The sequence below is a fragment of the Spirillospora sp. NPDC048819 genome, assembly GCF_040650055.1.
Taxonomy (GTDB): domain Bacteria; phylum Actinomycetota; class Actinomycetes; order Streptosporangiales; family Streptosporangiaceae; genus Spirillospora.
On the sequence record NZ_JBEZGN010000007.1, the window covers coordinates 57,672 to 114,193 of the forward strand.

50 protein-coding genes (2 of these 50 cut by a window edge) are annotated in these 56,522 nt (G+C 71.1%); 31 read left to right on the forward strand and 19 right to left on the reverse strand.

All coding sequences use genetic code 11. From position 1 onward, the window contains the following. Positions 1 to 1,745: the 3' portion of a DEDDh family exonuclease gene (locus tag AB0C35_RS12480; protein WP_358453861.1), read on the forward strand. The gene continues 31 nt to the left of window position 1, outside the view; only the last 1,745 of its 1,776 coding nucleotides appear in the window; its start codon lies beyond the left edge, outside the window; it ends in the stop codon at positions 1,743 to 1,745. Between the two features lie 295 nt (positions 1,746 to 2,040). Here the strand turns inward: AB0C35_RS12480 and AB0C35_RS12485 are convergent, their stop codons facing one another. The 4 genes from AB0C35_RS12485 to AB0C35_RS12500 form a co-directional block, all read right to left on the reverse strand. Then, positions 2,041 to 2,340, reverse strand: coding sequence for a hypothetical protein (locus AB0C35_RS12485; RefSeq protein WP_358453864.1), 300 nt, complete (start codon positions 2,338 to 2,340; stop codon positions 2,041 to 2,043). A 625-nt stretch (positions 2,341 to 2,965) separates the two neighbouring features. After that, the gene (locus AB0C35_RS12490; RefSeq protein ID WP_358453867.1) at positions 2,966 to 4,189 is read right to left on the reverse strand and encodes an MFS transporter; all 1,224 of its coding nucleotides are present in this window, start codon (positions 4,187 to 4,189) and stop codon (positions 2,966 to 2,968) included. 511 nt (positions 4,190 to 4,700) lie between these two features. Beyond that, positions 4,701 to 4,889, reverse strand: a complete 189-nt coding sequence (locus tag AB0C35_RS12495) for a DUF397 domain-containing protein (protein ID WP_358453870.1) — start codon at positions 4,887 to 4,889, stop codon at positions 4,701 to 4,703. Continuing rightward, on the reverse strand, positions 4,886 to 5,692 hold the full coding sequence (locus tag AB0C35_RS12500; protein ID WP_358453873.1) for a helix-turn-helix transcriptional regulator: 807 nt from the start codon (positions 5,690 to 5,692) through the stop codon (positions 4,886 to 4,888). Before AB0C35_RS12500 ends, AB0C35_RS12495 begins: the two co-directional genes overlap by 4 nt. A gap of 204 nt (positions 5,693 to 5,896) precedes the next feature. Between AB0C35_RS12500 and AB0C35_RS12505 the strand changes: the two genes are divergently transcribed. The 3 genes from AB0C35_RS12505 to AB0C35_RS12515 all read left to right on the forward strand — a co-directional run bounded on the left by AB0C35_RS12505 (position 5,897) and on the right by AB0C35_RS12515 (position 7,985). Beyond that, a complete protein-coding gene (locus AB0C35_RS12505) occupies positions 5,897 to 6,259 on the forward strand; it encodes an ATP-binding protein (protein WP_358453875.1) in 363 nt (120 codons plus the stop codon). Between the two features lie 932 nt (positions 6,260 to 7,191). Beyond that, positions 7,192 to 7,614, forward strand: coding sequence for an ATP-binding protein (locus AB0C35_RS12510; protein ID WP_358453877.1), 423 nt, complete (start codon positions 7,192 to 7,194; stop codon positions 7,612 to 7,614). Beyond that, positions 7,611 to 7,985 carry a hypothetical protein gene (locus AB0C35_RS12515; RefSeq protein ID WP_358453879.1) on the forward strand — a complete coding sequence of 125 codons (375 nt, stop codon included), beginning with the start codon at positions 7,611 to 7,613 and terminating at the stop codon, positions 7,983 to 7,985. The genes AB0C35_RS12510 and AB0C35_RS12515 overlap by 4 nt, the downstream gene beginning before the upstream one ends. 5 nt (positions 7,986 to 7,990) lie before the next feature. On the opposite strand, the gene AB0C35_RS12520 is transcribed toward AB0C35_RS12515, so the two are convergent. Beyond that, positions 7,991 to 8,917: a LysR family transcriptional regulator gene (locus AB0C35_RS12520; protein WP_358453882.1), complete on the reverse strand. Its 927-nt coding sequence runs from the start codon at positions 8,915 to 8,917 to the stop codon at positions 7,991 to 7,993. Between the two features lie 103 nt (positions 8,918 to 9,020). Here AB0C35_RS12520 and AB0C35_RS12525 point away from each other — a divergent pair, with 103 nt between their 5' ends. The 6 genes from AB0C35_RS12525 to AB0C35_RS12550 are packed head-to-tail and all read left to right on the forward strand — an operon-like array spanning position 9,021 to position 14,927. Next, positions 9,021 to 9,983, forward strand: coding sequence for a fumarylacetoacetate hydrolase family protein (locus AB0C35_RS12525; protein WP_358453885.1), 963 nt, complete (start codon positions 9,021 to 9,023; stop codon positions 9,981 to 9,983). Beyond that, on the forward strand, positions 9,980 to 10,927 hold the full coding sequence (locus AB0C35_RS12530; RefSeq protein ID WP_358453887.1) for a cyclase family protein: 948 nt from the start codon (positions 9,980 to 9,982) through the stop codon (positions 10,925 to 10,927). Before AB0C35_RS12525 ends, AB0C35_RS12530 begins: the two co-directional genes overlap by 4 nt. 28 nt (positions 10,928 to 10,955) lie before the next feature. Next, positions 10,956 to 12,065, forward strand: coding sequence for an FAD-dependent oxidoreductase (locus tag AB0C35_RS12535; RefSeq protein WP_358453890.1), 1,110 nt, complete (start codon positions 10,956 to 10,958; stop codon positions 12,063 to 12,065). Continuing rightward, positions 12,062 to 13,054 (forward strand): amidohydrolase family protein, encoded by a 993-nt coding sequence (locus AB0C35_RS12540; RefSeq protein WP_358453893.1) that lies wholly within the window; start codon positions 12,062 to 12,064, stop codon positions 13,052 to 13,054. Before AB0C35_RS12535 ends, AB0C35_RS12540 begins: the two co-directional genes overlap by 4 nt. Before the next feature lies 1 nt (position 13,055). Beyond that, on the forward strand, positions 13,056 to 13,988 hold the full coding sequence (locus AB0C35_RS12545) for a VOC family protein (RefSeq protein WP_358453896.1): 933 nt from the start codon (positions 13,056 to 13,058) through the stop codon (positions 13,986 to 13,988). Further along, positions 13,989 to 14,927, forward strand: a complete 939-nt coding sequence (locus AB0C35_RS12550) for a fumarylacetoacetate hydrolase family protein (protein WP_358453899.1) — start codon at positions 13,989 to 13,991, stop codon at positions 14,925 to 14,927. It begins immediately after the preceding gene. Between the two features lie 36 nt (positions 14,928 to 14,963). Here AB0C35_RS12550 and AB0C35_RS12555 read toward each other — a convergent pair whose 3' ends face one another. The 3 genes from AB0C35_RS12555 to AB0C35_RS12565 are packed head-to-tail and all read right to left on the reverse strand — an operon-like array spanning position 14,964 to position 18,081. Next, positions 14,964 to 16,586: an AMP-binding protein gene (locus AB0C35_RS12555; protein WP_358453902.1), complete on the reverse strand. Its 1,623-nt coding sequence runs from the start codon at positions 16,584 to 16,586 to the stop codon at positions 14,964 to 14,966. A gap of 2 nt (positions 16,587 to 16,588) precedes the next feature. Further along, the gene (locus AB0C35_RS12560) at positions 16,589 to 17,473 is read right to left on the reverse strand and encodes a crotonase/enoyl-CoA hydratase family protein (RefSeq protein ID WP_358453905.1); all 885 of its coding nucleotides are present in this window, start codon (positions 17,471 to 17,473) and stop codon (positions 16,589 to 16,591) included. Next, complete coding sequence (locus tag AB0C35_RS12565) at positions 17,470 to 18,081, reverse strand: TetR/AcrR family transcriptional regulator (RefSeq protein WP_358453908.1); 612 nt, start codon at positions 18,079 to 18,081, stop codon at positions 17,470 to 17,472. The genes AB0C35_RS12560 and AB0C35_RS12565 overlap by 4 nt, the downstream gene beginning before the upstream one ends. A 174-nt stretch (positions 18,082 to 18,255) precedes the next feature. Here AB0C35_RS12565 and AB0C35_RS12570 point away from each other — a divergent pair, with 174 nt between their 5' ends. Beyond that, positions 18,256 to 19,119 (forward strand): universal stress protein, encoded by an 864-nt coding sequence (locus tag AB0C35_RS12570; protein ID WP_358453911.1) that lies wholly within the window; start codon positions 18,256 to 18,258, stop codon positions 19,117 to 19,119. Here AB0C35_RS12570 and AB0C35_RS12575 read toward each other — a convergent pair. Further along, positions 19,116 to 20,234: a class I tRNA ligase family protein gene (locus AB0C35_RS12575; RefSeq protein ID WP_358453914.1), complete on the reverse strand. Its 1,119-nt coding sequence runs from the start codon at positions 20,232 to 20,234 to the stop codon at positions 19,116 to 19,118. The genes AB0C35_RS12570 and AB0C35_RS12575 overlap by 4 nt on opposite strands. A gap of 172 nt (positions 20,235 to 20,406) precedes the next feature. Between AB0C35_RS12575 and AB0C35_RS12580 the strand changes: the two genes are divergently transcribed. The 13 genes from AB0C35_RS12580 to nhaA all read left to right on the forward strand — a co-directional run bounded on the left by AB0C35_RS12580 (position 20,407) and on the right by nhaA (position 35,904). Beyond that, on the forward strand, positions 20,407 to 21,219 hold the full coding sequence (locus AB0C35_RS12580) for an ABC transporter ATP-binding protein (protein ID WP_358453917.1): 813 nt from the start codon (positions 20,407 to 20,409) through the stop codon (positions 21,217 to 21,219). A 378-nt stretch (positions 21,220 to 21,597) separates the two neighbouring features. Beyond that, the gene (locus AB0C35_RS12585; RefSeq protein WP_358453920.1) at positions 21,598 to 22,461 is read left to right on the forward strand and encodes an ABC transporter permease; all 864 of its coding nucleotides are present in this window, start codon (positions 21,598 to 21,600) and stop codon (positions 22,459 to 22,461) included. Next, positions 22,458 to 23,372 (forward strand): ABC transporter permease, encoded by a 915-nt coding sequence (locus tag AB0C35_RS12590; protein WP_358453923.1) that lies wholly within the window; start codon positions 22,458 to 22,460, stop codon positions 23,370 to 23,372. The genes AB0C35_RS12585 and AB0C35_RS12590 overlap by 4 nt, the downstream gene beginning before the upstream one ends. Before the next feature lie 128 nt (positions 23,373 to 23,500). Continuing rightward, a complete protein-coding gene (locus AB0C35_RS12595; RefSeq protein WP_358453926.1) occupies positions 23,501 to 24,481 on the forward strand; it encodes an ABC transporter substrate-binding protein in 981 nt (326 codons plus the stop codon). A gap of 13 nt (positions 24,482 to 24,494) precedes the next feature. After that, on the forward strand, positions 24,495 to 25,292 hold the full coding sequence (locus tag AB0C35_RS12600) for an IclR family transcriptional regulator (RefSeq protein ID WP_358453929.1): 798 nt from the start codon (positions 24,495 to 24,497) through the stop codon (positions 25,290 to 25,292). Between the two features lie 68 nt (positions 25,293 to 25,360). Further along, positions 25,361 to 26,719: an amidohydrolase family protein gene (locus AB0C35_RS12605; RefSeq protein WP_358453932.1), complete on the forward strand. Its 1,359-nt coding sequence runs from the start codon at positions 25,361 to 25,363 to the stop codon at positions 26,717 to 26,719. A 34-nt stretch (positions 26,720 to 26,753) separates the two neighbouring features. After that, positions 26,754 to 27,431 (forward strand): isochorismatase family cysteine hydrolase, encoded by a 678-nt coding sequence (locus AB0C35_RS12610; protein WP_358453934.1) that lies wholly within the window; start codon positions 26,754 to 26,756, stop codon positions 27,429 to 27,431. A gap of 22 nt (positions 27,432 to 27,453) precedes the next feature. Further along, complete coding sequence (locus AB0C35_RS12615) at positions 27,454 to 27,912, forward strand: 2Fe-2S iron-sulfur cluster-binding protein (RefSeq protein ID WP_358453935.1); 459 nt, start codon at positions 27,454 to 27,456, stop codon at positions 27,910 to 27,912. Further along, positions 27,909 to 31,295 (forward strand): molybdopterin cofactor-binding domain-containing protein, encoded by a 3,387-nt coding sequence (locus AB0C35_RS12620; RefSeq protein WP_358453937.1) that lies wholly within the window; start codon positions 27,909 to 27,911, stop codon positions 31,293 to 31,295. Before AB0C35_RS12615 ends, AB0C35_RS12620 begins: the two co-directional genes overlap by 4 nt. Continuing rightward, on the forward strand, positions 31,292 to 31,867 hold the full coding sequence (locus AB0C35_RS12625) for a thiamine pyrophosphate-binding protein (protein ID WP_358453938.1): 576 nt from the start codon (positions 31,292 to 31,294) through the stop codon (positions 31,865 to 31,867). The genes AB0C35_RS12620 and AB0C35_RS12625 overlap by 4 nt, the downstream gene beginning before the upstream one ends. Continuing rightward, on the forward strand, positions 31,864 to 32,457 hold the full coding sequence (locus AB0C35_RS12630) for a thiamine pyrophosphate-dependent enzyme (protein ID WP_358453941.1): 594 nt from the start codon (positions 31,864 to 31,866) through the stop codon (positions 32,455 to 32,457). Before AB0C35_RS12625 ends, AB0C35_RS12630 begins: the two co-directional genes overlap by 4 nt. Then, on the forward strand, positions 32,454 to 33,944 hold the full coding sequence (locus AB0C35_RS12635; RefSeq protein ID WP_358453943.1) for an amidohydrolase: 1,491 nt from the start codon (positions 32,454 to 32,456) through the stop codon (positions 33,942 to 33,944). Before AB0C35_RS12630 ends, AB0C35_RS12635 begins: the two co-directional genes overlap by 4 nt. Before the next feature lie 85 nt (positions 33,945 to 34,029). Continuing rightward, positions 34,030 to 35,904, forward strand: a complete 1,875-nt coding sequence (nhaA, locus tag AB0C35_RS12640; RefSeq protein ID WP_358453945.1) for a Na+/H+ antiporter NhaA — start codon at positions 34,030 to 34,032, stop codon at positions 35,902 to 35,904. A gap of 98 nt (positions 35,905 to 36,002) precedes the next feature. On the opposite strand, the gene AB0C35_RS12645 is transcribed toward nhaA, so the two are convergent. The 3 genes from AB0C35_RS12645 to AB0C35_RS12655 form a co-directional block, all read right to left on the reverse strand. Continuing rightward, a complete protein-coding gene (locus AB0C35_RS12645; RefSeq protein ID WP_358453948.1) occupies positions 36,003 to 39,065 on the reverse strand; it encodes a discoidin domain-containing protein in 3,063 nt (1,020 codons plus the stop codon). A 15-nt stretch (positions 39,066 to 39,080) separates the two neighbouring features. After that, complete coding sequence (locus AB0C35_RS12650) at positions 39,081 to 40,400, reverse strand: beta-1,3-glucanase family protein (RefSeq protein WP_358453950.1); 1,320 nt, start codon at positions 40,398 to 40,400, stop codon at positions 39,081 to 39,083. A gap of 94 nt (positions 40,401 to 40,494) precedes the next feature. Then, positions 40,495 to 42,675 carry a discoidin domain-containing protein gene (locus AB0C35_RS12655; RefSeq protein ID WP_358453952.1) on the reverse strand — a complete coding sequence of 727 codons (2,181 nt, stop codon included), beginning with the start codon at positions 42,673 to 42,675 and terminating at the stop codon, positions 40,495 to 40,497. Between the two features lie 336 nt (positions 42,676 to 43,011). Between AB0C35_RS12655 and AB0C35_RS12660 the strand changes: the two genes are divergently transcribed. Next, on the forward strand, positions 43,012 to 43,614 hold the full coding sequence (locus tag AB0C35_RS12660) for a lytic polysaccharide monooxygenase auxiliary activity family 9 protein (RefSeq protein ID WP_358453954.1): 603 nt from the start codon (positions 43,012 to 43,014) through the stop codon (positions 43,612 to 43,614). 254 nt (positions 43,615 to 43,868) lie between these two features. Further along, positions 43,869 to 46,094 (forward strand): catalase/peroxidase HPI, encoded by a 2,226-nt coding sequence (katG, locus tag AB0C35_RS12665; RefSeq protein WP_358453955.1) that lies wholly within the window; start codon positions 43,869 to 43,871, stop codon positions 46,092 to 46,094. Between the two features lie 43 nt (positions 46,095 to 46,137). Here katG and AB0C35_RS12670 read toward each other — a convergent pair whose 3' ends face one another. The 3 genes from AB0C35_RS12670 to AB0C35_RS12680 form a co-directional block, all read right to left on the reverse strand. Further along, positions 46,138 to 46,575, reverse strand: a complete 438-nt coding sequence (locus AB0C35_RS12670) for a Fur family transcriptional regulator (RefSeq protein ID WP_358453957.1) — start codon at positions 46,573 to 46,575, stop codon at positions 46,138 to 46,140. 131 nt (positions 46,576 to 46,706) lie between these two features. Then, complete coding sequence (locus AB0C35_RS12675) at positions 46,707 to 47,105, reverse strand: MerR family transcriptional regulator (RefSeq protein ID WP_358453959.1); 399 nt, start codon at positions 47,103 to 47,105, stop codon at positions 46,707 to 46,709. 91 nt (positions 47,106 to 47,196) lie between these two features. Next, positions 47,197 to 47,919, reverse strand: a complete 723-nt coding sequence (locus AB0C35_RS12680) for a spermidine synthase (protein ID WP_358454452.1) — start codon at positions 47,917 to 47,919, stop codon at positions 47,197 to 47,199. A 220-nt stretch (positions 47,920 to 48,139) separates the two neighbouring features. On the opposite strand from AB0C35_RS12680, the gene AB0C35_RS12685 reads away from it, so the two are divergent. Next, entirely contained in the window at positions 48,140 to 49,747 is a 1,608-nt protein-coding gene (locus AB0C35_RS12685; RefSeq protein ID WP_358454455.1) for a peptide chain release factor 3, read from the forward strand. 15 nt (positions 49,748 to 49,762) lie between these two features. Here the strand turns inward: AB0C35_RS12685 and AB0C35_RS12690 are convergent, their stop codons facing one another. Then, positions 49,763 to 49,990: a hypothetical protein gene (locus AB0C35_RS12690; RefSeq protein WP_358453962.1), complete on the reverse strand. Its 228-nt coding sequence runs from the start codon at positions 49,988 to 49,990 to the stop codon at positions 49,763 to 49,765. Positions 49,991 to 50,144: 154 nt separating this feature from the next. Continuing rightward, positions 50,145 to 50,756, reverse strand: coding sequence for a TetR/AcrR family transcriptional regulator (locus AB0C35_RS12695; RefSeq protein ID WP_358453965.1), 612 nt, complete (start codon positions 50,754 to 50,756; stop codon positions 50,145 to 50,147). Positions 50,757 to 50,876: 120 nt separating this feature from the next. On the opposite strand from AB0C35_RS12695, the gene AB0C35_RS12700 reads away from it, so the two are divergent. Then, entirely contained in the window at positions 50,877 to 52,268 is a 1,392-nt protein-coding gene (locus tag AB0C35_RS12700; RefSeq protein WP_358453968.1) for an MFS transporter, read from the forward strand. A 39-nt stretch (positions 52,269 to 52,307) separates the two neighbouring features. Here the strand turns inward: AB0C35_RS12700 and AB0C35_RS12705 are convergent, their stop codons facing one another. Further along, the gene (locus AB0C35_RS12705) at positions 52,308 to 53,135 is read right to left on the reverse strand and encodes a cytochrome c biogenesis CcdA family protein (protein ID WP_358453970.1); all 828 of its coding nucleotides are present in this window, start codon (positions 53,133 to 53,135) and stop codon (positions 52,308 to 52,310) included. Between the two features lie 7 nt (positions 53,136 to 53,142). Continuing rightward, complete coding sequence (locus AB0C35_RS12710) at positions 53,143 to 53,712, reverse strand: redoxin family protein (RefSeq protein ID WP_358453973.1); 570 nt, start codon at positions 53,710 to 53,712, stop codon at positions 53,143 to 53,145. Between the two features lie 192 nt (positions 53,713 to 53,904). On the opposite strand from AB0C35_RS12710, the gene AB0C35_RS12715 reads away from it, so the two are divergent. The 3 genes from AB0C35_RS12715 to AB0C35_RS12725 form a co-directional block, all read left to right on the forward strand. Next, a complete protein-coding gene (locus tag AB0C35_RS12715; protein WP_358453976.1) occupies positions 53,905 to 54,858 on the forward strand; it encodes an alpha/beta hydrolase in 954 nt (317 codons plus the stop codon). 96 nt (positions 54,859 to 54,954) lie between these two features. Continuing rightward, entirely contained in the window at positions 54,955 to 55,710 is a 756-nt protein-coding gene (locus AB0C35_RS12720; protein WP_358453979.1) for an SDR family oxidoreductase, read from the forward strand. Between the two features lie 102 nt (positions 55,711 to 55,812). After that, positions 55,813 to 56,522: the start of an AAA family ATPase gene (locus tag AB0C35_RS12725; RefSeq protein ID WP_358453982.1), read on the forward strand. It continues 2,026 nt past the right edge of the window; the window shows 710 of its 2,736 coding nt (coding positions 1–710); it begins with the start codon at positions 55,813 to 55,815; the stop codon falls past the right edge of the window.

Sequence of the window (56,522 nt, forward strand, 5' to 3'; positions counted from 1 at the left end):
CCGGGTTTCGCCCTACGGAACATCGGGTGCTGTCCATCGCGCTATTGGCGATCGGCGCGGATGGGCAGGTGACCGGCCGGTTCTCGTCTCTGGTGAATCCGGGCTGCGACCCGGGGCCCGTACACGTCCACGGGCTGACCGCGCAGAGGCTGGCGGGCTCTCCCAGGTTCGAGCAGATCGCCCCCGAGGTCGCCGCCCTTCTCCGCGGACGCGTGATGGTCGCTCATAACGCGCGTTTCGACTACGACTTCGTGGCTCAGGAGTTCGCCCGCGCCGGGCTGCGCTTACCGGTCGACCAACGGCTGTGCACCCTGGCCCTCAACCGGCGGCTGTCTCCTCCCACACCGAACATGCGCCTGGGAACGCTGGCCGCCCACTACGGCGTCGTCCAGCACAGGGCGCATGACGCGGCGGACGACACGCGCGTCCTCGCCGGTGTCCTGCACGGCTCGCTGACGGCCGCGGCCCGGCTCGGCCTCAGTCTTCCGCTGGTGCCCTGCCCGCCTCGCCGAGCTGGTACCCAGTCCCGGTATGCGACCCGTGCTCCCAAGGTCGCCTGCGCCCATCGAAACCCGGGGCGCCTCACCGCCGGGGGGCCGCTCGTCCAAGGCATGAAGGTCGCCATCACCGGGGATACCCGCGCGACCCGAGCCGAGCTCACGGCCAGGGCCGCCGCGGCAGGACTGAACATGATGTCCACGGTCAGCCGCCACACCAGCGCTCTCGTGACCAACACGCCGAGGCCCCCCAGCACCAAGACGCAGCGTGCCATCGCCGAAGGTGTCCCGATCATCGACGAGGCCACGTTTCTGCGCCTGTTGCAGGACGTCCGGCCTGGCATTTCGCACGAGCCGGCGACGGCCCCGCCACCGGGCGGCGTCCCGGCCCCGACGCCTCAGACTTCACCCCCGGCACGCCAGGCCGCGCGTCCGGCAGGCTCGGCCAAGCCCCTCTCCGGACGGCGCGTGCTCGTCTTGGGCGGCTCGCATCCCCAGGCCGCGGCCGGGCGGGCGCGCGTCACCGAACTCGGCGGCGCCGCCGCGGTGAACCTCTCCAGCAGCGTCACCGACGTCATCGTGCTCTCCGGCGGCGTTGACGACCGGCGCATCCCCCGGATCCGCTCACTCGGCCTACCGGTCCACGAGGAATCCTGGCTCGACACGCCGACGGCCGCGCAACCCGCCCAACGCGGGGCGACACCGACGCGTCCGGCGATCCTCACCCTGCCCCGGGGCGGTGCGACCGACCTCCCCGTCACGCCGCAGACGGCCACCTGGACGGTCACCGCGACCTGGGCGCACCGGGCAACCTGCGAGGTGGACGTCGTCGCCTTCGCCGTGGACGCCGACGAGCAGGTGTCCCGCGACGAGGACTTCGTGTTCTACGGGGCCACCGAAACACCCGGCGGGACCATCACCCTGTCCGCCGACGGCCCCGCCGAGCAGTCGATCACGATCGACGCGGCGAACCTGGGCCCGGCCGTGCACAAGGTCGTCATCGCGGCCGCCATCGACGGCACCGCAGCATTCGGCACGGTCGGCGCCGTTGAGATCACCGCCGCGCCCGGCAGCAGCGAGGCTCCGCTGGCGCAGGCCACTCTCGACGCCGCCACCACCGAACGCACCATGATCCTGGCCGAGATGTACCGGCGCGGCCCGTCCTGGCGCCTGCGCGCGATCGGCCAAGGCTACGACCACGGCCTCGACGAACTGGCCCGCGGCTACGGCGTCGACATCGACGACTAGCGCGGTGTCCACGAACGTTGGCCGGGTCGGCACTCGTTCACTTGCGGCGTGTTGCCCCTATGAGCGCGCCCGAAAGGGCAACACACCGCAAGTGAATTGGTGCTCTGGCGGGGCGGTATCCGAGTGATCGGGTGCCGCCCCGTTGACGTGCGGGGATGCGGGTTGACCTGCGGTTTCGGGTGCTGCGCGTCGGGTGCGGGGCATTGATCTTGTCTCACTGGTGCGCGCTGGTTGCCGCTGGTGCTCGCTGTTCACGGGCCATGTGCGGGCCATGGCCCGGAACGGTTGTCGCTGGCTACGGGCCGTCTAGGGCGCGGTCTATGGCCTTGTTGGCGCGGGTCTCGCTGAGCTGGCGTTCTAGGGGGTTGGTGCCCCAATCGGTGACGGCGATAAGGACTGTGCCGCATTGGTCGGCGTCGCAGCGTGGATGCCGGGCGGCGGTGTCGAACGTACGGACGGGGCGTTCTAGTAGTCGTCCGGCTTGGCGTCCGGCGGCGCGTAGGCGGTCGCGCTCGTCGGGTGAGTGGTAGGCGGTGCGGGTCTGCCCGGATCGCCTGAGCTGCTCGGCGATGACGGCGGCCAAGTCTTCGCTCATCGGGTCGTCCCTCCTGGCGCTCTGGTCCAGGATGGCGCGATGCGGGGGCGGGTGCCAAGTGCGCGATGGGAGCGGGCCGGCGGCCGCCTGTCGTGCGGGGCGGTAGGTGCACGTGGCGGTAGCGGCTGCCGGTCAGCGGCAGGGCTACGGGGGCATGCCGGGCGGGTTCTTTCCGTGCGCTGGCCCTGTGCTGTCGTGGGGAGTCGGGTGCGGGCTTGGGCGGGGCGGCGGGCTGCTAGCCTCGCGCGGCTCCGGGCTGCCGCACGGCTGCCCACATCAGGCCGGGGGCGGCCCGCCGGAGGGGTCCCCGCCCAAGCCCGCGCCCGGCGACCCTGCACCGACCTTGGCCCCGTGGGGGTCTGCGTGGGTGCGCACCCTGCTTAGTCCGCGCGACGGCGGCTTAGCGCGCTGACCGGGTCGCACACGCTCTTATGGGTAGAGCCCTACGCCGGAGGCGGGTCGTTGTAAGGGGTGGGGGTCGGGGTTGGTTGGGAACCGAAGTAGCCGGACCTTGTGCGCCTGCCGGGCGTTGAGCGGACGGGATGTACTGGGCGCGGGTCGACCGCTCGTGTCAGATGGTGAGAGTTCTTGGTGAAGACGACGCCGGACCGTTGGGAATCGAGGCTCATCGTGGCCGATGGTCCTTGCACAACAAGAGAGCGGCCACGGCGGACAGGGCCGTGAGGGCGGTGCACGCGTGCAGGGTGGCGGACAGTCCGAGGAAGGTGTGGGCGGGGCCAGCCAGCGCGGCGGCGGGAACAGCGGCGTTGGACCCCAGGGCATCGATGGCGTACAGGTGGGGCAGGTCACGGGCAGGGATGTGGTGCTGGACTGTGATGTTCCAGTTGATGATGAACATTTCGTAGCCGACCCCGGCGAGGAAGGCGGCGGCCAAGAGCACCGCAAGTGAGGTGCTGCTCGCGAGGAGGCTGAACAGGGGAGCTAAGAACAGGGTGACGGCCAGTCCGCTTTGGATGGGACGGGCGGGGTGGTGGCGCGCAGCCAAGAGCCCTCCGGCGAGGAACCCGGCTCCCTGCACAGCGATGATCTGTCCCCAAGGGGTGACACCGCCCAAGCGCTGATCGGCGAGGACGGGGCCGAGGGCCTCCACTCCCACCGCCAGGGCGGCGTTTATCAGAGAAGCGTGCAGGATGCACACCCATAGCCAGCGTTGTCCGGCGGCCAGACGGAAACCCTGGACGGCTGCCGGGATGAACCGTGGTGGTGCGGATTTCGAGTCTGGATCGGTGAGGCGCACGCGGGTGTAGGCGACGGCCGCTAGCAGGAAGGACAGTGCGTCGGCGGCTAGGACTCCTTGCGCACTCAAGAGAGCAACCAGTGCGCCGCTGGCGGCGGCCGCGCCGATGGCGGCGAGGTTGACGCCCAGTCGTAGTACCACGTTGGCCGGACGCAAGAGGTTCTTCGGGATGCTGCGGGGCAGTGCGCTGCTCGCGGCGGGGAAGAACACTGCTGCGGTCGCACCGCCGACCAGTTGCACGGCGATCACTGCCCATAACGGACCGTCTCGCCATAGCAGCAGGCATGTGGCGCTCTGGGCCGCAGCGGCGACCAGTGCGGTGCTGACCAGGAGCTTGCGAAGCGCAAACCGCTCGATGATCGCGCCCGCGATCAACAGGAAGGTCAGAACCGCCATTGCCCGACTGCCCAGAGCGGCACCCACGGCCCCAGGTCCATGACCGCGTTCCAGCAACGCGAAAGCGAGCGCGAGCGGGGCGGTGGCGCTACCTGCGGCGGAGATGAGCCGCGCGCAGGCCAGCCAGGCGAAAGTCCGGTGGCGCAGAGGTGCCACCAGAGAGTGGGAAGTAGGAGACACATCACAAGAAGGCACCCGGAAGAAAACTAGCCCCTGCTGTCAACCCCGGCTGAGGCAGTCGGCGCGGGTGGAAATCTTGCGGCTGCATCTGTCGAAGCGGGCGTCGGCTCCTTGCGGTCACAATGGCCTGCGGTGGGACGCACGCAGTGCCGAGCAGCCGGCGGCCGTGCTCGCGTGCCGGGGTGGAGCTGATCAGGGACGCAAGCACGGCTGCCGGTCGCGGAACCCTCGTCCATGGTCGCCCTTGGGAGCGGACCGTGCCGGGGGCTCGATGCGGCGGGCAGGGTGTCGGGAGGCTGTCAGGGCGTCGGCGGGCCGAGCCACGACGGCCGAAGGTCGTCGTGGTCTCGTGCCCGCCGATACGTCCCATGACGACGGTTCCGCTCGAACCTGTGCCGTCCGGTCGGCGTCACCCGAACCACCATGCGCGAAGGCGCGCGGCGGTGCGCCGCGCGCCTTGACCTAAGTGGGGAAAATCCTCACACGGCAAAGCCTCGCCCCAGCGGCCGGGGCATGCTCGGCGGTTTCAAAGGTTCAGTTCATCCCGCCTGATGCGTGAGACAAGTTCGGCGAAGTTCTGGGGGGATAGGGCTAGGTGTCCTGCCTCGGGCGCCTTCGAATCCCGTATGCCAACCGCGAAGGTGAGACGGGCCAACTCGACGCAGTTCGCTTGGCCGGTATCGGCGCTGCGGCTGGACTTTCTCCACTGGGTCACTGCTGAGCCTCGATCATCTCTTGGAATCTCGTGCGGGTGGCCTCGGGCGAGAGGGCACGCCCGCTAGTTCGATCAAACGCGACGGCGAGCCTACGCAGGTCGTCGGTCTCAGTCACCAGTCTTCCACGAGCAGGAGTCTCGACGAACCCGACCTCTCGCTCAGAAGTGGTGAAGAGGTGAAATGCCCCCTCAAGGCCGACCTGTAGGCCCACGTCGATCGGTACCAGGCGCAGGGTGACGTTGGGGAGATCCGCCACGTCTGTGAGCTTGGTGAGTTGGCCTTGGCGGAGGGTGGGCGGGATGACCGTGAGAGCAACCTCCGACAGCAGGATTGAGACGTAGGGGGGATTGGCTCGGGTGAGGACGGCTTGCCTCTCCATTCGCCGGTTGACCTGGTCCTGTACGTCTGGGACACCTGCGAGGGTGAACGCCTCGCGCGCGTACTCGGGGGTCTGGAGCAGCCCCGGCACGAAGGCCACGCCGTTCATGCGGATCACACTGGCCAGGGCCTCGTACTCGGCGAACGCGAGGAACTCAACCGGCGCCTGCATGGTGTCGGCGTAGTGATGGAGGGCAGCCAACAGCCCTCCGGTGTTCCACTCAGCGTCGAGAGTCCGGAGAGCCTCGATGGGTGGATGGTTCCGACCGGCCTCCCAATTCGAGACTGTCTTATGATCGGCAGCTACTAGCCGCCCTACGACGGCCTGAGACATACGGTGCTGCTGACGGAGTTTTCGCAGCGTGTAGGCCAGAAGTGACCAAAGACCAGCCATTGGGTCGATGGACTCAGCGGTACTAGACATGGACTCTCCGTGACTCTCGATTCTCTCGCGAGATAGGGCAAGGCTAACGCTTGGCGTGTGAGTCTGTGCCGCAGAACACAGACTTCGATGCACGGGCGGTTGAGCGATGACGACGGTCACGAGACTTGGCGAACTTGAGCTGAGCTTTCTCGCGGCGCGGGCGGCTTCGGGACGGGCGCGGTTCACACGTGGGGAGTGGGCGAGGTGATCGCGTTCAAGCCGGACGTCGAGAAGATCAAGGCGGCGCGGGATCACGTCGCGGAGATCGCCGCCGAGTGGCCTGTGGACGTGTATCTCGTGCGCGTGGTCGCTTCGGAGTTGGTCACCAATGCCATCCGGCACGCGGGTACGGATGAGGTGCGGGTGGACGCGTACACGGACGGTGACGTGTACGTGGTGGAGGTATGGGACGGCGACGGGACGCTTCCGGTGGTGTGCCCTCCTGGCGCTGACGAGTTGAGCGGCCGGGGGCTGATGATCGTCGGCGAACTTACGGCCCGGTGGGGCACCGTGCGCGATGAGGAGGAGGGCGGGAAGGTCGTCTTCGCGGAGTGGAGGGCTTCGTGAATTCGCCCGAATAGATCGCCGCTGACTCGCTCTATCAGAGTGCTGTGCTGCGGGTGTACGGCCCGTGGCTGTCCTGCGATGTCCTTCCCGGTCCGGAGCGTCGTAGGGCGCTCGCACGTGTCCGGCACGCCCGGCTGGTGCTCTCCATACGCGGCCTGGAACCTCCCCAGTGGCCGCCCGCAGAAGTGTCGTTCAACGAGACGGGATCCCCTTATGGCTAGCAGGAAACGGACGATCAACAGGCCGTTGATCACTGACGGTTGGGACTTCGGTCCTGGGCAGCTCATGACGCCCAGAGACGTGGCCGATACGTTCCGCGTCGAAGACGGCCCTGGGCCGGTGCTTGCCCCACCAAGCCCAGGGCCTAGCCCGACTGGAAGGAGTCGGACCCGTGGGTAATGGTACGGGTGGGCCGCTGGAGGAGCTGGCTGCGCAGCTCACGCAACGAGGGTGCCGGGCGACGGTGGACGGGGGCACGCTCTCGGCGTCGCTGGGGGCGCGTCGTGAACACGTGATCGTCTGCGACGGTCGGCGGTTCCGGTGGGGTGGTGAGCGCGGACATGTGCTCGGTGAGGTAGGCGCCGAGTCCGCTTCGGCGGATCGGGCGCTGATCGTGCTGAAGCAACTGTCCCGGTGGTCGTGATGAACGCCTACGGGGTGAGTGCGAACGTCGCGGCCGATGCGACGTTGGAGCGACTGAACATGCTCGTCCGGCTGATGACGGACTTGCGCAGGCTTGGGCGGGGGTCATGGCTGGCTCTCCCGATCACGGGAGAACCAGTTCTGTACGTCCGAGTCCGTTCTGGCGCCCGTCAAATGGCGGTCTTGGGTGTGCAGGACGGCGGCGGCTGGTCGTACGTGTGGGACGGGGGCCGCAAGGCCGCGGCGGACGGGACGCTCGTCGCGGCTCGGCAGATCGCCGGGGTGGCGCGATGATCGTCTGGGACGAGGTGCACACCGAGCGAGTGTGCTCGGGCGGGGCCCTGGACGTGCGGGAGATCCGGGCGCGGGTGCGGCGGACGCTGGCCGGTGCGCTGGCGGGCAGCCTGGACGGGTTCGACCTGGACGACGTGGACCTGATGGTCAGCGAGATCGCCACCAACGCGATCCGGCACAGTGCCAGCGGCAGGCCCGGCGGCGGGGTGTGGGTGACCGTGCTGGTGTCGCGGGAGCGGCTGCGGGTGGAGATCGAGGACGACGGCGGTTCTGCGGGGCGTCCGCTGATACCGGTACAGAGTGCGGGCTGGGACGAGTCCGGGCGCGGCCTGATGGTGGTGGAAGGGCTGGCGGAGCGCTGGGGGACGCTGCCGGGTGGCGACGGCCGGCACACGGTGTGGTTCGAGGTGGCGCGGTGAGCGGGAAGGGAGCGGTGGTCCAAGTTCTGCGTGGCGCGTGGGCGAGGCTGGCGCTGCGGGGTGCGGGGTCTGGTGAGCTGCTTCCGGAGCCTTACCCGGAGACGGTGTTCTTGTTCGCTGGGATGGCGCCGGGGGCGCGGAAGGCGTTGGAGGTGTTCCCGCAGGAGGCTCGGGCGTGGCGGACTTTGGCGGAGATGGAGGCGGCGCGGGCTCGGGTGTGGTCGGGGCAGGGGCGGGTGTGGGACGCGGGGGTGTGTGCCGGGCGGGCGCAGGCGTACCGGGCGGCGGCTGAACAGGTGGAAGACGTGCTCATCGAGTCGTTTGAGCTGTGGGAGGAGTACGAGCGGCAGGTCGGTGAGGGCGGGAGGTGACCGGGTCAGTGGGGGGCGTTGCCGGGTTCGTGTTCGATTTCTTGGCCGACTTCGGTGAGGGTTTCGCGTAGCCAGCGGTGGGCCGGGTCGGCCTGGTGGACGGTGTGGAACCAGAACGCCTCCAGGATCGGGACCGCCTCGAACGGGCAGGGATGCAGCCGGAACCCGCCGACGGCGGTGAGGCGGTGCGCCAGCCGTTCCTGGATGAGCGCGATCCTGGAGGTGCCGGGAATCAGGAACGGCAGGGACTGGAAGTTCTCCACGACGACCTCCACGTTCGGCTCGATGCCCAGCATGGTGAGCTGGCGTATCGCGAACGACGCGGCCGTCGGGCCGCGGAAGGCGGTGACCCAGGGCAGCGTTCCGAGGTGGTCCATGGTGATCCCGTCCGCCAGCGCCGGGTTCGCGGGGTCGGCGATGATGACCCATCGGTCGGAGTAGACGTCGGTGTACGGGTGGGTCGAGATGAAGCCGTGCGGCATGATCAGGCCGTCGGTGGAGCGCAGCGTCGCGTCGATGTCGTCGACCCTGGGGACGTTGATCTGCAGGAACCGGATCCGCACACCAGGGGCCGTGGCGGCGAGCCGTCGCATCAGGGGGTTGCCCAGGACGGTGAGGACGTAGTCGGAGGCGACGAGGGTGAACTCGCGGTCGCTTTCGGACGGATCGAACCGGGGCCGGGCGGAGAAGACGCGGTCGACGACGTTGACGGCGAGGGCCGTCGGATCCACCAGCGCGGTCGCCAGCGGGGTCAGCTCGTAGGTGTTGCCGACGCGGATCAGCAGCTCGTCGCCGTAGTGGCGGCGCAGCCTGCCCAGGTTGGAGCTCATCGCCGGCTGTGACAGGCCGACGCGCTGCCCGGCCCGTGTCACGTTGCGTTCCTCCAGCAGCGCGTGCAGGGCCATCAGGAGGTTCAGGTCCAGGCTCTCCACGGCGCCTCCATCCATCGCATGAATAGTTCCTAGACAAAGCATTGATTTCTCACATCGTTGCCCGTCAGGCACAGTGAGGGCAATCGCAACGGAGGCAACCGCCGTGGAAACCTATTCGACCTCGTCCGCGCGCTTCGCGCTCGGGACGTTCTCCGCCGACGGGATGCGCGTTCCCGGCATGGTCGTGGACGACCGCATGGCGGATCTGCGGAGTCACTGGCCGTCGATGGAGGCGCTGCTCGGGGACTGGGACGCGGCGCTCCCCGTCCTGGACGGCCTGGCAAGCTCCGCTGAGACGGTGTGGCTGCCGCTGTCCGACCTGGACGTGCTGGCGCCGTTCACGCCGGGGCAGGTGATCCAGTCCGGGGCGAACTACCGGACGCATGTCGTTGATCTCGCCGTTGCGCACCGCGACTTCACCGACCCGGCGGAGGAGGCGGCGGCCCGCGCCGAGGTCGGCGCGATGATGGACCGGCGGGCGGCGGAGGGGATCCCGTACCTGTTCGTGGGCCTGCCGAGCGCGGTCGCCGGGCCCTGCGACGACCTCGTCCTGCCCGGCTACAGCGACCGGCACGACTGGGAGCTGGAATTGGCCGCCGTCATCGGACGGCCGGCGTTCCGGGTGACGCGCGAGCAGGCCCTCGGCCACGTCGCCGGATACACGATCTGCAACGACGTCACGACCCGCGACCTGGTGTTCCGGCAGGACATGAAGGAGATCGGCACCGACTGGTTCCGGTCCAAGAACGCGCCGGGCTTCCTGCCGCTCGGTCCGTTCCTGGTCCCCGCCCATGCGGCCGGCGACCCGATGGACCTGCAGGTCACGCTGACGGTCAACGGCGAGGTCATGCAGGACGAGTCGACCAAGGACATGCTGTTCGACGTCGCCGCCCTCGTCTCCGCCGCGTCCCAGATCACCCGGCTCCGCCCCGGGGACCTGGTGCTGACCGGCAGTCCCGCGGGCAACGGCATGGCGTCCGGCCGGTTCCTGCGGGACGGCGACGTCATGGAGGGCACCATCACCGGCCTGGGCACCCAGCGCGTCGTCTGCCGGGCGGAGCGGTGAGCGCCGTCGAGGAGGCCATCGCCAAGGCCGCGCGCGAGTACTCCAACTGGGGACGCTGGGGTGAGGACGACGTCCGCGGCACCCTCAACTTCCTCGACGAGGCCAAGCGGGTGCAGGCGGCCGGGCTGGTCAGGCGGGGCGTGAGCTTCTCGCTGTCCCAGCGGTTCGACATGAACGGGCCTCAGCGCGGGTGGCGGCGGCGCACCAACCCCGTCCACACCATGCTCGACACCGGCGTCGATGCCGCCCTCGGCAAGCAGGGCTTCCCGCACGGGATCGGCGGCGCCGACGATGTGATCGCGATGCCGCTGCAGTGCTCCACCCAGTGGGACGGTCTCGGCCACATCTTCGACCGCGGCAACGCCTGGAACGGCCGTCCCGCCCAGGACGTCGTGACCAGCGACGGCGACCTGGTGACGGGCATCGAGACCATCGCCGACGTGGTCGCCGGGCGCGGTGTCCTCCTGGACGTCGGCCGCGTGATCGGCGACGGGGAACTGCCGGACGCGTTCGCCATCACCGAAGAGCACCTGGTCGCCACCGCCAAGGCACACGGCGTCGAGGTCGGACGCGGCGACATCGTGTGCGTCAGGACCGGGCAGCTCGCCCGCGTCCGCCGCGACGGCTGGGGCGAGTACGCCGGAGGGCCCGCCCCCGGCCTGTCGTTCTGGACGGCGGGCTGGCTGCACGGCACGGAGATCGCCGCGATCGCCACCGACACCTGGGGTTTCGAGGTGCGGCCCAACGAGTTCGAGGACGCCTTCCAGCCCCTGCACCAGGTCGTCATCCCCAACATGGGCCTGTTCGTCGGCGAGATGTGGGACCTGGACGCCCTCGCCGCCGACTGCGCCGCCGACGGCGTCTACGAGTTCCAGCTCGTCGCGGCGCCGCTGCCCGTCACCGGGGCGGTCGGCTCGCCCGTCAACCCCCTCGCGCTCAAGTGAGCGTCCGGCATTCGAACGGAGACCGCAGATGACGAACATCGGCAGCGTGCTGATCGTCGGTGGTGGGATCAGCGGCACGGCGCTGGCCATCCTGCTCGCCCGCGAGGGTGTCCGCGTCGACGTGGCGGAGGTGAAGCCCACCTGGTCCGCGCTGGGGTCGGGCATCACGTTGCAGGGCAACGCCCTGCGGGTGCTGCGCGAACTCGGCGTGTGGGAGCAGGTCCGGGCCGAGGGGTACGCCTTCGGGTCGGTCGGCATCACCAAGCCGGACGGTTCCCTGCTGTTCGAGCAGGAGGACATGCGGACCGGCGGCCCCGACCTGCCCGCGACCCTCGGCATGGACCGTCCCGACCTGCAGGCGATCCTCGTGGAGGCCGCCCGGCGGGCCGGCGCCCGCCTCAGCACCGGCCGCACCGTCACCGCCCTGGATCCGCTGACCTTCGACGACGGCACCACCGGCGACTACGACCTGGTCGTGGGCGCCGACGGCATCCACTCCGCCGTCCGCGCCATGATCGGCATCGACACGGGACCCGAGCCGGTCGGCATGGGCATCTGGCGCGTGCACGCCCGCCGGCCCACGTCGGTCGTGCGCACCGACCTCGCCTACGGCGGCCCCTGCTACATCGCCGGATACTGCCCGACCAGTGAGAACACGCTGTACGCGTATCTGGTGGAGAAGGCCCGCGACCGCACGTCCATCCCCGCGGCGCAGAAGGCGACGATCATGCGGGAGCTGGCCGAGCCGTACGGCGGCGCGTGGGACGAGATCAAGGGCGACATCACCGACCCCGACCGCGTCAACTACACCTGGTTCGAGTCGCTGCTGGTGCCGCGTCCCTGGCATCGGGGGAACGTCGTCCTCATCGGCGACGCCGTGCACGCGTGCCCGCCCACCCTGGCTCAGGGCGCGGCCATGTGCCTGGAGGACGCCTCCGTCCTGGCCGAGATGCTGCTAGAACACCGCGAGGTCGACGACACGCTGCTCACCGCGTTCGCCGACCGCCGGTACCCGCGCGTTCAGGCCGTCGTGGAAGGGTCGCTCCAGCTGGCCCGCTGGCAGATGGAACCCGCCGACGACGCCGACGTGCCCGGCCTCATGGCCCGCACCGCCGCGATGGTGAGCGAGCGGCCATGACCACCGTCGACGTCCACGCGCACGTCATCCTCCCGGCCGTCGAGCAAGCCGTCGTCGGACGTCCCGGGCTGGACGAGCACCGAGCGCTCGACCTCCGCCGCAACGGCGCCGAGGCGATGGCCGTGTCCGGGAAGATGGTCGGCGACCGCATCGCCAGGCTCACCGACGTCACCGCGCGGCTGGCCGACATGGACGCGACCGGCGTCGACGTCCAGATCGTCAGCCCTTCCCCGTCCCACTACCACTACTGGGCCGAACCGGAACTCGCCGAACGCGTCTACCGCCTGGCCAACGAGGGCACCGCCGAGCACTGCGCACGGGCGCCGGGTCGGCTGTACGGTCTGGGCCTCGTCCCGCTCCAGCACGCCGACATGGCCGTCCAGGCGCTCGACCATGCGCTTGACCTCGGCCTCAAGGGTGTGGAGATCTCCTCCCACGCCCCTGACCGCGACCTGTCGGACCCGGCCCTGGAACCGTTCTGGGCCCGCGCGGCCGAACGCGGAGCCGTCCTGTTCCTGCACCCGTTCGGCTGCACCCTGGACGAGCGGCTCGACCGCTGGTACCTGTCCAACATCGTCGGGCAGCCCACCGAGAACGCCGTCGCGCTCTCCCACCTGATCTTCTCCGGTGTCCTGGACCGGCACCCCGGGCTGAAGGTCGTCGCCGCCCACGGCGGCGGCTACCTGCCCACCCACATCGGCCGCGCCGACCACGGCCGGCGGGTCCGCCCCGACGCGCGGGGCTGCGCCGAGCCGCCCAGCGCCTACCTGCGGCGGCTCTGGTTCGACTCGCTCGTGCACGACCCCGGCGTCCTGCGCAACCTCGTGTCCGTCGCGGGCGCCGGCCAGGTCCTGCTCGGCTCGGACTACCCCTTCGACATGGGCTCCGGCGACCCGCTCGGCGACCTGCGCGCCGCCGGGCTGGCGCCGGACGACGCGGACGCCATCGGCGGCGCCAACGCCGTCGCGCTCTTCTCACTCAAGGACTGACATGCGACTCATCACCCATCTGCGGCACGTGGACCTCGCCGTCCCCGACTTCGCGCGCCAGCGCGACTTCTACTCCGGTGTCTGGGGCCTGACGGAAGTCGCCTCGGACACCGGGATCAGCTTCCTGGCCGCCGAAGGGTCGCCGGAGCAGTACATCGTCCGGCTCCGCCACGACACCGGCAAGCGGCTCGACCTGGTCGCGTTCGGCGCCGCGAGCCCCGAGGACGTGGACGCCCTCGCCGGGCGGCTCCGCGACGCGTCCGTCCAGCTGATCAGCGAGCCCGGCGAACTCGACACCCCCGGCGGCGGCTACGGATTCCGCTTCTTCGACCTGGACGGCCGGACGGTCGAGGTCTCCGCAGACGTCGCCGTCCGGGAGCACCGCAAGCTGGAGGCCAAGGAGGCCGTGCCCGTCCGGCTCTCCCACGTCGTGCTCAACGCGCCCGACATCGCCGCCACCCGCTCCTGGTACGAGACCCACCTGAACTTCGCGCTCTCGGACACGCTCGCGTCCCCGCACATGGGCGAGGTCATGCACTTCATGCGCTGCAACCCGCAGCACCACAGCCTCGCCATCGCCCGCGGCCCCCACACGTCCCTGCACCACATCTCCTTCGAGATGCGCGGCCTGGACGAGTACATGTACGGCACCGGACGGCTCATCCGCTCCGGCGCCCGCATGATCTGGGGGCCCGGCCGCCACCTCGCCGGCGACAACACCTTCTCCTACTTCCTGGACCCGCACGGCAACACCGTCGAGTACACCACCGAGCTGGAACTGCTGGACGAGGACACCTGGCACCCGTCCGTCCACGACTTCTCCCAGCCCGAGGTCAGCGACCAGTGGGGGACCGCCAACCCGATGAACGAGCTGATCGCCAAGGAATCGTTCAACGACCCCGACCGCGGCGTCTTCGTCGCCCCTCCCGTCTAGATGCGGTACGCCTCCTACATGCACCGGGGCCGACGGCGCTGCGGCGTCGTCCGGGGCGACGCCGTCCACCACCTCGACGTCCCCGACCTGCTCACGGTCATCGCGGCGGGGAGCCGCCCCGAGGCCGCGGGCCCGGCCGTCCCGCTGGACGAGGTGACGTTGCTCCCGCCGATCCAGCCGCCGACCGTCCGCGACTTCGTGTCGTTCGAGGAGCACGTCGAAGGGGTACGGCGCAGCGTCGGCGGCGAGGCGGGCGTCCCCGGCCAGTGGTACGCCGCCCCGACGTTCTACTTCACCAACCCCTACGCGATCATCGGCACCGGTGCGCCCGTCCCCATGCCGCCCGGATGCGAGCTTCTCGACTTCGAACTCGAAGTGGCCGTCATCATCGGGAGGGAGGGCCGCGACCTGACGCCCGAGCAGGCCCGCGACCATGTCTTCGGGTACGCGATCTTCAACGACTGGTCGGCGCGCGACCTGCAGTCAGCCGAGATGCAGGTCGGTCTCGGCCCGTGCAAGGGCAAGGACACCGCCACCACCCTCGGCCCCTGGATCGTCACCGCCGACGAACTGGAGCCGTACCGGGACGGCGACGGCTTCCTCGGCCTGGCCCTGTCCGTCTCCGTCAACGGCACCGAGATCGGCCGCGACCTGCTCTCCAACATGGGCTGGCCGTTCGAGGACCTCATCGCCTATGCCTCGCGCGGCACCTACGTCCGTCCCGGCGACGTCCTCGGCTCGGGCACGTGCGGCAACGGCGGCTGCCTGGCCGAACTGTGGGGCGTCAGGGGTGACCGGACCCCGCCCCCGCTCCAGGTCGGCGACGAGGTCACCATGACCGTCGAAGGGATCGGCACGATCACCAACACCGTCGCTGAGGGCGCCGCGCCCCGCCCGATCCCGGCCGCCCGGCCGCGACCTCGCAAGCGCCCGAGCTGACGACCGCACCAGGCCAGCCGCGTCCGGCCGGCCCGGTCAGGGGAGTTCGGCGAGGTCGCCGGCCGCGATGCGGTCCCGCAGGACGAACTTCTGGATCTTGCCCATGGCGTTGGCGGGGACGTCGTCGGCGAGATACCAGTGCCGCGGCGTCTTGTGGGGCGCGAGGACGGAGCGCACGTGGTCGTGCAGCTCGGCCGCGCTCGGCGGACGGCTCGCGTCGGCGGGCCTGACCACGGCGGCGACCTGCTCGCCCCAGTCCGGGTCGGGGACGCCGAGGACGACGGCCTGGGCGACTCCCGGATGGCCGGCGATCGCGGCCTCGATCTCACTCGGGTAGATGTTCTCCCCGCCCCGGATGACGAGGTCCTTGAGGCGGCCGGTGATGGTGAGGTAGCCGCGCTCGTCCATGACGCCCAGGTCGCCGGTGTGCAGCCAGCCGTCGGCGTCGATGGTCTGCGCGGTCGCGTCCGGCTGGTCGTGGTAGCCGAGCATGACCTGGTGGCCGCGGGCGCAGATCTCGCCCGCCTCGCCGACCGGCAGCGTCGAACCGTCCGCGCCGGTGACCTTCACCTCGACCTGCCACAGCGGCGTGCCGGCGGTGTGCAGCTTGTCGTCCGGGGCGTCGTCCGGGCTGGTCTGGGTGACGATGGGGCTCAGTTCGGTCTGCCCGTAGACGGTGGAGAAGCGCGCCCCGAACCTGCGCTCCGCCTCCTCGTTCAGCGCCGGGGGAACGGCGTCCCCGCCAGACATGATCACCGAGCAGGCATCGAGGTCGTAGCCGTCGAAGCCGGGGTGGGCGAGGAGGGCGGAGAACATCACCGGGACCCCGCCGAACACGTTGACCCGCCACTCCTGGAGGGCGTTCAGGACGAGTTCGGGGTGGAAGAACTGCGGCAGCACGAGCGTGCCCTTGCCGTGCGCGGTGCCCAGCACCGTCAGGCCGCAGCCCGCCGTGTGGAAGAGCGGGAGCGCGCTGCCCCAGACGCCGCCTTCGGGGAAGCCCGCGCGAGCGGCGACGAAGGCGGCATTGGTGACGAGCCCGCGGTGGTGCAGGACGGCGCCCTTGGGAAGCCCCGTCGTCCCGGACGTGTACTGAATCTGCGCGGGCCCGCCGGGATCGACGTCGGGCAGCGCGACGGGCTCCGCCTCCCGCACCCGGGCGAGCCACCCGTTGAACGAGATGACGTCGCGCATGAGGGGCAACCGTGGCCGGATCCGTTCCACCGTCGCGGCCATGTCCGTCCCCCGGAACGCGTCGGTGAGGACGACGGCGACCGCGCCCGACTGGGACAGGACGTGTTCGAGTTCGGTCTCCCGCAACGCCGGGTTGGCCGTCACCAGGACCAGCCCCGCCAGGGCGGCGCCGTACTGGAGCACCACCCACTCGGGGACGTTCGGCGCCCAGACGGCGATGTGCTCGCCCGGTTCGAAACGGGCGGCCAGCCAGTGCGCGGCGTGTTCGGCGTCGTCCAGAAGCTGGGCGTAGGTCCAGGTGCGGTCGGTGCGGTCCACCCCGGACAGGGACGCGCCGGGCGGGGCCGTCTCGACCAGCGCGACGCGTCCGGGCGCGACGGAGGCGGCCTCGCGCAGCAGGTCGCCAGGGGTGAGGTCCAGCACCGGCCGGGACGTGTCGGCCGGTCGGTACGACTGCGTGAGCATGGTCAGCCCTCCAGATCTTCGCGGGACGGGATGGGGCCGCCGCCTTCGGGGATCCAGCGGCCCGAGTCGCGCCACTTGACGGCCTCGTGGAACCCGTGCGCGGCGGCGAACTCCTGGAACCAGCGGCCCTCGGGCGAGTGGCGGGTGATGCCGTCGAACAGGGTCGCCAGGATCTGGGTGCCGTGCAGCCCCATGTTGTCGTAGGCCTGGTTGATCATGAGCTTCTGCATGGCGAGCTGGTTGACCGGCACACCCGCGACGCGGTCGGCCAGTTCCTCCACCCGCGCGTCCAGCTCCCCGAGCGGCGCCGACTCCAGCACCAGGCCCCATTCGGCGGCGGTGCGGCCGTCGATGGTGTCGCCGGTCAGCAGCATCCGCTTGGCGCGTTCGGCGCCGAGCCGGTACACCCACATCGCCGTGGTGGGGCAGCCCCAGACCCGCGCGGGCATGTAGCCGATCCGCGCGTCCTCGGCCATCACGACCATGTCGCACGACAGCGCGATGTCGCTGCCGCCCGCGACCGCGAAGCCGTGCACCTTGGCGATGGTCGGCTTGAGCGAGCGCCACAGCGAGAAGTAGTCGTCGGTGAACTCCTTCATGACGGCGTAGTCCTTGATCGGGTCCCAGACCGGGTCGCCGCCGCCCGACCCCTGGGTGCCCTCGCCGTCCTCGGCGGAGATCTTCAGGTCGTAGCCGGAGCAGAACGCCCGTCCCGCCCCCCGGAGCACGATCACGTGGACGCGGGGGTCGGTGTTGGCGCGCTTGACCGCCGCGGCCAGCTCGCCCGGCATCCGGAAGTCGATCGCGTTGAGCCGGTCGGGCCGGTTCAGCGTCAGATACGCCTTGCGGTCCTCGACCTCGTACAGCACCGTCGGTTCTTCGGTCATGGTCTCTCCTCCGCGGACGGGTCGGTCAGAAGCGGCCGGACGACCTCGATCCACCGCTCCAGCAGCGCGTCGCCGCCGGTGCCGTCGCGGTAGAGCGCGTCCGAGATCGCCATGCCGCGCAGCATCTGGACGGTCAGTTCGGCGACGAGCGGATAGGACGGTGCGGCCGTCACGTCCGGGCCGAGCACCTCGCCGATCACCCGGTACAGGTCGCGCCGGGCCGCACCCTCGGCGCGTCTGAGGACCTGCCGCAGCCGCGGATTGGTCCGCGCGACCGCCCACAGCTCCAGTTCGGCGCCGAACGCCGGCCGCCGCAGCGCCGCCCGCAAGACGCGGACCGACCGCAGCAGGCCGTCCTCCGACGGCGGGGCGGCGGCCAGTTCCTCCTGGACGGCGTCCTCGTTGCGCTGGACGAGCCGTCCGACGGCGGCGCCGAGAAGTTCCTCGTGCGTGGGGAAGTGGTGCAGCAGCGCACCGCGGCTGACTCCGGCCCGCCGCTGGACCTCCAGCGTCGTCGTCGCCGCGACGCCCTTCTCGACCAGCGACTCCACCGCCGCGTCCACGAGCAGCCGCCGCGTCGCGGCCCGCTGTTCCTCCCGCTTGGACACCGCGCCCCCTCATCGACAGTCAGAACTGACTGTGAATAGACTCTCACAGTCACCGCTGACGGTCAATGGGACGAAGGTCCTCTCACCTCCGGACCGACGCCTCTCGTCCGGGTAAGGCCCACGAGGAACGCTGAAGGTGGACCCGAGTCGGAGTCTCAGCAGCCGGGAGGACACATGAGCGCAGAGCCGATCAACGGCGTCGTCGTCGGTTACGACGGTTCCGAAGGCAGCGTGCGGGCCCTGGACTGGGCCGCCGATGCCGCCCGTGCGCGGGACCTGCCGCTGACCGTGCTGCACGCGTGGGACGTGTACCTCGGGGGCCCGCTGGCCGTGCCCGTCATCGATGTGCAGGCCATCGCGGAGGAGACCCTCAACGACGGCGTCGAGCATGTCCGGAAGGCCGCCCCCGAAGTGCGGGTGCGGACGGCGCTCGTCCGCGGGCAGGCGGCCGCCATGCTGATCGACGCGGCGGAGACGGCCGACCTGATCGTGCTGGGCCCGCGCGGCCTCGGCGGGTTCGCCGGGCTGCTGCTCGGCTCGGTCGGTGCGCAGGTCGCCGCGCACGCCGCATGCCCGGTCGTGATCGTCCGGGGCGGCGGACCGGACGAGGGGGCGCGGCGAGTCGTGGTCGGCGTGGACGGTTCACCGGCCTCCAGGGCGGCGCTGAAGACAGCCTTCGCGGCGGCCGATGCCCGCGGGCTCTCCGTCCGCGCGGTGGTCGCCTGGGAGTCGGTGCCCGTGAAGGAGCTGCCGCCGCTCGCGGACGAGGCCGGACTGCGCGACGCGGCCGAGAGGCGGCTGGCCGGGCTGATGATCCCCTTGCGGGAGCTCCACCCCGGGGTGGACGTCGAGACCGAGGTCGTCGCCGGGGCGCCCCGGGACGTCCTGATGGAGGCGGCGGGCGACGCGCGCCTGATCGTCGTCGGCTCGCGGGGACTGGGCGGCGTCCGCGGGCTGCTGCTCGGGTCGGTCAGCCACGCGCTGGTCCATCACGCGCCCTGCACGGTCGCGGTGGTCCACGCGCCCCGGGAGCGCTAGCCGAGGGCCAGGACCCGCATGACCAGGCGGGCGGTGCGGCCGCCCTCCTCCTCCGCGATGGCGAGCGCGGTCCGCACGTCGAGATCGTCGAGCAGGGCGCGGGTCGCGGCCACCTCCGCCGTGGTCGACGACGCGCGGCGGCCCGCGCTGAGATGGAGCGCGTCCAGCCGTGCCGTCGCGGAGTCGAGGGTGCCGGCGGTGTAGTCCCAGTCCTCCCGCCAGGGGGCGGTGATGAGCATGAGCCGGACGGCCGTGGCCGGGTGGTCCCGGATCAGCTCGGAGACCAGGACCAGGTTGCCGGTGGACTTGGCCATCTTCGCGCCGTCCACGCGGACCATGCCCACATGCAGCCAGGCGCGGGAGAACGGCCGGACGCCGGTCAGCGCCTCGGCGAGGGCGGCCTCGTAGGCGTGGTGGGGGAACCGCAGGTCGGCGCCGCCGGAGTGCAGGTCGAGCGCCGGGCCGAACGTCGTCATGGCCATCGCGGCGCATTCGGCGTGCCAGCCGGGCCGTCCCGCGCCCCAGGGGCTGGGCCAGGCGGGTTCCCCGGAATTCGAGGGCCGCCAGACGGCGACGTCGAACGGATGCTCCTTGCCGGGATCCTCGGGCTCGTCGCCGTACTCGGCCAGGAGGTCGCGCGCCTGCCGGTCGTCCAGCCCCGCCCGCTCCGGGACGTCGGCGCCGCGGAAGTAGACCCCTCCGTCGCGGACGTAGGCATGGCCGGACGCGAGGAGTCCCTGGGCGAGCGCGATGACCTCCCTGACGTGGTTGTGCGCGCGCGGCTGGTGGTCGACGGTGTGCACGCCGAGGGCCTCCAGGTCGCGTTCGAAGTAGAACTGCTGGACGGCGGCGAAGCTGTCGTACGGGCTGCCGGCACGGTCGGCGGCCTGGTTCAGCACGTCGTCGACGTCGGTGACGTTGCGGCAGACGAGCACGTCTGCCCCCGCATGGCGCAGGACGCGGGCGGCGACGTCGGCCCACACGAATGTCCGTGCGTGACCGAGGTGGGTCGCGTCGTACGGGGTGATCCCGCAGACGTACATCCGGGCGGGGCCGGCGACCGGCAACGGGCGGCCGCCGATCCGGAGGGTGCGGTCCGGTGCGTTGAGATCCACGGGAGAACTCATACCCAGGCCCGCCGGGAAAAGGCGCCGTCACGTGGCTCCCCGGCCGCGTTCCCGGGGTGGCGGGCCCTTTGACACGGCCTCTCACCAGCGCGTTCGCACTTGACGAGATGGCGTCTCGCAATGTATAACACTCGCAAATCTGGTGCGAGGAGCTGAGCGAATGACGATCACCTCGAACTCCGTCGATTCCAAGGCCACGATGCTCGCGGTGGACGGCCTCGCGAAGTCCTATCCGAACAAGAAGGGTGCCGTCCGGGCGATCGAACAGGTGTCCTTCACGCTCCGCGAAGGTGAGTTCGTCTCGATCGTCGGCCCGTCCGGATGCGGCAAGACCACCCTGCTGAGCTGCATCGCGGGCCTCCTCCCGCCCACCGGGGGCAGCATCGAGCTCGGCGGCCAGGCGGTCACCGGGCCGCCGCCGGGACTGTCGGTGGTGTTCCAGGACTACAGCAGGTCGCTGTTCCCCTGGCTCAGCGTGGAGAGCAACGTCGGGCTGCCCATGAAGTCGGCGCGTGCCCCCAAGGCGGACGTCAAGCGCGACGTGGCGAAGCTGCTGACCGAGGTCGGCCTCGACCCGTCCGTCGGGGGCCGCTACCCCTGGCAGCTCTCGGGTGGCATGCAGCAGCGCGTGGCGATCGCCCGCGCGCTGATATCGCACCCGAAGGTACTGCTCATGGACGAGCCGTTCGCCTCGGTCGACGCGCAGACCCGCACCGGCCTGGAGGATCTGCTGCTGCGGGTTTGGGAGGAGTACAACAAGACGATCCTCTTCGTCACCCATGACATCGACGAGGCGGTTTATCTCTCCGACCGGATCGTCGTGCTGTCCAGCAGCCCGTCCAGCGTCGTCACCGAACTCGAAGTGCCGCTGCCCCGGCCTCGCGACCAGTTCGCCAGCAAGGAGAACCCCATCTACGCCCAGCTTCGGGCGGAGGTCTTCCGCCTGGTCATGAAGGACATGCCGGCCGCCTAGCGCGATCAGGGAGACAGATCCGCGCCGCCTGGGAACGTCCGGCGATATGTACTAGCCGTGCTTCGGCCACTGACGAGTAGTGGCCGAAAATTGAATCCTCACGTCGGGTGAGCGTTCGTGGAGAACATTCGATCCGGCGCATATACGCCTGCCCTTCATCGGCCGTCAGCCGTCGCTGCCGGCCGTTGTCGTATTGGGCCGGGCATTCGGACGCCGGGGAAATTCGACAGGGCTTTTGTTCGGCTGTGACCCTTGACACTAAGAAGAGGGCCGCCATACCGTCACTCGCAACGCCATTACGTCCTCCGAGATGAGGACCTGGTCTTCGAGCAGAGCTGGAGTCGGCGTGACCCCTTCCCCTCCGACCGGACGGTAGCGATGTCCTCCACGTCCGCTGAGACCCTCGACCACGCCCCCGACAACGTGCGGGCCGCCGCCGGCGGGCCCGCAGGCCCGCTGTCCAGGGCCCTGCGTTCCCCGCTGGCACTGGGCGCGCTCGGTGTCGGCGCCGTGGTCGCCCTATGGCAGCTCGCCTCCACCCTCGGACTCGTGGCGGCCGAATCCCTGCCGGCCCCGTGGACGGTGGCGCTGCGGATCAAGGACCTCGCGGCGAGCACGGACTTCCGGCTCCAGGTGCTCGACACGGTGTGGACCTGGCTGCTGTCGATGGCCGTCACCATCGTCGTCGCGGTGCCGATGGGAATCCTGCTGGGGACGGTGGCCGCGCTGTACCGCCCGACGGTCACGGTGGTCCACGCCCTGCGTTCGGTGCCCGCCACGGTGTTCATCCCGGCGTCGGTGCTGCTGTTCGGGCTCGGGCTCACCATGAAGCTCGCCCTGACGGTCTTCGCGATCTTCGGTCCCGTCCTGCTCAACGCGGTGTACGGCGTCCACAACACCGAACCCCAGCTGCTGACCGTCGCGCGCAGCATGCGATGGACCCGGATGCAGATCCTGCGCCGCGTGGTACTCCCGTCGGCGCTGCCGTCCATCGTCACCGGCATCCGGGTGGCCAGCGGCATCGCGCTGATCGTGATCGTCAGCGTCGAACTGCTCGGCGCGAGCTACGGCATCGGCACCGTCATCGTCAAGTACCAGGGCATTCCACGGCCCGACTTCGTGTACGCGGGGGTGATCCTCGCGGGCGTCCTCGGGTGGCTTCTCTACACCACGCTGGCGGCCGTCGAGCGGCGCACCCTGCCGTGGACGCGGCGCGGGGCCGATTCAGGGGGGCGGTCATGACCGAGACGCCGAACGCCGGCCGGACCGCCGGCCCGACGACCGCGGCCGCCGCCGGCCCCGCATCGCAGCGGCCCCTTCTGGCCGGCCTGACCAGGGCGACGTCCTCCGCGGGGACGGCGGCGGGCCGCGCGTTCGCCTACTCCTGGATGGTCGTGCTGCTGCTCGTCGCCTGGGAGGTGGCGTCGCGGATCTACCAGTCGCCGTACTTCCCGACGTTCACCGACAGCGCCGCGGCGTTCTTCACGAACTGGTTCGTCGCCGACGCCTCGCGCGGCTTCGTCACCGAGCAGTTCACCACCGACCTCGGCTCGAGCATGTCGCGCGCCGCGCAGGGATGGCTGATCTCGGTGGTCATCGGCCTCTGCGCGGGCATCGCGCTCGGCGTCTCCCCGCGGGCCGCGGCGACGGTCAACCCGCTGATCCGGTTCGGGATGTCGATCCCGGCGACGGCGCTGCTCCCGCTCGCCGTCGTCTTCTTCGGCATCACCGACGAGATGAACGTCTCGCTGATCGTCGTCGGCACGGTGTTCCCGATCCTGATCAACACCATGGACGGGGTCCAGGGCATCGACCGCACGGTCATCATGACGGCGCGGAGCATGCGCATGGGCAGGCTCCGCTACTTCTTCGTGGTGCTGCTGCCGGGCGCCAGCCCGCAGATCATCAGCGGCCTGCGGGTCAGTCTCGGCATCGGTCTCATCCTGATGGTCGTCTCGGAGCTCTTCGCGGCGACCAACGGCATCGGTTACTACATCGTCCTCGCGTCCCGCCAGTTCCGTTATGTCGACATGTGGAGTGGTGTGCTGCTGATCGCGGTGATCGGCCTGCTCCTGAACGTCCTGTTCGCGCTCGTCGAAGCGCGCGTCCTCCGGTGGCACCGGGAGTCGCGCAAGCGAGCCGGCTCGACGTGATCCGCAGACAGCCGCGCCGGCGGGAGAACGCCGGCCCGGCCACATCGATCCTTGAGGAGTTGGACATGCCAACGAAGCGCTCTACTCCAGAGTCACGCGGCGGAGACCGCCCGAACCGGCGCTCCAGGATGACGTGCCTGATCGCCGTCGGGGCGGCGGCCGCGATGCTGACCGCCGCCTGCGGGTCGCCGGGTTCGGCGGCGGACGGCGTCGACGGCGCGGACGGCGCGACCGGCCAGCTGAAGGTGACCACGCTGAGCCTGTGCAACGAGATCTCGGTGCTGTGGGCGCAGAAGAAGGGCATCTTCGAGAAGAACGGGCTGAAGGTCGAACTGGTGAAGGCCGGCGGCGGCGCCGCCGGGCTCGCCGCCGTGCAGGGCGGGTCGGCGGACCTCGCGTTCACCAACCCGTTCTCCACGATGCTCGCGATGAACAGCGGTATCGACCTCAGGTGGGTGGCGACCGCGTACGGCACGCCGAAGAAGGGGGAGACCCCCTCGAACGCGGTCCTCGTCAAGGAGGACTCGTCGATCCGGAACGGCAAGGACCTCCAGGGGAAGACCGTCGCGGTCAACGAGCTCGGCGGGATCAACCAGATCATCGTCCAGCAGTTCGTGACGGACGCGGGCGGCGACCCCAAGAAGGTCAAGTTCGTCGCGCTGCCCTTCGGTGAGCTGGCCTCGGCCGTGGCGTCGGGCAAGGTCGACGCCTCCCAGGCGCCCGAGCAGTACTCGAACACTCCCGGGGTGCGCAGCCTCGGGGACCCGTACATGCAGGTCGGCAAGGACAGGTGGCTGGTCTTCGCCGGCTACGTCGGGACCGCGAAGTTCGTCGACGAGAACACCGAGTCGATGAAGAAGTTCCTGGCGTCGCTGAAGGAGTCCAACACCGCGATCAACGACCCGGCCAACAAGGACGAGAAGTACAAGATCGAGGCGGCGCACTGCGGCCAGGACGCCGGGAAGCTGGCGACCGACCCGGAGAACCCCTACTTCGCGGACGTGCCGATGGACGCCATGAAGCAGATGGCGCAGATCCTGGTCGACCAGGGCCAGACCGACAAGCTTCCCGACGTGGAGAAGCTGGTGCCCGAGTACTCCCGGAGCTGAGGAGCCCATCGCGATGGGACGGGGTTCCGGCACCGGGTCGCGCGGCGGCGGGATCGGCGGGGGGCCGCCGGACGGCGAGTCCCCCGTCATCCAGTCGGTGCAGCGCGCCGCCACGGTTCTGAACGCCTTCACGGTGAGCCGTCCGCGTCTCACCCTCGGTGAACTCACCGCGCGGCTCGGTGTCAGCAAGCCGACCGCGCACCGCTACACCAAGGCGCTGCGGGCCGCGAACCTGCTGCGTTTCGACGCGGCGGCGGGGCTGTACTCGCTCGGGCCGCAGATCCTCACCCTGGCGGCGGCGGTGCGTTCCGGTCATCCGATCATCAGCGCGTCCGGGCCGTTCCTGGAGGAGCTGGTCCGCGAGGTGAACGAGACGGTGGTGCTGAGCGTGTGGGACGGCGAGGGGCCCATCGTGGTGCGGGTCGACGACAACGCCAACAGGCTGGTGCGGATCAGCATCCGGGCCGGTTCGCGGCTATCGCTCGAATCCGCGCAGGGCCGGCTGTTCTGCGCGTTCCTGGATCCGCCGGCCGTCCCGGGACTGCCGGGACGGCTGCGCAGGTCACGCGAGCTGCGCAGCGAACTGGCGGACATCCGCGCGAAGAACATCGCGACGAACACACCCCAGGCCACGGGGGTCCGCACGATCGCGGCGCCGGTCTTCCAGGACGCGTGCATCACGGCGGCCATCGCGATCGTCGGCACCACCGTCACGGTGCCGCCGGACACCGGCTCGCCCATGGCGAGCGCACTCGCGCGGGTCGCGGCGAGCCTGACCAAGGAACTCGGCAGCACCGGCACGGCCGGCTGAGCCCACCGGCGACCGTCCCACCTACCTGCCCAGCTACGTGCCCACCTACGTGAACAGGAGTTTTCACCATGAGCGCCGACCTCGCGCTGCACAACGCGGAGCTCGTGACACCGACGGGCCGCATGCACGCCGGTGTCGCGGTGCGCGACGGCAAGATCATCGCGATCGGCCGCGACGCCGACCTGCCCGCGGCCGACGAGACCATCGACTGCGGCGGCCGTCCGGTCCTGCCGGGCATCGTCGACCCGCACGTGCACCTGGGCGGCGGGGTGCCCTACGAGGAACTGTGCGAGACCGAGTCGGTCTCCGCGGCCGTCGGCGGCATCACCACGCTGCTGCAGTACAAGCGCAGCGCCACCTCGCTGCTCGACACGTTCGACAAGGAACGGGAGATCGCGGCCGCCCACAGCTCGTTCGACACCGCGTTCCACTTCATTCTCAACTCGATGGCCCAGATCGAGGAGATCCCCCAGTACGCCGAGCGGTTCGGCGTCCGCAGCTACAAGTTCTACATGGGCGGCTACCCGGAGGGTAATCCCATCGGCCTGGTCACCGTCTCCGACGCCGACCTCTATGAGGCCATGGCCCGCATCCGCGAACTCGGCCCGTACGCGCGGTGCATGGTGCACTGCGAGGACGACTCCCTGGTGGAGCACCTCACCGAACGGGTCAAGGCGAGCGGCCGGAACGACCTGGCCGCCTACACCGACTCGCGGCCGGGTTTCGTGGAGGAGCAGGACATCCTGCGCGCGATCTGGCTGGCGGAGCTGCAGGGATGCCCGCTGTACATTCCGCACACCACGATCGGCGCCGGCATCGACGCGGCCCACGAGGCGGGTGAACGCGGCGCGGACGTGGTGCTGGAGAGCTGCCCGCACTACCTGGCCCTCACCATCGACGACCAGCGGCTCGCCGAGCAGGGTGCGGGCGTCGGCAAGGTCGCCCCGGCGCTGCGCGGCGAGGAGGACCGGCTCCGGCTCTGGGACGGCATCCGCGACGGAAGCATCCGGACGATCGGTTCCGACCACGTCCCGCTGGTGAAGACCGGCGCGGCCCTGTGGGAGGAGAAGCCGGGCTTCGCCGGGCTCGCGACGATGCTGCCCGTGGTGCTGACCGAGGGCGTGCTGAAGGGCCGCATCGAGCTGGAGCACGTCGCCGCCGTGATGGCGGAGAACCCGGCCCGCGTGTTCGGGCTCTACCCGCGCAAGGGCGCCATCGCCGTCGGCGGCGACGCCGACTTCGTCGTGGTCGACCTCGACACCGAACGCGTCGTCGGCCCGGACGTCACCCGCAGCAAGTACACCAGCGCGTTCGAAGGGATGGCGCTGAAGGGCTGGCCCGCGATGACGATCAGGCGCGGCGAGGTGCAGCTCCGCGACGGCGAGGTGTCGGTGCGGCCCGGATCGGGCCGGGTGCTGCGCCCGTGACGAACGCAAGAGACGAGCCGTACGGAGGAACGACATGCCGCTTGACGTGACACTCGACCCGGCCGATGTCGGACTGCTGGTCATCGACCTGCAGAACGGCTTCTGCCACCCGGACGGCGCCCGCGGGCGCGCGTTCGGGGCGCAGAGCGTGGCCAAGCCGCGCGAAATGGTCCCGCACGCCCTGAGCCTGACCGAGCGCTGCCGCGCCGTCGGCATCCCGGTCTGGTTCACCCGGCAGGTGCACTTCCCCGGTGACCACGGCCGCCGGCGCCGCCGTATCCCGTCGCATCTGGACCGGCGCGGCGTGAAGCTCGAACTGTGCCACCAGGGCACCTGGGACGCCGAACTGCTCGACGAGGTCAAGGAGCGCGTCGTCAGCGACGACGAGATCATCGTCAAGCACCGCGCCAGCGCCTTCTACAACACCCGGCTGGAGAGCGTGCTGCGGATGAGCGGTGTGCAGGTGCTGGTCGTGGCGGGCACGACGACGAGTTTCTGCGTCGACTCCACCATCCGTGACGCCTACGCACGCGATTTCGACGTCGTGGTTCCGGCGGAGTGCGTGGCCGACACCGACGACGCCGCCCACGCGGCAGTGCTGGCCAGCACCGAACGCTTCCACGGCGTCGTCACCACGGCCGATGAGCTGTTCGCCGCGCTCCGGCCGGCCCCGGCCCCGGCCCCGGCCTCGGCTCCGGTCCCGGCGCCGTGACGGCCCGGCGGGAGGCACGGCGATGACGACACTCGACGTCAACGGCGCAGCGGTGGAGGTCGACGCGCGGCCCGGCGAGGCGCTGCTGCCGGTGCTGCGCGGCCGGCTCGGGCTGCGCGGCGCGAAGGAGGCGTGCGGGCGCGGCGAATGCGGGGCGTGCACCGTCCTGCTCGACGGGGTCCCGGTGATGTCGTGCGTCCTGCTGGTCGAAGAGGCGGCGCACGGGCGGGTCACGACCGTGGAGGGGCTGGCGGACGCGCAGCGTGAACTGCGCCGCGCGTTCGCCGAGGCGGGCGGATTCCAGTGCGGGTTCTGCACGCCGGGCCAGATCGTCCGGGCGGCCGCGCTGCTGGACGCGGCGGCCGGACTCAGCGATGCGGAACTGCGGCACGCGATGTCCGGCAACATCTGCCGCTGCACCGGCTACACGCAGATCATCGCCGCGATCCGGCGGGCGGCGGCGGACCGGGAGACCGCATGACCTCTCCTCGGGCGCCGCGGGTCGTCGGCACGAACGTGCCCGCGAAGAACTGGGACGAGCGGACCTCGGGCACCGACGCCTACGCCGGCGACCTCGAACCGCCGGGGACGCTGACCGCGTGGGTCCTGCGCTCGCCCCACCCGTACGCGCGGATCCTGTCCGTGGACACCGGGCGGGCGCGCCGGATGCCCGGCGTCCACGCCGTGATCACCGCGGCCGACCTTCCGGCGGACGCCGCCTACATCCACGCCGAGGGGCCCTACTCCGACCGCCGCCCGCTCGCCCGCGGCGTCGTCCGCTACGTCGGCGAGGAGGTGGCCGCGGTCGCGGCGGAGACGCCGGAACAGGCCAGGGCCGCCGCCGAGGCGATCGTGGTGCGGTACCGCCGTCCCCGGCGGTGGCCGCCGCTGACGATCGACGCGGCGTCGGCGCGGCGCGCGATCCGGCTGCACCGCCGGTCGTCCGGCGAGCCGAACGTGTCGGTGCACGACAAGGGGCACTGGGGCGATCCCGAGGCCGGCCGCGCCGCCTCCACCGTGTCCGTGGAGGGCACCTTCCATTACCCCCGGGTGTCGCACGCCTGCATGGAGCCGAACACCACGCTGGCGCACTGGCACGCCGACACCGGCGTCCTCGAACTGTGGACCTCGACGCAGGCGCCGTGGTTCATCACGACCGAGGTCGCCCACGTGCTGGGCCTCGACCCCGAGCAGGTCGTCTGCCGCGACGTCGCCGTCGGCGGCGGGTTCGGGTCGAAGTCGAAGGTGTCCGAGCACGAGGCGCTCGCCTCGGCGCTGTCGATGGCGGCCGGGCGGCCCGTCCGGCTGGCGTACTCGCGGGAGGAGGAGTTCGGGGCGACCAAGCCGCGGCACGCCTTCCGGGTGCGGCTCCGCTCGTCCGCCGACGACACCGGCCGGCTGCGCGCCCTGGACGCCCGGCTCGACGTCGACAACGGCGCGTACAACCACTACGGCCCGTCCATCATGAAGGTGGGCGTCAAGACGCTCGGCTCCATCTACCGGCCGGACGGCGTCAGCTGGGACGCCCGGCTGATCGACACGGCGCTGCCGCCCGGCGGCCAGTTCCGCGGCTACGGCAGCCCGCAGGTCGCGTTCGCCATGGAGTCGCAGGTCGACGAGCTGGCCGAACGGCTCGGCATCGATCCGATCGACCTGCGGATGCGCAACGCCAACGAGCCGGGCACCACCACGATGTCGGGCGCCCGCCTCGGCTCCGCCCGGCTCGCCGAATGCCTGGCCGCCGTGCGCGACGCGATCGGCTGGGACGACAAGCGCCGCGACCGCAGGCCGCTTCGCGGGGTGGGCGTGGCGTGCGGCATGCACGGCAGCGGCTCGTACGCGCACGGCGGCTCCAACCGCAGCGACGCCATCGTGGACCTGTTCGAGGACGGCCGCGTCCGGGTGCGGTTCGGCGGGGCCGACGCCGGCACCGGCCAGCGCACCGTCCTGGCCCAGATCGCCGCGGAGGAACTCGGCGTCCACGTGGACGACGTCGACGTGCTGATGGCCGACGGCGAACTGACCCCGTTCGACATGGGCGCCTGGTCGTCGCGCGGGACGCACATGGGCGGCCACGCCGTGCGCAAGGCCGCCGCGGAACTCGCCGAAACGGTGCGCGGGCTGGCGGCGGAGAAGCTCGGCACCGACGACATCCGTTTGGACGGAGGCCGCGCGCACGCCCCGGACGCCGACATCGGCCTCAGCGACCTGGTCGCGCTGTGCCCCGACGCACGCGACGGCATGCTCAGCAACGAGGCGTCCTACGTCGACCCGCGGATGGAGACGTTCGGGGGCGGCAACCCCCGGCCGAACGTCTCGGCCAGTTACACCTTCGCGGCCCACGCCGTCGAGGTCGAGGTCGACCCCGCCACCGGGCGGGTGCGCGTCCTGGACTACGTCGCGGCGCACGACATCGGACGGGCGATCAACCCGGTGATGGCCGAAGGGCAGGTGATCGGCGGCGTCGCGCAGGGGCTCGGCGCCGCCCTCGGCGAAGAGCTCATCTACGAGTCCGGCCGCCCCGTCAACCCGGCCTACATCAACTACGCCCTGCCCAGGGCGGCCGACCTGCCCCCGGTGCGGGTCGTCCTGATCGAAGGGGACGAGGAGGCCGGGCCGTACGACGCCAAGAGCGTCGGCGAGATGCCGATCGTGCCGCCCGCGCCCGCCGTCGCGAACGCGGTGTACGACGCGATCGGCGTGCGCATCCGCGACCTGCCGATCACCCCGGACAAGGTGCTGCGGGCCCTGGCCGAACGCGACGGCCTCCCCGCCCGCCGGCACCGGCTGGCCGCGCGGCCGTCGCGGTGGTGGATCGAGCTGCTTCGCCGGGCCTACCCGCTCGGCGTGCACTGGACGCTGCACCGGTTCGGCACCCGCCTGGCCCGCCGGGCGCCGGAACGGGAGATCGAGTCGGTGCGGCGGCCGTCCGATGCCGGTGAGGCCGTGAAGCTCACGGCCTCCGGCGGCACCGCCGTCGGCGGCAACACCGACCTCGCCCTTCAGCGGCGGCAGGGCCTGTCGGCACCGCGGACCCTGGTCCAGATCACCGGCATCCCCGCACTGCGCACGATCATCGAACGCGACGACGGCGCCCTGGACATCGGCGCGGCGGTCACGCTGGACGCCCTGGCGGCGGCGACCCGCGGCTCGCTCGACGCGGTCGCCGACGCCGTCGCGTCGATCGCGTCCGCCCAGATCCGGGCGGTCGCCACCGTGGGCGGCAACCTGGTGCAGGCCAAACGGTGCTGGTTCTTCCGCAACGGCTTCGACTGCTACAAGCGCGGCGGCGTCACCTGCCCCTGCTACGCCGTCCAGGGAGACCACCGCTTCTACCATGCGGCGATCGGCGGGCACCGCTGCCAGGCGGTGACGCCGTCCGACCTCGGCACCGTGTTCACCGCGCTCGACGCCCGGGTGATGGTGTCCGGCCCCGCCGGAGATCGGACGGTCGCGATCGGCGACTTCTACACCGGGCCGGGAGAGACATGCCTGCGGCCCGGCGAACTGGTCACGGCGGTACGCGTCCCCGCCTCAGCGCGGGAACGCCGCTGCGTGTTCGACAAGCTCCAACTGTGGGAGGGCGACTTCGCCGTCGTGTCGATCGCGCTGTCGGCCGCCGTCACCGCCGGACGCTGGAAGGACACCCGCGTCGTCCTCGGCGCGGTCGCCCCGACCCCCTGGCGCGCCCGCGCCACGGAAACGGCATGCGACGGCGCCCGCTTCGACGCCGGCCGGTTCCGCGGGCACCTCGACGGCGAACTGTCCAGGCACGGCCACCCGCTGCCGGGCAACGCCTGGAAGCTCGACGCCGCCCTCGGCATGGCCGTACGGGCAGCCGGACGAATGGGAGGAGACCCGTGAACACCGGGCACGCGACCACGGGGCATGCGACCACCGGGCATGCGACCACAGGGCGGCCACCGGGCCGTGACCCGGCCGCGCTCCTGCTCACCGCGCTGCGCGACGCCGACATCAGCGTCGTGGCCAGCCTCCCCGACTCCTGGCTGTCGCCCCTGCTGACGGCCGTCGACGCCGACGCGCGCATGCGCCACGTCAAGGTCACCAGGGAGGACGACGCGCTGGGCGTCGCCGCCGGTGTCGCGCTCGCGGGCGGGCTGGGGGCCGTCGTCTGCCAGAACGCGGGCCTGCTCGTCGGCGCCAACGCCCTCGCCGGCTACACCCATCTGCACGAGCTGCCGCTCCTCGTGGTGGCCGCGCAGCGCGGGGACGTCGACGACGGCTTCTACTACCAGGCGTACAAGGGACGCGTCGTGCCGCCCGTGCTCGACGCGCTCGGCGTGCCGTACCACCGGATGCGCGGAGGCGCCGATCCCGGCCTGGTCACCGCCGCGGCCGGCCAGGCCCGGCTGCACCGCCGGCCCGTCGTCCTGCTCCTCGACCGCGAGTCGCTGCTGGGGGAGGCCGCCCGATGAGACGCCTGACGCTGGCGCGGACCGTGGCCGCCGCCCTCACCGCCGACGACATCGTGATCTGCTCGCTGGGATCGGCCGGACGGGCCTGGCGAGAGGCGGCCGCGCCCAACCTCACGTACTACGCGTCCGACCCGATGGGCATGGCGCCCTCGCTCGCGCTCGGCTTCGCCCTGGCCCGGCCCGGAGACCGGGTGACGCTGATCGAGGGCGACGGCGACCTGGCGATGAACCTCGGCGTCCTCGCCGCGATCGCCGGGGCGGCCCCGCCGAACCTGCGCGTCGTCGTCTTCGCCAACGGCCGGTACGAGACCGGCGGCGGCCAGACGCTCGCCGGCCGTCTCGACCTGGCCGCCGCCGCCAAAGCGTGCGGCTGGGAACGGGCCGAATCACCGCCGGAGGACGCCGGCGAAGCCGACGTAGCGGACGCCGTCCGGCGGATGTACGCCGCCGGCGGCCCGGCCATGGTCGTCCAGGCGGTGGAGCCCGAGGCATCGCCCTACCCCGAGGCGGGCCGCTGGTCGCAGGCCGAGGACAAGGCCGTCTTCCAGCGGGAACTCGCCGCCCGTGAACAGCTTGGAGGCCGATCATGAGCACGCCGGACGCCACGAAGGGCAGAACGCTCATCCGCGGTGGGCACGTCTTCGACCTGGCATCGGAGTTCGGGGTGACCGACGTCCTGGTCGAGGACGGCGTCATCACCCGCGTCGGCCCGGACCTCGACGCGGACGGCGCGGAGGTCCTCGACGCGTCCGCGCGCATCGTGATCCCGGGACTGGTCAACGCCCACACGCATTCCAACCAGACCATCGAACGGGGACTCTGCGACGACCTGCCGCTCGACACCTGGATGGTGCTCGCCAGCTACGGCGGGGCGGGCGCCCGGCTCAGCCCGCGTGAGCTGTACGTGTCGGCCATGCTCGGCGCGATCCAGATGCTGCGCACCGGGACGACGAGCGTCCTCGACTGCGCCCGCGCCGACCACGAGTGGATGGGCGACGGCCTGGACGCCATCACCCGCGCCTATGTCGACTCGGGCATGCGGGCCAATGTCGCCGCGCAGTACAGCGACCTGGACTTCTTCTCGTCGCTGCCGCTGGACCTGATCGACGGCACCGAAGACCTCGTCCGCCCGCCCCGCGCGAAACCGGACGTCGTCCTCGGGGAGGTGCTCGCCTACATCGACCGCTGGAACGGAACCCATCCGCGCATCACGCCGATGCTCGGGCCGTCCTCCCTGCCGCGCTGCTCCACCGACCTCTTCAAGGCCAGCGCGGAGACGGCCCGCGACCGCGGCCTGCGCCTCCAGACGCACCTGCTGTCGGCCAAGTCGCAGATCCACGTGGCGGACACGCGCTACGGCACCTCGACGGTCGAGTTCCTCGAACGCATCGGCTGCCTGGGCCCCTGGGCGTCGTTCGCCCACGCCATCTGGCTCGACGACGACGAGATCGCCAGGTTCGCCGCCTCCGACGCGGTCGCGGTGCACAACCCGGTCAGCAACCTCAAACTCGGGGCCGGTGTGGCGCCCGTACCGGACATGCTGCGCGCCGGGGCCGCGGTGGCGCTCGGCTCCGACGGCGCCAGCAGCAACGACAGCCAGAACATGTGGGAGACGGTCAAGATGGCCGCGCTGCTGCCGCGGGCGCACGGCGAGCCGGAATCCTGGCCGGGCGCGTCGTCCGTCCTCGGCATGTGCTGGGACGGCGGGGCGCGCGCCCTCGGCGTCCCGCTCGGGCGCATCGCCCCGGGCCACCGCGCGGACCTCGTCCTGCTGCGCACCAGCGAAGTGTTCGTCGCGCCCAAGGAACAGGTCGCCTACCAGCTCGCCTACGGCGACATGGGCAACGCCGTCGACACCGTCCTGGTCGACGGGGAGACGGTCGTGCGCGACGGTAAGGTGATCGCGGTCGACGTCGACGCCATCCTCGCCGAGGCGGCCGAGCTGGCGGCACGTGTCTGGAAGGGACTGCCGGACCGCCTCACGAACTACGAGCGCACCGCGCCCCTGCTCCAGCGCCTGGAGAACGAGGTCCGCCGCCGCCCATGGTCGCGCTCGTCCCGGCAGGACCGCGCCTGATGCCGACCGCTCTTTGAGGTTCCCGGACGCCTCCGGTAGGAGATCGTCCGGGACGGCACGGTGATCGGACTGAGGCAGAGGTGTGATGATCTGGACGAGGAAGCGCGGCGACTCCCAGACCCGGGCCAGGAGGCGCGCGCTCCTCGCTCAGCTCTCCGGGCCCGTGCGGCGCTTCCTGGCGACGGAGGTGGGCGGCTCGGCCCTGCTGCTGGTGGCCGTCGTGGTCGCCCTGCTCTGGGCCAACTCCCCATGGTCGGACCAGTACGAGTCCCTGTGGGCGACGGAGGCGTCCCTGTCGCTCGGGGGCGCCGACCTGACGATGGACCTGGGGCACTGGGTCAGCGACGGCCTGATGGCCCTGTTCTTCTTCGTGATCGGCCTGGAGGTCCGGTACGAGCTCTCCGTCGGTGAGCTCAGGGAACCCCGCCGGGTCGTCCTCCCTATCGTGGGCGGCGTCGGCGGGATGCTGGTTCCCGCGCTCCTGTACCTGCTGGTCGCGCCCGGGGGAGAGGCCGCGAACGGCTGGGCCATCGTCATCGGCACCGACACGGCGTTCATGCTGGGCGCCCTCGCCGTGGTCGGCCCCACGTTCGCGACGCAGCTGCGCATCTTCCTGCTGGCGCTCACCGTCATCGACGACATCGTGGCCGTGAGCGTGATCGGCTTCGTCTATTCGGAGACCGTCCGAATGCTGCCGCTCCTCGCCATGTTCGTCCTCTGCGGGGTGGCGGTGGTTCTGAGCCGCCGGGGGGTTTGGCGTGCGGCGCCGTACGTGGTCGCCGTCCTCGCGCTGTGGCTCGCCACCATTCAGGCGGGGCTCCACGCGTCCATCGCGGGGATGCTCGGCGGTCTCCTCGTGCCCGCGCACAAGCCCGTCCGGGAGGCGGTCGAGAAGGCGGCCCGCAGCTTCCGCGCCTTCCGGCAGTCCCCCATGGCCGACGTGGGAATGACGGCCCGGGTGGGGCTCCAGCGCGCGGTGTCGGTCAACGAGCGGCTGCAGACGACGCTGCACCCCTGGAGCAGCTACTTCATCGTCCCGGTGTTCGCGCTGGCGAACGCGGGCGTCGACCTGCGCGGCGGCCTTCTCGGCGAGGCGCTCACCTCACCGGTCACGTGGGCGGTGATCATCGGCCTCGTCCTGGGGAAACCCCTGGGAGTCGGGCTCGGCGCCGTCTTCGGCACACGCTTCGGCCTCGGGAAACTGCCCCAGGGGGTCAGCGTCGAGCACGTGTTCGGCGGCGCCGCACTGTCCGGCATCGGATTCACCGTCTCGCTGCTGATCGTCCGCCTGGCGTTCGAGGACGAGGCCGTCCGCGACCAGGCGACCGTCGGGGTGCTGCTGGCGGCGGTGCTGGCGACCGCCCTCGGGTGGCTCGTGTTCCACGCCGCCGCGGTCCTGCGCGGCCAGGAGCACGCGGACCTGCCGCGGTTCCTCGACCGGCCGGTGGACCCGGAGACGGACCACATCAGAGGCCCGCACGACGCGCCGCTCACCCTCGTCGAATACGGCGACTTCGAATGCCCGTTCTGCGCCCGCTCCACGGGCGTCGCGCGCGAGCTGCGGGAGCGCTTCGGCGACGACCTGCGGTACGTGTTCCGGCACCTGCCGCTCCCCGACGTGCACCCCTACGCCGAACTGGGGGCGCACGCCGCGGTCGCCGCCGACAGGCAGGGACGCTTCTGGGAAATGCACGACCTGCTTTTCGAGCACCAGGACGAACTCCAATACGAGGACGTCGCCGGCTACGCCGCCGACCTCGGTCTGGACGTCGAGCAGTTCCTCCGCGACCTCGATGACGAGAGCACGTCCGCCCGGATCCGGGTGGACGTCACCAGCGCCGAGGCCAGCGGAGCACGCGGCACGCCCACCTTCTTCATCGGCGAACGCCGCCACACCGGCCCGTACGACGCGGAGACCCTCGCCCGGGAACTCCAGGAATCAGCCGCCGACGCACCCTGACTCCGTCCGCCGACCTGTTCACGCAGCGACGGACGTACCTCGGAAGGCCAGTACGAGCCTGGACGGGGGACGGTTCACCGCCCCCCGCCCAGTGAGGATCAGGGCCAGCCCTGGATTCCGGCGCCGTACGGGTAGAGGGGGTCGCCGTAGTCGGTGGGAGGTGGCTGGCCGGCGTCGATGCGGGCGTGGATCTCGGCGCGTTCGGCGGCCGTGGCCCCGAGGTCGTACGGGATGTTCCAGTTCTCCACGGCGTCCTCGGGCCGGTCGACGCCGCCGGGCTTGAGGATCTGGTCGACGCTGCGCGGCAGCTGCCAGGGGAGTCGTCCGCTCGGCTCGAAGTCGCCGAACAGGAGGCTCGCGGTCGCCGGGCCGACCTCCTCGCCGCCGCGGTAGGTCATCACGATGGCGTCGGCCAGGCCGTTCCATTCGGTGATGACGGTCGGACGCGGCAGGTCCATCACGACGACCACCGGGACGCCGCGGTCGTGGAAGTCCCGGATGACGGCGAGCTGGTCGGGCGGCAGGTAGGGCCGCTCGTTCACCCAGGCGGTGGCGTGGGTGTAGGTGGGTTCGCCGACGGCCACGACGGCCAGGTCGGGCGACGGCGCGTCGTTGTGGTGGACGTTCACGCCCTCCTTCGCCGCCCGCGCCCTGATCGCGTCCAGCAGGGTGAGCGAGCCGTACTCGGCGTGGAAGTAGCTCGTCCAGATGCAGCAGGCGGTGCCGTCGGTGGCGCGCGGCCCGGCCACCACGAGGTCGTCGCCCTCGCCGAGGCCGATCGGCAGGACGCCGTCGTTCTTCAGGACGGTGAGCGACTCGCGCGCCGCCTGGTTCGCGAGCGCGGCGTACGACGGCTGGTGGAAGCGGTAGGGGCCGTTCACCGGGTCGCCGTAGGGGCGGTCGAAGACGCCGAGCTTGAACTTCAGCCGCAGGACGCGGGTCACGGCGTCGTCGATCCGGGAGATCGGCACCTGTGCGGTGAAGTCGGCCATGGAGAACCCGGACGCGCCGGGGTCCGCGCCGCCCATCACGTCGGACCCCGCGTTGGCGGCGCTGACCCAGGCGCCGGACGGCAGCCAGTCGGTCGTGATCAGGCCCGTGTAGCCGAGCCGGTCGCGCAGGTAACGCAGGATCGGCGCGCTGTTCCCGGCGCCGGGACCGCCCGGATCGAGGAGCTCGCTGCCCGCGTACCCGGGCATGATGTTGACGGCCCCGGCGTCCATCGCGGCCCGCCACGGGATCATGTGGTGCTTGATCGACACCTCGTCGTAGGTGATGCCGGCCTCGCCGCCGGCGCCTTCGCCGGGCCAGTGCTTGACGGTCGCGAGGACCGAGCCCGGGTTCAGTTCCGGCCCGCCCTGCAGCCCGGCGACCAGCGCCCGGACCTGAGCCGCCGCCACCTGCGCGTTCTCGCCGTTGCCCTCCTGGATGCGCGGGTAGAGCACCTTCGTGCCGACCTCGGCGAGCGGCCCGAGGACGCCGCGGGTCCCGACCTCCAGCTGCTCGCGTCGCTGCATGTCGCCGAGCCTGTAGTCGAGCGGGTAGTTCTTCGCCGCGGCCAGGGCGCTCTGGAGCGGATAGGTGGTCTTGTAGCCGGCGATCGTGTCACCGGCCGACACCGGCGGGATGCCGAGGCGGGTACCGGCGGCGCCGCGCAGCACGTCGTGGAGGTCGCCCGCCTGCGCCGGGCCGAAATGCCAGCCGGACCGCGCGTACGCCTGCGCGTTGTAGAACATCTGGTACGCCTTCTCCTCGGTGGTCATCCTGCCGAGAAGGTCGTTCACGCGGTCCTGCACGGGACGCCGCCAGTCCTCGTAGGGCTCGATCGCGCCGTTCTTGTTGAGGTCCCGGGCGCCGTTGATCACGTTGACGCCGTCGTCGACGGTCTCGATCTGCGGGAGGTAGACGCTGAAGGTGCGGATATTGGACGTGGTTCTCCCGCCCGACCCGTTCACCGCGACGACGAACCATTTGTAGGTCCACCGGTCGCTGATGTCCCAGGACGGCGTGTAGGTGTTGCCGGACGTTTCGGCGACCTTGGTGTAGAGGTCCAGCAGCGAGCCCGAATCGGTGAAGTCGTAATCGGTGCGGCTGACGTTGAGCCACACTTCGTAGCGCGCGGTGCCGGGGACGTCCGCCCAGGAGAAGGCGGGACGCCGTGTGTCCGTGACCATCGCGTGGTCGGCGGGCGCCGACAGCGCGAACTGGTTCGTGGTCCCCGGCGCCCGCGTCGGCGGCGAGAGCAGGGGCGGTGCGGTGGCGGTGGAGTCGACGGTGCCGAACACCTGGAACTCCCAGAGCGAGTATCCGTAACCGGTGGCGCGGGACGTTCCGGTGAACCGGATGTAGCGGCCCTTGCCGGACACGTCGAGGTTCTCGGTGCCGCCCTTGCCGGTGGTCGTGGAGTAGACGGTCGTCCAGGACGTGCCGTCGCCGGACACGTCGAGGCGGTAGCCGGTCGCGTACGCCGACTCCCAGTTCAGCGTCACCCCGGTGATCGTCGCGGTGCCGCCGAGGTCGACGCGGAGCCACTGGTCGTCGCTGAACTCGCTGGACCAGCGGGTGGTGGTGCGGCCGTCCAGCGCCGCCGCCGGGGCGTTGCCGCCCTCCCAGGAGGAGGCCGACACCTGCTTGAACGCCGAGATCGGCGTCGTCCCGGACGGCGGCGGCTGGTCTCCGGAGTCGCCGTAGACGGAGAACTCCCACAGGGAGTAGCCGTAGCCGGTGGCGCGGGCGGTGCCGTACATCCGGATGTAGCGGCCGTTGCCGGTGACGTCGAGGGTCTGGTCGCCGCCGGTTCCGCTGGTGGTGGAGTAGACGGTCGTCCAGTCGGTGCCGTTGCCGGACACCTGGATCTGGAAGGCGGTCGCGTACGCCGCCTCCCAGTCCAGGACGACCTGGCTGATGTTCTTGCCGTCACCCAGGTCGATCTGCACCCACTGCGGGTCGCTGAACGCGCTGGACCAGCGGGTTCCGGCGTCGCCGTCCACCACCGCGGAGGCGGGGAAGGCGGCGCCCTCGCTGGACGACGCCGTCGCCGGCCTGTTCAGCGACAGCAGCGCCGCCGCTTGCGCGGGGTGCGCGGGGACGGTGAAGAGCGCGGCGAGCACCGCGAGCACGGTGAAGGCGGTCGTCCATCTTTGCCGCTGGTCTGCGGTCATGGCGTTCTCCTGCGCTTACCAGCCGACGGCGACCAGGAGGTACTGCGGGTCGCCGTGCGAGATGAAGGAGGAGCGGCCGGCGTAGTCGTCGTACGGGAAGCCGTAGGCGAGGCCGCCGATCGCGTGGTCGTGCCAGAACTTCGCGTAGTAGTTCGCGGGCGCGGCCTGGTAGAAGCCGGACGGGTCGGACCACTGCGACTGCGGCAGGTGCGCGACGTGCCGGTTGAGTGCGGAGCACATCCCCGGGTCGCCCGCCATCGGCCCCGAGCAGCCGACGATCTCCGATGTGGTGGCGGACACGCCGACGGACGCGGCGTAGCCGCTGAAGTAGCCGGCGTGGGCGCCGCCGGGTTGGAACGCGGGTGCGGACCGGGGGGCCGGGATCTGATACGGCGCCTCGATCGTCGCCAGGGCGTCGAACTCGTCCGGCACCTCGTCGATGAACCGCTGGAAGGTGGCGGAGCGGTCCTCCTGGAAGGTGGCGAGGTCCTCGCCGACGGACACGTCGTACCCGTCGTGGGCGTGCAGGCGCATGGCGAGCTTGAGGCCGAACCCGTCGACCCGGGTGGTGTTGCCGTTGAACACGTCAGCGCCGACGGTGAACTCGATGAAGTCGCGGTACCGGCTGTCGGGTGAACCGAGGTAGAAGTACATCCGGCCGGCGGAGTTGACCGGCATGTCCAGGTACGGCTGCTCGGCGATCGAGTGGACCTGCCCGTTGAAGCTCCAGTAGACCTGGCTGTCGGGATACTGGCCGTTCGTCCTGTTGAGGACCTTGACCATGACGACGTTCTGCGCGGGCGGGATCGTCGAGGTGTCGCCCCAGAAGTCGTCGTCCGGGGGCGTGACCGACCCGGTCGTGCGGACGCCGAACGACCACAGCGAGTAGCCCCACTGGGTGGCGCGCGTCGTCCCGTACAGCCGGACGTAGCGGCCGTTACCGGTGACGTTGAGGGTCTGGTCGCCGCCGGTTCCGGACGAGGTGGAGTAGACGGTCGTCCAGTTGGACGCGTTGTCGGACACCTGGATCTGGAACGCGCTGCCGTAGGCGGTCTCCCAGTCGAGGACGACCTGGCAGATGTCCTGGCTGGATCCGAGGTCGACCTGGAGCCATTGCGGGTCGCTGAACGCGCTGGACCAGCGGGTTCCGGGGTTGCCGTCGACGGCGGCGGAGGCGGGATAGGACGCGCTCTCGGTGGACGAGGCGGTGGCGGGGCGGTTCAGCGCGGCGTCGGCCGTACCGCACGCGGCGGCGCCGGCCGAGGCCGACAGCACCAGGGAGCCGGGGAGAAGGAGCAGCAGGGCGGTCATCGCCGAAGCGACGGGGAGCTTCATGGGGCATCTCCAGTTCGAGGGGGTGGAGGAGATGGGGGGTGGGCCCCTGCGGGCCCGCCCGAACGCGGGCCCGCAGGGGAGGTCCGGCCGTGGATCAGGGGAAGCTGACCACGTTGGCCGGGACGGTGTCGGTACCGGACGCCTCCGGCCCGGTGTCGTTGATGACGTGCCGGATCACGCCGTTGCCGCCCAGCGAGACCGTGAGCACGTCGTGGAAGCGCACGCCGGAGCGGACGGGGACCTCGAAGCCGCGCGCGGCCACGATCGACGGGTTGACGTTGAAGTAGCAGTAGCTGCCGAGACCCCAGCCCTCGTGGGTGGTGACCGAGTCGGCGACCTTGTAGGCGGCGTAGCCGTCGGGGGAGTCGCTCCGCCAGGCGGACTGGGTCGGCGGGTCGTACGGCATCTCGTTCTGGAAGAAGATCACCTTTCCGCCGTCGCCGTTCCAGATCAGCTGGTACTTCTGGTAGTGCTCGACGAACAGCCCGTAGGCGGTGACGTCGTCGCCGTTGACGATGACGCCGTTGTCGGCGGTGTTGACCGTCCAGCCGATCCCGTCGCCGTGGTCTCCCCGCCACGCCCAGATGTGGTCGAGGAGGACGTCGTCGCTGTTCACGACCATGCTCTTGGACGCCTTGCCCGGTCCGGCGCCGCCGATCCGGAAGAAGACGTCCTGGACGGACGTCGGGTCGCCGGCGTGGTCGGCGCCCGCGCCGTCCGGCCCGAGCCGGAGCAGCACCGGCGAGTTGACCGGGCCGGCGTCGAACAGCAGCCCGGCCAGCTTGACGCCGTCGACGTCGGCCACGGTCATCGCCGTGATCCCGTTGTCGGGGATGAGCGTCGGGTAGCCGATGCCGAGGACCACGGCGTCGGAGCGGCCGACGTCGATCGTCTGGTCGAGGTGGTAGATGCCGGGCGTGAACAGCAGGTTCAGGCCCTGGTCCAGCGCCGCGTTGAGGGTGGCGGCCGAGACGCCCGGCTTGGCCACGTAGAACTGCGACAGCGGGATCGACGAGCCCGGCGTCGAGCCGCCGGACCAGGTCGTCCCGCGCGAGTTGCGCCGCAACGCGGGGACGAACACGTTGTACGAGCCGGAGGAGTCGACGTACAGGTACGGCTTCTCCCTGGTCACCGGGCTGGTGTCCAGCGTGGTGTAGGGCGGGTTCGGGAAGCTCTGCGCGGGTGCGCCCTCGACGCCGGAGAACACCATGTTCCACACGCCGTTGAGGTTGCCGCCGATCTGGCTGTCCCGCGTCAGCCACTGCTGCTGTGAGTACGGCTGGACCTGGCCGTCGACCTTGGAGTCGGCCATGTAGCCGCCGCTGGCCCAGCCGTAACCGGTCGGCGCGAGGTTCAGGTTCCCCCGGACGTGGATGCGCCGGAACGGCGCGGCCTGCGAGACCGCCCACCGGTTCGTCCCGCCGGGCGGGCTGATCGACAGGTTCTCGGCGGACCGCCAGAAGTTCTGGGTGGCGTTGCCGCCGAACCAGCCCGCGTCCACGGTGACGCCGTCGAGGGTGACGTCGTCGGGGTTGCGGCCGAGGCCCATGATCGAGGTGTAGAAGCCGACGTTAGCGTTGACGTCGTAGTTGCCGGGCTTGAACATCAGCGCGTACCGGGCCGACCCGAACTGGCTGCTCTCCTGCTCGCGGAAGACCGTGTCGAGCCTGCCCTGGATCTCGGACGCGCTCATCGACGGGTCGAACACCACGACGTTCGGGCCGAGGTCGCCGCCGCCGCCGGGCAGGGTGCCGTCGCCGGAGCCGGTGTGCACGGCCATCCCGAACAGCGAGTATCCCCACTGGGTGGCGCGGGCCGTCCCGTACATGCGGACGTACCGTCCTTCGCCGGTGACGTTGAGGCTCTGCGTCCCACCCGTTCCGCCGGCGGTCGAGTAGACGGTCGTCCAGTCGGAGGCGTTGCCGGACACCTGGATCTGGAACGCGCTGCCGTAGGCCGCCTCCCAGTTCAGCACGACCTGGCAGATTTCCTGGCTGGATCCGAGGTCGACCTGGAGCCATTGGGGGTCGCTGAACGCGCTGGACCAGCGGGTTCCGGGGTTGCCGTCGACGGCTGCGGAGGCGGGGAAGGACGCGCTCTCGGTGGACGAGGCGGTGGCGGGGCGGTTCAGCGCGGCGTCCGCCGTACCGCACGCGGCCGCCGCGGCCCGGCCGACCGGACCGGGTACGGCGAGAACGACCACGAGCAGAAGGGCGAAGGCGCCGGCCGTCCAGGATCTTCTCCCGGACGGCGCAAGGGGTGGGACGGGATGCATGCGCATCTCCTTCGGGGTGGGGGAGAGGTGCGGGGCCCCTTACATCACACGTTATTTCACAACGTGATTTAAATCGTGGAATAACTACCCCGTCAAGGCCCAAGCCCGCACCGGACCGCGAGCGGGCGTGAAAGCTTTCACGGCCGCATGACGGATCGTGCGGGTCGGGGTTAACCTCCCTTCTGGGAGCGCTCCCAATCCGGCCATACCCCCGCAACCGGAACGGAGACCTCGCACATGCACAACCGAATACGACTACGCCGAGGCGTTCAACGGCCTCGACCTCGCCGCGGTGAAGCGGGAATACGCCGTGCCGCGACGATCCTGTTCGCGGCCGTGCTCGTCCCGCTCTTCTGGATCGACACGGCCTCGGCGCACGGATCGGTCATCGACCCAGCGTCCCGCAACTACGGCTGCTGGGAACGCTGGGGCGACGACCACCTGAACCCCGAGATGCAGCAGCTCGACCCGATGTGCTGGCAGGCGTGGCAGGACAACCCCAACGCCATGTGGAACTGGAACGGGCTCTACCAGAACAACGTCGGCGGTAATCACCAGGCCGCGGTGCCCGACGGGCAGCTGTGCAGCGGCGGCCACGCCGAGGGCGGGCGCTACCGGTCCATGGACGCCGTGGGCCCGTGGAAGACGACCGACGTCGGCACCAACTTCACGATCAACCTGTACGACCAGGCCAGCCATGGCGCGGACTACTTCCTCGTCTACGTCACGCGCCAGGGCTACGACGCCCTGACCCAGCCGCTGCGCTGGAGTGACCTGGAGCTGGTCCGCCAGACCGGACAGTACGGTCCCAGCAACAACTACGTCATCGGCGACGTCAGCGCTCCCGGCCGCAGTGGCCGCCACGTCGTCTTCACGATCTGGCAGGCGTCGCACATGGACCAGGTGTACTACATCTGCAGCGATGTGAACTTCCGCTAGCCCCCCGCCTCACGATCCCGTCCCGCCGGACGCCGCGCCGCGTCCGGCGGGACGACTTTCGCGGCGTCCCGGCTTCCGCGGCATCCGGCCAAACTTGACGGCTCCCTATTCTTGACTGGTTCCAGACAGTGAGCCAGTCTGTCGGACGTGGCAACGCCCTCGGACTACCGGCGGATGCCGCGCGGGGCCGCTCTGCGCGTGACCCGTCCCCGTGTGGCGGTGCTGACTCACTCTGCATTGCCCGGGAGGATCCCATGTCGGAAAACCAAGAGTCGGCAGTCAACGAAACGAACGCGGAAGGCCGCTGTCCGGTCGTCCACGACCGTGCACCGCACCCCACCCAGGGGGGCGGCAACCGCGGCTGGTGGCCGAACCAGCTCAACCTGAAGCTCCTCGCCAAAAACCCTGACGTGTCCAACCCCATGGACGAGGACTTCGACTACGCCGAGGCGTTCAACAGCCTCGATCTCGCCGCGGTGAAGCGGGACATCGCCGAGATCCTCACCACCTCGCAGGACTGGTGGCCCGCCGACTTCGGCAACTACGGCCCGTTCATGATCCGGATGGCGTGGCACAGCGCCGGGACGTACCGCGTCAGCGACGGCCGCGGCGGCGCCGGGTCCGGCCAGCAGCGCTTCGCGCCCCTCAACAGCTGGCCCGACAACGGCGGCCTCGACAAGGCCCGCCGGCTGCTGTGGCCGGTCAAGAAGAAGTACGGCCGGAAGATCTCGTGGGCCGACCTCTACATCCTGACCGGCAACGTCGCCCTGGAGACGATGGGCTTCACGACGTTCGGCTTCGCCGGCGGCCGTGAGGACGTCTTCGAGCCCGAGGAGGACGTCTACTGGGGCCCCGAGACCACCTGGCTCGACGACCGGCGCTACAGCGGCGACCGGGACCTCGAAAACCCCCTGGGCGCCGTCCAGATGGGCCTCATCTACGTCAACCCGGAGGGCCCGAACGGCAACCCGGACCCGATCGCCGCGGCCCGCGACATCCGCGAGACGTTCCGCCGCATGGCGATGAACGACGAGGAGACCGTCGCCCTGATCGCCGGCGGCCACACGTTCGGCAAGACGCACGGCGCGGGCCCGGCGGACCACGTCGGCCCCGAGCCCGAGGCCGCCCCGCTGGAGGAGATGGGCCTCGGCTGGAAGAGCACCTTCGGCACCGGCAAGGGCGGGGACGCGATCATCAGCGGCCTTGAGGGCATCTGGACCGACACCCCGACCACGTGGGACAACAGCTTCTTCGAGATCCTGTTCGGCTACGAGTGGGAGCTGTTCAAGAGCCCCGCCGGCGCGTGGCAGTACCGGCCGAAGGACGGCGCCGGGGCCGGTACCGTCCCCGACCCGCACGACCCGTCCAAGAGCCACGCCCCGACGATGCTGACGACCGACCTGTCGCTGCGCTTCGACCCGGTCTACGAGCCGATCTCGCGGCGCTTCAAGGACAACCCCGGCGAGTTCGCCGACGCCTTCGCCCGCGCGTGGTTCAAGCTGACCCACCGCGACATGGGGCCGGTCGTGCGCTACCTCGGGCCGGAGGTCCCGAGCGAGACGCTGGTGTGGCAGGACCCCGTCCCCGAGCGGACGCACGAGCTCATCGACGCGGGCGACATCGCCGCGCTCAAGGCCCAGCTCCTCGCCTCGGGGCTGTCGGTCCCCCAGCTCGTGTCGACCGCGTGGGCGTCGGCCGCGTCCTACCGCGGGACGGACATGCGCGGCGGCGCCAACGGCGCGCGCATCCGCCTCGAGCCGCAGAACGGCTGGGAGGTCAACCAGCCCGACGAGCTGGAGAGGGTCCTGCGCGTCCTGGAGGGCGTCAAGGAGTCCTTCGACTCGGCTCAGACCGGCGGCAAGCGTGTCTCGCTGGCCGACCTGATCGTCCTCGGCGGGTGCGCCGCCGTCGAGCAGGCAGCCAAGACCGCCGGTCACGACATCGAGGTCCCCTTCGCCCCGGGCCGGACGGACGCGTCGCAGGACCAGACCGACGTGGAGTCCTTCGCCGAGATGGAGCCGACCTCGGACGGGTTCCGCAACTACGTCGGGAAGGCCAACCCGCTCCCGGCCGAGTACTCGCTGATCGACCGGGCGAACCTGCTCACCCTGAGCGCGCCCGAGATGACGGTCCTCGTCGGCGGACTCCGCGCCCTGGGCGCGAACCACCGGCAGTCGTCGTCGCTCGGCGTCCTCACCGACAGCCCCGGGTCGCTGACCAACGACTTCTTCGTGAACCTGCTCGACATGGGCACGACGTGGAAGCCGACGTCGGAGGAGGCGGAGACCTTCGAGGGCCGCGACGCCTCGGGCGCCGTCAAGTGGACCGGCAGCCGCGTCGACCTCGTCTTCGGGTCGAACTCGGAGCTGCGCGCGATCGCGGAGGTCTACGCCGCCGACGACGCGAGCGAGAAGTTCGTGCGCGACTTCGTCGCGGCGTGGGACAAGGTGATGAACCTCGACCGGTTCGACCTCGCCTGACCCCGGCGTCCGGGCCGGCCCACACGGCCCGGCCCGGACGTGGTCAGCGCGTGGTTCCTGGGCGGCACTGCGGGCACAGGCCCCAGAAGGTGACGTCGGCCTCGTCGACCAGGTAGCCCGCGTCGTCCACCGGGTCGAGGCAGGGCGGGTGCCCCACGGCGCAGTCGACGTCCTTGACCGCGCCGCAGTTCCGGCACACCAGGTGGTGGTGGTTGTCGCCGACGCGTCCCTCGAACCGGGCGGGGCTGTCGCCGGGTTCGAGGCGCCGCACGAGCCTGGCGGCGGTGAGCGCGTGGAGGGCCTCGTACACGGCCTGAAGGGAGATGTGGCCCACGCGGTCGCGCACCCCGGAGGCGATCGCCTCGACGTCGAGGTGGTCACCGTCCCGGACGGTCTCCAGCAGCGCGACGCGGGCGGCCGTGACCCGCAGGCCGGCACCGCGCAGCTCCTCGGCGGTCGTCGGGGGCTGGGATGCGGTCATGGCGGTGACCTACCTTCACAAACGCGACCTACTCGAGACAACGAATGACACAAGTCTAGTGGCAGGTCCATACAGGATTTTCTGGGCGACGCGACGTCCGGGCGAACTGCCTGGCCACGGCCGGGAATCCGCTAGGGGCGATGCTTGCGCAGTTCCGTCGAGAGCTCGGCGGAGAACTGCTCGGCGTCGGCCAGCCGGGTGCGGATCTTCTCGCAGCGCTCCTCGACCAGCGAGCGGTAGAGGGCGAGGCGTTTGGCGAGGTCGCTCCGGGTGGCGTCGCCGGTGTCGGCGGACTGGAGCCGGTCCAGGATGTCGAGCAGGTCGCGCATCTCTTCGAGGGTGAAGTCGAGCGGCTTCATCCTCTTGATGACCAGGAGGCGGGTGACGTCGTCGTCGGTGTAGAGCCGGAAGCCGCCCTGGGAGCGGGCGGTGGGGAGGGCGAGCCCGACCTCTTCGTAGTGGCGGATGGTGCGCAGGCTCAGGCCGGTCCGATCGGCGACCTCGCCGATCTGCATGTGCCTGCCGTCCATCGGGGTCCTCCTCGCTCCACCGGCCCGCTCCACCGGAGGCGGATGATCCATACCGTCGGTCAAGCTTGCCATCTTCGCGGCGGCCGCGTTCTCAGCGCGGGTGCGTGCGCGCGACGTACACGGTGTTGGACGCGGTGCCGCCCTGGATGTGGTTGGGGAACTCGACGACGTGCGCCGTGACCTCGGCGAAGACCTCACCGAGGACGGCGGTGAACGCGTCGTCCGGAGGGTCGTTCGACCACAGCGCGAAGACGCCGCCGGGGTGGATCTGCGCGGCGAGGCGGTTTAGCGGCCCGGGCCCGTAGAAGGAGGCGTGGCCGGTGTCGAGGACGTGGCTCGGCGAATGGTCGATGTCGAGCAGGACGGCATGGAAGCGTCCGCCGGGCGTCCGCGGGTCCAGCCCCGTCCCCGACGAGGCCATGGCGAAGAAGTCGCCCTGCACCAGCCGGCAGCGGTCGTCGGTCGTCAGCCGCTCCCCGAGCGGCACCAGCCGCGCCCGGTGCCAGTCGATCACTTCGGCGAGCGTCTCCACCACGACGAGCGAGCGGACCCTGGGCTCTTCCAGGGCGGCGTCGGCGGTGTAGCCGAGCCCGAGGCCCCCGACGACGACGTCGAGGCCGGTTCCCTCCGCCGCGGCGAGGCCGAGCCGGGCGAGTTCGATCTCACCGGCGGTCCACAGGCTCGACATGAGGAAGTCGTCGTCGAGTTTGATCTCGTAGACGTCGATGCGGAGGGACGGGTCCCGGCGCCGCCGTAGGCTGATGGCGCCCATGGGCGTCGGACGCCAGTCGAGCTCCTCGAACAGTGCGCCCATCACGATCCGTTCCCCGCATCCAGCGGTTGGAATATATCTCCCGTAAAGGCAGAGTGACCCTGGCCACTCTTCCCGTCCCGGAAATGGAAATGTCCCAGATGAGGATTAGTGAGCACGTCCGCGGGCCGACCGTGCACAGGATACCTTAACGTAAGGTTAGGTTGACGGAGATGGTCCTCAGGTGGTGGCGGATGCAGAGCAGACACGATTGCCGTTCGCGGTGAGCGGCGGGACGGGCACACCGCAGGACGTGGTGGCGGAGGCGGCGCGGCGCCGCACGTTCGCGGTGATCAGTCACCCGGACGCGGGCAAGTCGACGCTGACCGAGGCGCTCGCCTTGCACGCAGCGGCGATCGAGCAGGCGGGGGCGGTGCACGGCAAGGCCGGGCGGCGCGGCGTGCGGTCGGACTGGATGGACATCGAGCGCTCGCGCGGCATCTCCATCACCTCTTCGGTGCTGCGGTTCGAGTACGACGGCGCGCTGCTCAACCTGCTGGACACCCCGGGCCACGCGGACTTCTCCGAGGACACCTACCGGGTGCTGGCGGCCGTCGACGGGGCGATCATGCTGCTCGACTCGGCCAAAGGCCTGGAAGCGCAGACGCTGAAGCTGTTCGACGTGTGCCGGCACCGCGGCATCCCGGTGATCACGTTCGTGAACAAGTGGGACCGGCCCGGCCGTGAACCCCTGGAACTGCTGGACGAGGTCGAACAGCGCATCGGCCTGCGTCCGGCCCCGCTGAACTGGCCGGTCGGCGTCGCGGGGGACTTCCGCGGCCTGATCGACCGCGCCGGCGGCTCGTTCACCCGGTTCCGCCGGACCCCGGGCGGCGCGACCCGCGCGCTCGCCGAGCACGTCCCCGCCGAGCAGGCGGCCCGCGAGGAGGGCCGGGCGTGGGAGACCGCGGTGGAGGAACTGGCGCTGCTGGACGAGATCGGCGCCACCCTCGACGCCGACGCGTTCGCCGCCGGGATCTGCACGCCGGTGCTGTTCGGCGCCGGGCTGCCGAACTTCGGCGTGGCGGAGCTGCTGGAGGCGGTGTGCCGGCTGGCGCCCGCGCCGTCGGCGCGCGCGGACGCGGCCGGGAAGGAGCGGCCGGTGTCGGCGCCGTTCTCCGGGCAGGTGTTCAAGGTGCAGGCGGGCATGGACAAGGCGCACCGCGACCGGCTGGCCTTCATCCGGGTCTGCTCGGGCCGGTTCGAGCGCGGCATGTCGCTGACCCACGCCCCCACCGGGCGGCCGTTGGCGACCAAGTACGCGCAGACGATCTTCGGACGCGACCGCTCGACCCTGGACGCGGCCTACCCGGGCGATGTGATCGGGCTGCCGAACGCGTCCGGCCTGACCGTGGGCGACACCCTGTACGCCAGGACGCCGGTGGCGTTCCCGCCGATCCCGGCGTTCGCGCCCGAGCACTTCATGGTGGTGCGCGTCACCGACAACAGCCGCGCCAAGCAGTTCCGCCGCGGCATCGAGCAGCTCGACAGCGAGGGCGTGGTGCAGGTGCTGCGCAGCGACCTGCGCGGCGACCAGGCGCCGGTGCTGGCCGCGGTCGGGCCGCTGCAGTTCGACGTCGTCACCGCCCGGATGGCCGACGAGTTCAACGCGCCCGTCGACCTCACCCGGCTGGACTACTCCACCGCCCGCATCACCGACAAGGAGTCCGCCGAGACCCTCAGCGGGCGACGCGGCGTCGAAGTCCTCACCCGCACCCTGGACGGCTCACTCATCGCGGTGTTCGTCGACAAATGGCGGCTCCGCGCCATCGAACGCGAACACCCCGGCCTCACCCTCACCCCGATGCTGGCCGCGGGCGTCCCCGACTGACGACCGCGCGGAGAGTCACTTCGGCATGCGCCGCACGTGCTCGGTCACCCAGATCCAGGCGCCGTTGGTCTCGTTGAGGCGGCGCTGCACCTGCTCGACGTCGTCGAGGCGCAGTTCGAGGACGGGCTGCCAGTCGCCCTTCACACGGTCTTCGAAGTAGATCTGCTCGTCGTCGGTCCGGAGGCGGAGCGCCCGCACCGTCTGCGGGGCGCCTTCCTGTGGCTGGATTCGGTAGGTCGGCATGATCCCTCTCGCGTCGGTCGGATCCGCCTGCTGCCGCATGGCGGGGGCGGGGCAGCACCGGCCACTCCGACGGCACACTACTCTCACGTTACAAGAGGGTGTGGAGGCGGGGGTGGCCGAACGCCCGCGCGGACGGCCGTACGCGCGGGAGACGTCAGCGGTAGAGCGCGGCGATCGCCGTCCGGACGCGGTCGCGGGCCGTTCCGGGTTCGGTGAGGCCGATCAGGACGTAGTAGGCCAGCCCCTCGGCGAGGGCGACCAGGCCGACGGCCGTGTGAGCCGGGTCGGCGCCGGCGGCGATCAGCCCGGCGTCCTGGTCGCTGCGCAGGAGGTCGGTGACCTGTCGGTGGAAGCGGGTGTAGTCGGCGCGCATCCGGTCGGCGATGGCTTCGTCGGCGAGGGCGAGAGCCGTGAACGACTGCCGGACGCGCATGTGGGCGCGCGTCTCGGCGTCGTGGGCGATGAGTTCGGTCAGCACGATCGTGAGCACCGACCGCGGTTCCGCGCCGTCGAGGTCGCGTCCGACCCGTGACCTGATGCGGGCGCTGCTCAGCTCGTTGCCGCGGTCGAAGGCGGCCTCGATGAGCTTCTGCCGCGTGGGGAAGTAGTGCTGGACGCGTCCGGCCGACACTCCGGCCTGTGCCGCGACCTCGGTCAGTGACACGGCCGGCAGCCCGTGCTCGGCGACGATCGCCAGCACGGCGTCGGCGATCTCCTGTCGCCGGGTCTCGTGCTGGGCCCCCGGCCCGCGGGTGCGTCGTTCCATCGGCCGTCCACTCTTTTCGATGCGGTCACACTGAATTGACCCTTGAGCCTATCCCGTTCTAGCCTGGGCCGAGTAAACCAATGTGATCGCATTGATTTGTGTCGGGCGAGAGGGCGAGGGATGAGGCGCGAGGAACCGGGCTCCGCGGCGTCCGGGCTGATCCTCACACTCGCCTGCGCCGCCCAGTTCATGGTGGTGCTCGACGTCTCCGTGGTGAACGTCGCGCTGCCCGCTATCCAGTCGTCCCTGGGCTTCGAGGCGTCGGACCTGCCCTGGGTCGCGGGCGCGTACACCCTCACCTTCGCGGGGTTCCTGCTGCTCGGCGGCCGTCTCGCCGACCTCTTCGGAGCCCGGCGCGTCTTCCTCGCCGGGCTCGCGCTGTTCGCGATGCCGAGCCTGGTGGGCGGGCTGTCGACCACCGCCGGCCTGCTGATCGCCGCCCGGGCGGCGCAGGGACTCGGCGCCGCCGTCCTCGCCCCGGCGACCCTGACGATCCTCACCACCACGTTCCCCGAGGGTCCCCGCCGCACCCGCGCCCTCGCCACCTGGACGGCGGTGAGCCTCGCGGGCGGCGCGTCCGGCAACCTCATCGGCGGCGTGCTCACCCAGTCGCTGTCCTGGCGGTGGATCCTGCTGATCAACGTGCCGATCGGCGCGGCGGCCGCCGCCCTGGCCGTCCGCGTCCCGCCGGGCCGCCCGGCCGCGCGGACGCCCCGGCTCGACCTTCCCGGCGCCGCCTCGGCCACCGCCGGCCTCGCCCTCCTCGCCTACGCGATCATGCAGGCCGGTCCGCGCGGCTGGGACGACCCGGTGATCCTCGCCGCCCTCGCGGCCGCCGTCGTCCTGCTCGCCGGGTTCGTCCTCGTCGAGACGCGCCTGGCCCGCGATCCGCTCATCCCGCCGCGGCTGTTCCGCCTCCGGGCCATCACCGCCGGGAACGCGGTGATGCTGCTCGCCGGTGCCTGCTTCCAGGTGCCGATGTGGTACTTCCTGACCCTCTACATGCAGGACGTCCTGCACTACACGGCGCTGCAGACCGGGCTCGGCTTCCTCCCGCACACGCTGCTCACCATGGCCGTCGGCCTGCGGGTCACGCCGTGGCTCATGAGGCGCACCGACGACCGGACCCTCGTCATCGCCGGCGCGCTCACCGCGGCCGGCGGGTTCCTCTGGCAGAGCCACATCACCGCCGACAGCGGCTACCTTTTCGGCGTGCTCGGCCCCGCGGTCCTCATCTCCGTGGGCGGCGGCCTGCTGAACACGCCCCTGACCGCCACCGTCACCTCCGGCGTCGCCGAGCGCGACGCCGGAGCCGCCTCCGGCCTGATGAACACCGCCAAACAGGTCGGCGGCGCCGTCGGCCTGGCCGTCCTCACCGCGGCCGTCGCGGGCCGCGCATCCACCCCGCACGCCCTCGCCGCGGCCTACGGCGACGCCTTCCTGATCATGTCGGTCATGCTGGTCGTGATCGCGGCCGTGTCGCTCGCGCTTCCGGCGCGGAGATCCGGATGACGCCGGAGCTGGTGGACGGGGGGTCGGCCACCCGTCGCATCAGGACCGCCGGTCGGGGAGGAGCCTGCGCGCCGCCACGGTTCCGGCGACCAGGGCGGCGAAGGCGGCGGCGATCCACCAGATGCCGATCTGGTCGACCCAGCCGGACACCGCGCCCTGGATCTCCGTGGCGGCGCCGACGACCGGGGAGTCGGCCGAGCCGCCCGCGTTGACGCGCACCTCGTACCAGCCGTAGTAGACGACGTAGAGCCCGGCGAGGACCAGAAGGCCGCCGCTCACACGGGAGACGTACGGCAGGATCCTGCGGGTGCGCGCCACCGCGGCGTCACGGGCCAGCGCCACCAGCATCGACAGTAGCCCCACGACCAGGCCCATCCCGACGCCGTACGCGGCGAACGCCGCCAGCCCGCCGACGATGCTCGTGCCGCCGGACACCAACCCGGTGACGGCAAGGAACGGCGCGATGGTGCACGACAGGGACGCGACGGCGTACGAGACGCCGTATCCGTACAGTCCCGCCAGCGACCCCGACAGCCCGCCCGCCTGGACGCGCGGCAGCCGGAGCAGCAGTTCCCGCCCGGTCACCAGCCACCCGCCGAGCGCGATCAAGGCGACGCCCACGACGATCGTGACCCAGGGCAGGTACTGCTGGATCGAGGTCGTCAGCACCGAGACCAGCAGGCCGAACGCGCCGAAGACGGTGACGAACCCCGCGGTCATCGCGGCGGACAGCCGCAGCGCCCGCCAGACGCCGCCCGCCCCCGGCGTGGCGATCAGCAGCGTCAGGTAGGACGGCAGGAGCGCGAAGCCGCACGGGTTGAAGGCCGCCACCAGCCCCGCCGCCAGGGCGAGCGAGATCGTCTCCATCGGCCGGTCAACCGAGGAGTTCGCCGACGTGCCGGTTCAGTTCGGACTGCCCCAGCGGCCCGGAGTCCTTGCTCGTCGTCCCGTCGGGGGCCATGAAGACGAACGACGACTGCGACGTCACCTTGAAATGGGCGTACAGCTTGCCGGTCCGGTCGTCCAGGTGGGTGAGGCCTTCGGTGCCCGTCCGGGAGACGAACGCGCGCAGCCGGTCCTTGCCGTCGTCCAGGCCGCCGATGCCGACGAAGGAGACCTTGTCCCCGTACTTCTCCGCGGCCTTGGCCACGTGGGGGCCCTCGGACAGGCACTTGGGGCACCAGGGCGCCCAGAACCAGAACACCACCGGCTTGCCCGCCAGGCTCGCGCCGTCGAAGGCCTTGCCGTCCAGCGTCTCGCCCTCGAACCTCAACGTCTCGGGCACGTCCTGGCCCGCCCCGCCGGGGCTTCCCGCCGAGGGGCCCGCGGCGGCCGTCGGTTCGGCGGCGGTCGTCGGTTCGGCGGCGGTCGTCGCACCGCCGCCGGTCCCGCAGCCGGCCACGAACAACGCGGCACCGATCACGATCAGGATCGCCTTCTTCATGCCGGTCACGTTAACGGCCGGACCGGCCGCCGCTCCTTACGAAGAGATGACGTCCCACCGGGCTTCCACCGGCCTGTTCCGCTGGGGCCCGCGCCGGCCCAGGGATCGGGCCCGTGTCCCACCCTGATCCCTCCGCCGCCCCGCCGGGCGACCGTGGTCCTTGGAAGAGAATCGGGGAAGGAGCACCGGACGATGAGCGATCACATCCTGGAACCGGCGGCGCGGGAGTTCGCGGAGGCGACCTCCAAGCCACCGTTCCTGTACGAGCTGGGTGCGGACGGCGCCCGGAAGGTCCTTGACGACCTCCAGGCCGCCCCGGTCGCCATGCCCGGGGTGGACGAGAAGTGGATCACGGTTCATGCCGAGGCCGGAGACGTCCGGGTGCGGGTCGTCCAGCCCGCCGGGATGGACGGCACCCTGCCGGCCGTGCTGTACGTCCACGGGGGCGGGTGGGTCCTCGGCAACGCCGGCACCCACGACCGGCTCGTCCGGGAACTGGCCGTCGGTGTGGGCGCCGCGGTCGTGTTCGTGGAGTACGACCGTTCGCCGGAGGCCCGGTACCCGGTCGCGATCGAGCAGGCCTACGCCACTGCTCGGTGGATCACCGAGCACGGCGCCGCGGAAGGGCTCGATCCGTCCCGGCTGGCGGTCGCGGGAGACTCGGTCGGCGGCAACATGACCGCCGCACTGGCCCTGCTGGCCAAACGGCGCGGCGACGTGAACTTCGTGCATCAGTCGATGTACTACCCCGTCACCGACGCCGCGCAGGACACCCGCAGCTACCGCGAGTTCGCCGACGGTCCGTTCCTGACAGCCAAGGCCATGGCGTGGTTCTGGGACGCCTACGCCCCCGGGCCGGCGCAACGCGCGGAGATCACCGCCTCACCGCTGCGAGCCTCCCTGGAGGATCTGGCCGGGCTGCCGCCCGCGTTCGTCATCGTCGACGAGAACGACGTGCTGCGCGACGAGGGGGAGGCCTATGCCCGCCGGCTCACCGAGGCCGGTGTGCCGACCACCAGCGTCCGCTACAACGGCATCCTCCACGACTTCATGATGCTCAACCCCGTGCGCGACACCCACGCCGCCCGCGGCGCCACCGCCCAGGCCATCGACGTCCTGAAAGCCGCGCTGGGCACCGGCACCTGAAACGCCTTGCCTGACGGCCACCCACTCTTGGCACTCCCCACGGAAAGGCGGCGTCCGGACGGCATCGGACGCCCCGCGAAACAGAAAGGCTCTGTCATGAAGATCGTGGTCATCGGTGGCACCGGACTGATCGGCTCGAAGCTCGTGACGAAACTCGGCGAGCACGGACACGAGGCGGTGGCGGCGTCACCGAACACCGGGGTCAACACGCTGACCGGCGAAGGGCTCGCGGACGTCCTCACCGGCGCGTCGGTCGTGATCGACGTGTCGAACTCCCCGTCGTTCGAGGACGCCGCCGTCATGGAGTTCTTCCAGACCTCGACCGGCAACCTGCTCGCCGCGGAGGCGGCGGCGGGCGTCGGCCACCATGTCGCGCTGTCGGTGGTGGGGTCGGAGCGGCCGCCCGAGCGCGGCTACTTCCGCGCGAAGATCGCCCAGGAGAACCTGATCGAGAAGTCGTCGATTCCGTACTCGATCGTGCACGCGACGCAGTTCTTCGAGTTCATCAAGAGCATCGCCGACGAGGCGAGCGACGGGACCACCGTCCGGGTGGCGCCCGTGCTGTTCCAGCCCATGGCCGGCGACGATGTCGCCCGGGCGGTCGGCAGGGTCGCGGTGGGCGCGCCGCTGAACGGGATGATCGAGGTCGCCGGGCCCGAGCGGTTCCGGATGGACGAGTTCTTCCGGGATGCCCTGGCCTCCTGGCAGGACCCGCGCGAGGTGGTCACGGACCCGCACGCGCACTACTTCGGGGCCGAGGTGGAGGAGCGGTCTCTGGTGCCGGGCGATGACGCCGTCCTCGGCGAGATCCGCTACAGCGAATGGCCGGGGCGGATCCCAGTCCGCGGATAGCGCGTCCCGGTGATCGGACGGGTGTGCCCGTGACCGCGAAACCACCCCGGCCCGCGCCCGCCCCCGGTTGAAGTCGAAGACGTCGCGGATAGCCTGGTAGACGTGTTGCGAGGCCGACGCGACGAGTGTGCTGAACTCGACGGTCTGATCGAGGCCGTCCGGGTCGGCGAGAGCCGGTCGCTGGTGATGCGCGGCGAGCCGGGCGTGGGCAAGACGGCGCTGCTGGAGTACCTGGTCGAGCGGGCGCCGGGATGCCGGACGGTACGTGTCACCGGTGTTCAGTCGGAGATGGAGCTGGCCTTCGCCGGGCTGCACCAGCTGTGCGCGCCGATGTCGGACCGGATCGAACACCTCCCCGTTCCGCAGCGCGATGCGCTGCGCGCGGCGCTGGGGCTGAGCTCCGGTCGCGCACCCGACCGCTTCCTCGTCGGCCTGGCCATCCTCGGTCTGCTGGCCGAGGTCGCCCACGACCGGCCGCTCGTCTGCGTTGTGGACGACGTGCAGTGGCTCGACCGGGCGTCGGTGCAGGCGCTGGCGTTCGCGGCCCGCCGCCTGCTGGCGGAGTCGGTGGCGATCGTCTTCGCGGCCCGCCTGCTGGAAGAGGCGCCGGACCTGATCGGGCTGCCGGAGCTGCCGGTCGCGGGCCTGCCCGACGACGACGCCCGGATGCTGCTCCGCTCCGTCCTCACCGGTCCGCTGGACGAGCGGGTGCTCGAGCGGTTCGTCGCCGAGACGCGGGGCAATCCGCTGGCGCTGCTGGAACTGCCGAAGGGATCGACGCTGAACGAGCTCGCGGGCGGGTTCGGCGTGCC

What these genes read in the sequence shown, in the direction of transcription:
- AB0C35_RS12610 (WP_358453934.1), top strand. Translation starts at nt 26,754, where the DNA reads ATGCCGCTTGACGTGACACTCGACCCGGCCGATGTCGGACTGCTGGTC.
- AB0C35_RS12535 (WP_358453890.1), top strand. Translation starts at nt 10,956, where the DNA reads ATGACGAACATCGGCAGCGTGCTGATCGTCGGTGGTGGGATCAGCGGC.
- AB0C35_RS12645 (WP_358453948.1), bottom strand. Translation starts at nt 39,065, where the DNA reads ATGACCGCAGACCAGCGGCAAAGATGGACGACCGCCTTCACCGTGCTC.
- AB0C35_RS12635 (WP_358453943.1), top strand. Translation starts at nt 32,454, where the DNA reads ATGAGCACGCCGGACGCCACGAAGGGCAGAACGCTCATCCGCGGTGGG.
- AB0C35_RS12605 (WP_358453932.1), top strand. Translation starts at nt 25,361, where the DNA reads ATGAGCGCCGACCTCGCGCTGCACAACGCGGAGCTCGTGACACCGACG.
- nhaA (WP_358453945.1), top strand. Translation starts at nt 34,030, where the DNA reads ATGATCTGGACGAGGAAGCGCGGCGACTCCCAGACCCGGGCCAGGAGG.
- AB0C35_RS12570 (WP_358453911.1), top strand. Translation starts at nt 18,256, where the DNA reads ATGAGCGCAGAGCCGATCAACGGCGTCGTCGTCGGTTACGACGGTTCC.
- AB0C35_RS12680 (WP_358454452.1), bottom strand. Translation starts at nt 47,919, where the DNA reads ATGGGCGCACTGTTCGAGGAGCTCGACTGGCGTCCGACGCCCATGGGC.
- AB0C35_RS12595 (WP_358453926.1), top strand. Translation starts at nt 23,501, where the DNA reads ATGACGTGCCTGATCGCCGTCGGGGCGGCGGCCGCGATGCTGACCGCC.
- AB0C35_RS12545 (WP_358453896.1), top strand. Translation starts at nt 13,056, where the DNA reads ATGCGACTCATCACCCATCTGCGGCACGTGGACCTCGCCGTCCCCGAC.
- AB0C35_RS12630 (WP_358453941.1), top strand. Translation starts at nt 31,864, where the DNA reads ATGAGACGCCTGACGCTGGCGCGGACCGTGGCCGCCGCCCTCACCGCC.
- AB0C35_RS12675 (WP_358453959.1), bottom strand. Translation starts at nt 47,105, where the DNA reads ATGGACGGCAGGCACATGCAGATCGGCGAGGTCGCCGATCGGACCGGC.
- AB0C35_RS12510 (WP_358453877.1), top strand. Translation starts at nt 7,192, where the DNA reads ATGATCGTCTGGGACGAGGTGCACACCGAGCGAGTGTGCTCGGGCGGG.
- AB0C35_RS12695 (WP_358453965.1), bottom strand. Translation starts at nt 50,756, where the DNA reads ATGGAACGACGCACCCGCGGGCCGGGGGCCCAGCACGAGACCCGGCGA.
- AB0C35_RS12540 (WP_358453893.1), top strand. Translation starts at nt 12,062, where the DNA reads ATGACCACCGTCGACGTCCACGCGCACGTCATCCTCCCGGCCGTCGAG.
- AB0C35_RS12655 (WP_358453952.1), bottom strand. Translation starts at nt 42,675, where the DNA reads ATGCATCCCGTCCCACCCCTTGCGCCGTCCGGGAGAAGATCCTGGACG.
- AB0C35_RS12650 (WP_358453950.1), bottom strand. Translation starts at nt 40,400, where the DNA reads ATGAAGCTCCCCGTCGCTTCGGCGATGACCGCCCTGCTGCTCCTTCTC.
- AB0C35_RS12555 (WP_358453902.1), bottom strand. Translation starts at nt 16,586, where the DNA reads ATGCTCACGCAGTCGTACCGACCGGCCGACACGTCCCGGCCGGTGCTG.
- AB0C35_RS12560 (WP_358453905.1), bottom strand. Translation starts at nt 17,473, where the DNA reads ATGACCGAAGAACCGACGGTGCTGTACGAGGTCGAGGACCGCAAGGCG.
- AB0C35_RS12590 (WP_358453923.1), top strand. Translation starts at nt 22,458, where the DNA reads ATGACCGAGACGCCGAACGCCGGCCGGACCGCCGGCCCGACGACCGCG.
- AB0C35_RS12715 (WP_358453976.1), top strand. Translation starts at nt 53,905, where the DNA reads ATGAGCGATCACATCCTGGAACCGGCGGCGCGGGAGTTCGCGGAGGCG.
- AB0C35_RS12615 (WP_358453935.1), top strand. Translation starts at nt 27,454, where the DNA reads ATGACGACACTCGACGTCAACGGCGCAGCGGTGGAGGTCGACGCGCGG.
- katG (WP_358453955.1), top strand. Translation starts at nt 43,869, where the DNA reads ATGTCGGAAAACCAAGAGTCGGCAGTCAACGAAACGAACGCGGAAGGC.
- AB0C35_RS12580 (WP_358453917.1), top strand. Translation starts at nt 20,407, where the DNA reads ATGACGATCACCTCGAACTCCGTCGATTCCAAGGCCACGATGCTCGCG.
- AB0C35_RS12705 (WP_358453970.1), bottom strand. Translation starts at nt 53,135, where the DNA reads ATGGAGACGATCTCGCTCGCCCTGGCGGCGGGGCTGGTGGCGGCCTTC.
- AB0C35_RS12670 (WP_358453957.1), bottom strand. Translation starts at nt 46,575, where the DNA reads ATGACCGCATCCCAGCCCCCGACGACCGCCGAGGAGCTGCGCGGTGCC.
- AB0C35_RS12620 (WP_358453937.1), top strand. Translation starts at nt 27,909, where the DNA reads ATGACCTCTCCTCGGGCGCCGCGGGTCGTCGGCACGAACGTGCCCGCG.
- AB0C35_RS12485 (WP_358453864.1), bottom strand. Translation starts at nt 2,340, where the DNA reads ATGAGCGAAGACTTGGCCGCCGTCATCGCCGAGCAGCTCAGGCGATCC.
- AB0C35_RS12585 (WP_358453920.1), top strand. Translation starts at nt 21,598, where the DNA reads ATGTCCTCCACGTCCGCTGAGACCCTCGACCACGCCCCCGACAACGTG.
- AB0C35_RS12700 (WP_358453968.1), top strand. Translation starts at nt 50,877, where the DNA reads ATGAGGCGCGAGGAACCGGGCTCCGCGGCGTCCGGGCTGATCCTCACA.
- AB0C35_RS12720 (WP_358453979.1), top strand. Translation starts at nt 54,955, where the DNA reads ATGAAGATCGTGGTCATCGGTGGCACCGGACTGATCGGCTCGAAGCTC.
- AB0C35_RS12550 (WP_358453899.1), top strand. Translation starts at nt 13,989, where the DNA reads ATGCGGTACGCCTCCTACATGCACCGGGGCCGACGGCGCTGCGGCGTC.
- AB0C35_RS12500 (WP_358453873.1), bottom strand. Translation starts at nt 5,692, where the DNA reads ATGTCTAGTACCGCTGAGTCCATCGACCCAATGGCTGGTCTTTGGTCA.
- AB0C35_RS12600 (WP_358453929.1), top strand. Translation starts at nt 24,495, where the DNA reads ATGGGACGGGGTTCCGGCACCGGGTCGCGCGGCGGCGGGATCGGCGGG.
- AB0C35_RS12710 (WP_358453973.1), bottom strand. Translation starts at nt 53,712, where the DNA reads ATGAAGAAGGCGATCCTGATCGTGATCGGTGCCGCGTTGTTCGTGGCC.
- AB0C35_RS12690 (WP_358453962.1), bottom strand. Translation starts at nt 49,990, where the DNA reads ATGCCGACCTACCGAATCCAGCCACAGGAAGGCGCCCCGCAGACGGTG.